Annotated in this window: 37 protein-coding genes; 21 read left to right on the top strand and 16 right to left on the bottom strand. The window is 38.7% G+C overall.

Translation table 11 applies throughout. From position 1 onward, the window contains the following. From I6F41_RS05370 to I6F41_RS05355, 4 genes are all read right to left on the bottom strand, one after another. On the bottom strand, window positions 1–215 hold a 215-nt coding region (locus I6F41_RS05370; RefSeq protein WP_197107884.1), incomplete at its 3' end, for an RRXRR domain-containing protein. A gap of 272 nt (window positions 216–487) precedes the next feature. Further along, window positions 488–1,852 (bottom strand): DNA-3-methyladenine glycosylase 2 family protein, encoded by a 1,365-nt coding sequence (locus I6F41_RS05365; RefSeq protein WP_197107882.1) that lies wholly within the window; start codon window positions 1,850–1,852, stop codon window positions 488–490. A gap of 157 nt (window positions 1,853–2,009) precedes the next feature. Beyond that, window positions 2,010–2,492, bottom strand: a complete 483-nt coding sequence (locus tag I6F41_RS05360; protein WP_011329920.1) for a GNAT family N-acetyltransferase — start codon at window positions 2,490–2,492, stop codon at window positions 2,010–2,012. Between the two features lie 12 nt (window positions 2,493–2,504). Continuing rightward, window positions 2,505–7,262 carry a PAS domain-containing protein gene (locus tag I6F41_RS05355; RefSeq protein ID WP_197107880.1) on the bottom strand — a complete coding sequence of 1,586 codons (4,758 nt, stop codon included), beginning with the start codon at window positions 7,260–7,262 and terminating at the stop codon, window positions 2,505–2,507. A 254-nt stretch (window positions 7,263–7,516) separates the two neighbouring features. Between I6F41_RS05355 and I6F41_RS05350 the strand changes: the two genes are divergently transcribed. The 5 genes from I6F41_RS05350 to bfr (I6F41_RS05330) all read left to right on the top strand — a co-directional run bounded on the left by I6F41_RS05350 (window position 7,517) and on the right by bfr (I6F41_RS05330) (window position 12,953). Next, entirely contained in the window at window positions 7,517–8,380 is an 864-nt protein-coding gene (locus tag I6F41_RS05350) for a cation diffusion facilitator family transporter (protein WP_179808292.1), read from the top strand. 92 nt (window positions 8,381–8,472) lie between these two features. After that, a complete protein-coding gene (locus I6F41_RS05345) occupies window positions 8,473–9,543 on the top strand; it encodes a PepSY-associated TM helix domain-containing protein (protein WP_197107879.1) in 1,071 nt (356 codons plus the stop codon). 72 nt (window positions 9,544–9,615) lie between these two features. Next, complete coding sequence (locus I6F41_RS05340; RefSeq protein ID WP_197107878.1) at window positions 9,616–11,751, top strand: TonB-dependent receptor; 2,136 nt, start codon at window positions 9,616–9,618, stop codon at window positions 11,749–11,751. A gap of 252 nt (window positions 11,752–12,003) precedes the next feature. Further along, window positions 12,004–12,474, top strand: a complete 471-nt coding sequence (gene bfr, locus I6F41_RS05335) for a bacterioferritin (RefSeq protein ID WP_011329914.1) — start codon at window positions 12,004–12,006, stop codon at window positions 12,472–12,474. 14 nt (window positions 12,475–12,488) lie between these two features. Continuing rightward, window positions 12,489–12,953, top strand: coding sequence for a bacterioferritin (gene bfr, locus I6F41_RS05330; RefSeq protein ID WP_011329913.1), 465 nt, complete (start codon window positions 12,489–12,491; stop codon window positions 12,951–12,953). An 80-nt stretch (window positions 12,954–13,033) separates the two neighbouring features. Here the strand turns inward: bfr (I6F41_RS05330) and I6F41_RS05325 are convergent, their stop codons facing one another. Further along, window positions 13,034–13,228: a (2Fe-2S)-binding protein gene (locus I6F41_RS05325; protein WP_011329912.1), complete on the bottom strand. Its 195-nt coding sequence runs from the start codon at window positions 13,226–13,228 to the stop codon at window positions 13,034–13,036. 571 nt (window positions 13,229–13,799) lie between these two features. On the opposite strand from I6F41_RS05325, the gene I6F41_RS05320 reads away from it, so the two are divergent. Beyond that, a complete protein-coding gene (locus I6F41_RS05320) occupies window positions 13,800–14,357 on the top strand; it encodes a TMEM165/GDT1 family protein (protein ID WP_197107877.1) in 558 nt (185 codons plus the stop codon). Window positions 14,358–14,435: 78 nt separating this feature from the next. Here I6F41_RS05320 and I6F41_RS05315 read toward each other — a convergent pair whose 3' ends face one another. The 6 genes from I6F41_RS05315 to I6F41_RS05290 form a co-directional block, all read right to left on the bottom strand. Continuing rightward, on the bottom strand, window positions 14,436–16,613 hold the full coding sequence (locus tag I6F41_RS05315) for a TonB-dependent siderophore receptor (protein WP_197107876.1): 2,178 nt from the start codon (window positions 16,611–16,613) through the stop codon (window positions 14,436–14,438). Between the two features lie 90 nt (window positions 16,614–16,703). Then, on the bottom strand, window positions 16,704–17,225 hold the full coding sequence (locus I6F41_RS05310) for a DUF6436 domain-containing protein (protein ID WP_197107875.1): 522 nt from the start codon (window positions 17,223–17,225) through the stop codon (window positions 16,704–16,706). Then, the gene (locus I6F41_RS05305; protein WP_011329907.1) at window positions 17,209–18,675 is read right to left on the bottom strand and encodes a methyl-accepting chemotaxis protein; all 1,467 of its coding nucleotides are present in this window, start codon (window positions 18,673–18,675) and stop codon (window positions 17,209–17,211) included. Before I6F41_RS05305 ends, I6F41_RS05310 begins: the two co-directional genes overlap by 17 nt. A gap of 212 nt (window positions 18,676–18,887) precedes the next feature. After that, on the bottom strand, window positions 18,888–19,442 hold the full coding sequence (locus tag I6F41_RS05300) for an isochorismatase family protein (RefSeq protein ID WP_197107874.1): 555 nt from the start codon (window positions 19,440–19,442) through the stop codon (window positions 18,888–18,890). Between the two features lie 97 nt (window positions 19,443–19,539). Next, complete coding sequence (locus tag I6F41_RS05295) at window positions 19,540–22,323, bottom strand: response regulator (RefSeq protein ID WP_197107872.1); 2,784 nt, start codon at window positions 22,321–22,323, stop codon at window positions 19,540–19,542. A gap of 99 nt (window positions 22,324–22,422) precedes the next feature. Then, window positions 22,423–23,313, bottom strand: a complete 891-nt coding sequence (locus tag I6F41_RS05290) for a cation diffusion facilitator family transporter (RefSeq protein ID WP_011329904.1) — start codon at window positions 23,311–23,313, stop codon at window positions 22,423–22,425. Window positions 23,314–23,532: 219 nt separating this feature from the next. Here I6F41_RS05290 and I6F41_RS05285 point away from each other — a divergent pair, with 219 nt between their 5' ends. The 7 genes from I6F41_RS05285 to I6F41_RS05255 all read left to right on the top strand — a co-directional run bounded on the left by I6F41_RS05285 (window position 23,533) and on the right by I6F41_RS05255 (window position 29,295). Next, window positions 23,533–24,972 carry a sensor domain-containing diguanylate cyclase gene (locus I6F41_RS05285; protein ID WP_011329903.1) on the top strand — a complete coding sequence of 480 codons (1,440 nt, stop codon included), beginning with the start codon at window positions 23,533–23,535 and terminating at the stop codon, window positions 24,970–24,972. Between the two features lie 390 nt (window positions 24,973–25,362). After that, window positions 25,363–26,316, top strand: coding sequence for a slipin family protein (locus tag I6F41_RS05280; RefSeq protein WP_011329902.1), 954 nt, complete (start codon window positions 25,363–25,365; stop codon window positions 26,314–26,316). 21 nt (window positions 26,317–26,337) lie between these two features. Next, window positions 26,338–26,790 (top strand): NfeD family protein, encoded by a 453-nt coding sequence (locus I6F41_RS05275; RefSeq protein ID WP_011329901.1) that lies wholly within the window; start codon window positions 26,338–26,340, stop codon window positions 26,788–26,790. A gap of 171 nt (window positions 26,791–26,961) precedes the next feature. Further along, window positions 26,962–27,795 carry a patatin-like phospholipase family protein gene (locus I6F41_RS05270; RefSeq protein ID WP_197107871.1) on the top strand — a complete coding sequence of 278 codons (834 nt, stop codon included), beginning with the start codon at window positions 26,962–26,964 and terminating at the stop codon, window positions 27,793–27,795. A 201-nt stretch (window positions 27,796–27,996) separates the two neighbouring features. Continuing rightward, window positions 27,997–28,767, top strand: a complete 771-nt coding sequence (locus I6F41_RS05265) for an undecaprenyl-diphosphate phosphatase (RefSeq protein WP_197107870.1) — start codon at window positions 27,997–27,999, stop codon at window positions 28,765–28,767. 22 nt (window positions 28,768–28,789) lie between these two features. After that, the gene (locus I6F41_RS05260) at window positions 28,790–29,011 is read left to right on the top strand and encodes a hypothetical protein (protein WP_011329898.1); all 222 of its coding nucleotides are present in this window, start codon (window positions 28,790–28,792) and stop codon (window positions 29,009–29,011) included. A 92-nt stretch (window positions 29,012–29,103) separates the two neighbouring features. Continuing rightward, window positions 29,104–29,295 carry a DUF3185 family protein gene (locus I6F41_RS05255; RefSeq protein WP_011329897.1) on the top strand — a complete coding sequence of 64 codons (192 nt, stop codon included), beginning with the start codon at window positions 29,104–29,106 and terminating at the stop codon, window positions 29,293–29,295. Window positions 29,296–29,479: 184 nt separating this feature from the next. On the opposite strand, the gene ahpF is transcribed toward I6F41_RS05255, so the two are convergent. Continuing rightward, window positions 29,480–31,051 carry an alkyl hydroperoxide reductase subunit F gene (gene ahpF / locus I6F41_RS05250; protein ID WP_197107869.1) on the bottom strand — a complete coding sequence of 524 codons (1,572 nt, stop codon included), beginning with the start codon at window positions 31,049–31,051 and terminating at the stop codon, window positions 29,480–29,482. 150 nt (window positions 31,052–31,201) lie between these two features. Then, a complete protein-coding gene (gene ahpC / locus I6F41_RS05245; protein WP_011329895.1) occupies window positions 31,202–31,771 on the bottom strand; it encodes an alkyl hydroperoxide reductase subunit C in 570 nt (189 codons plus the stop codon). Window positions 31,772–32,027: 256 nt separating this feature from the next. Here ahpC and I6F41_RS05240 point away from each other — a divergent pair, with 256 nt between their 5' ends. From I6F41_RS05240 to I6F41_RS05230, 3 genes are all read left to right on the top strand, one after another. Beyond that, window positions 32,028–32,447, top strand: coding sequence for a DUF3429 domain-containing protein (locus I6F41_RS05240; RefSeq protein WP_011329894.1), 420 nt, complete (start codon window positions 32,028–32,030; stop codon window positions 32,445–32,447). Window positions 32,448–32,475: 28 nt separating this feature from the next. Further along, a complete protein-coding gene (locus I6F41_RS05235; protein WP_011329893.1) occupies window positions 32,476–32,880 on the top strand; it encodes a hypothetical protein in 405 nt (134 codons plus the stop codon). 183 nt (window positions 32,881–33,063) lie between these two features. Beyond that, entirely contained in the window at window positions 33,064–33,867 is an 804-nt protein-coding gene (locus I6F41_RS05230; RefSeq protein WP_197107868.1) for a class I SAM-dependent methyltransferase, read from the top strand. Window positions 33,868–33,875: 8 nt separating this feature from the next. On the opposite strand, the gene I6F41_RS05225 is transcribed toward I6F41_RS05230, so the two are convergent. Further along, on the bottom strand, window positions 33,876–35,477 hold the full coding sequence (locus I6F41_RS05225; protein ID WP_197107867.1) for a GMC family oxidoreductase: 1,602 nt from the start codon (window positions 35,475–35,477) through the stop codon (window positions 33,876–33,878). A gap of 104 nt (window positions 35,478–35,581) precedes the next feature. Here I6F41_RS05225 and I6F41_RS05220 point away from each other — a divergent pair, with 104 nt between their 5' ends. The 5 genes from I6F41_RS05220 to I6F41_RS05200 all read left to right on the top strand — a co-directional run bounded on the left by I6F41_RS05220 (window position 35,582) and on the right by I6F41_RS05200 (window position 43,505). Continuing rightward, window positions 35,582–36,583, top strand: a complete 1,002-nt coding sequence (locus tag I6F41_RS05220) for an AraC family transcriptional regulator (protein WP_192532314.1) — start codon at window positions 35,582–35,584, stop codon at window positions 36,581–36,583. Window positions 36,584–36,620: 37 nt separating this feature from the next. Then, complete coding sequence (locus I6F41_RS05215; protein WP_089369174.1) at window positions 36,621–37,625, top strand: Gfo/Idh/MocA family protein; 1,005 nt, start codon at window positions 36,621–36,623, stop codon at window positions 37,623–37,625. A gap of 244 nt (window positions 37,626–37,869) precedes the next feature. Beyond that, window positions 37,870–38,730, top strand: coding sequence for an EamA family transporter (locus I6F41_RS05210; RefSeq protein ID WP_089369173.1), 861 nt, complete (start codon window positions 37,870–37,872; stop codon window positions 38,728–38,730). A gap of 688 nt (window positions 38,731–39,418) precedes the next feature. Beyond that, the gene (locus tag I6F41_RS05205; RefSeq protein ID WP_197107866.1) at window positions 39,419–41,836 is read left to right on the top strand and encodes a TonB-dependent receptor; all 2,418 of its coding nucleotides are present in this window, start codon (window positions 39,419–39,421) and stop codon (window positions 41,834–41,836) included. Window positions 41,837–41,918: 82 nt separating this feature from the next. After that, entirely contained in the window at window positions 41,919–43,505 is a 1,587-nt protein-coding gene (locus tag I6F41_RS05200; protein WP_197107865.1) for a tetratricopeptide repeat-containing sulfotransferase family protein, read from the top strand. Window positions 43,506–43,665: 160 nt separating this feature from the next. Here the strand turns inward: I6F41_RS05200 and I6F41_RS05195 are convergent, their stop codons facing one another. After that, complete coding sequence (locus I6F41_RS05195; protein ID WP_197107863.1) at window positions 43,666–44,523, bottom strand: PA4780 family RIO1-like protein kinase; 858 nt, start codon at window positions 44,521–44,523, stop codon at window positions 43,666–43,668. Window positions 44,524–44,880: 357 nt separating this feature from the next. After that, window positions 44,881–46,005, bottom strand: a 1,125-nt coding sequence (locus tag I6F41_RS18000) for a TonB-dependent receptor domain-containing protein (protein ID WP_231613407.1), incomplete at its 5' end; no start/stop codon positions are given.

The raw sequence follows: 46,005 nt of genomic DNA, 5'->3' as shown, positions 1-46,005 counted from the left end.
CCATTTGCGATAGCTGCACAGCCAACGTGTTTACTGCCAGTGTCCATGCCAGCAACTACGTGCTGAGTATGGCCGCTCGACCCATGCAATAATTTGATTGTGAACGGGGTACGTTTGACTACCTTAGCTTCGCCAGCTTTAAGCAGCTTACGTGCTTTAGCGGCCTTGCAGGGCATCAAAGGTTTCCCATGCTTGTTAAGTACATACGCTAACATAACGCGTATCTCCTTCGAGTAGTGCGTATAACTGTGCTTGAGGCACACAGCAAATTCGACTTCCTCTCGACCAGATAATTTAGCTTCGCAACGTGGTTGACTGCCCCTAACTCAATAGGACTGTTTACAGTGCCACGAAAGAGCTTGGAACTGAGGCGGCATTCCAAGGTTTCTACATCTAAATTATCGTTTACTAACATTTCTAATCCTCAGTTAGTGGTCTGGTCAACAAGCGCTTTTACAAGCTCATCCCTTTAGGGGTGAGTAGTTGACTATAATTGCTGCCATAGTTGAAAAGTTAAATATGATCGAAATGGCGCGCAGTTATCGCTGTTAAACACGGCCACAGCGGCTTGCGCTTTTTTAACACCTAAATCACCATCGAGTAAAATATCGGGCTGACTTTGGCCACGTAACTTTGCATAGTTTACCGTCCACGGGCCTATGCCCTTTAAATTTAGCCATAAATCTAAATCGTCACATTGTGGGTTTAACGTGCAAAACTGCGCCAAATTATACAATGCATTTTTACGCGCTTGAGGCATTTTAAAAAACGCAAAATCACTGTTTACCAATTGCTGTGGGGTTGGAAAATAAACAGCCCCGTTGCACTGCTCCCCCAACTCACTAACGAGTTTAGTTACTAAATTATGCGCAGCAGTAACACTTACTTGCTGCCCAAGTACCGCGCGAATGCCCGCTTCAAAACTCGACCAAATTCCTGGTAGGCGCAGCCCTTCGCTCACCGCAAATGCATTATTAATATTATCTTGTATATGCATTGTGATTAAATTTATATCGGCGTCTAAATCAAGTACTCGCCGAATATTGGTAATAACTTGCTGTAAGCAATGCGTATTATTAATCGTTATTGCCACTTTAAAGTGATTTTTTTGAGCTATAAACTCGGCATTAAAACTGCCTTTGCAGTGCTCGTCTGAAAATGTACGCCCATAACTTGTCGCTGTTATCCACTCCATAGGCGCAATTAAGCGTTTTGCTAAAAACTGCTGCATAGCAGGCCAATTATATGGCGGTCTAAAGGGAAGAGTTAAATTGAGAGTTGAGTTTACAATAGAGCTAGGTGCTTTATCGCTGCTGCGTAATTTTGAAGGGGCAATATTTAGTTGCTGTAAAAATGCGTCGTTAAAACGTCTAATGCTATTAAATCCCGCTGCAAAAGCAATGTGCGTTAGCGGTAGAGTGGTTTCTTGGATCAGTTTTTTAGCAAAATGACACTGATTGAAAAGACGGTATTGCGTGATCGAAATACCAAAGTGCTGAGTAAATAAACGCCTTAAATAACGGCTACTTACCCCTAACCTTGCCGCGAGTTTTTCGCAATCATAACAAGCACCTTGATCAATTAACTGTTTTGCTCGCAGTGCCGTGGTTTTAACTCCTTGCCAAGCAAAGCTCCCCGGCGCACTATCGGGCCTACACCGCATGCAGGGTCTAAACCCCGCTTTAGCAGCATTATGTGCATACTGATAATAGGTAACGTTTATTTCATTAGCCGTGGGGGCTGGGCATATTGGCCGACAATATATACCGGTACTTTTAACCGCCACATAAAAAAGCCAATCAAAACGAGGATCGCGACTCTGCCGTGCTTTTTGCCAGTGTTTATCATTCATAAACGCACACACTAATTACTAATAAGAAGCTTAAGCTTAAAGTATACGCCACACTTTACTAGCCAATTTCGGACCTTAACCATATAAGTTAACCAAAGGCAGGAGTTATATGGTTAAGCTACTGTTTATTATGTAACGTGTTAAAAGGCACTCTGCCTTATTTGGCAAAGTCGATTAACTCTTGCCCTGTTAAGCGATAAATAATCCATTCATTTTGCGGCTTAGCGCCCATACTATCGTAAAAGTCTATTGCGGGTTTATTCCAATCTAATACCACCCATTCAAAACGCCCACAATTTTTATTCAGCGCTTGATTTGCTAAGTGCTTCATTATTGCTTTACCTGCCCCTTTACCGCGGCTATCAGGGCTTACATATAAATCCTCTAGGTAGAGGCCGTTTTTACCAAGCCAGGTAGAGTAATTATAAAAATAAACAGCAAAGCCAATGGGCTCGTCGCCATCAAAGCATATAATGCTATGCGCTGTTGCGCCTTCACTAAAAAGGGTATCTAAAATGGCTTGTTCATTAGTTTTAACTGCTTGTGGCTCTTTTTCATAAATAGCGAGCTCATTAATAAAGTGCAAAATGGTTTTTGCATCACTTGCTTGCGCATCACGAATGTCGATTGTGTTTGTCATACTGCTTTAACCTTAAAAATATTGCTCTAATTTATCTTTTAAAATATCAAGTTCAATTGGCTTGCTTAAATAATCATTCATGCCAGCTGCAATACACCGCTCTTTGTCTGAATCCATGGCATTGGCTGTTAATGCTATAATTTTAATTGCTTTATGCTGCTCGCCAGCCTCACCTTTACGTATTGCAATAGTGGCATCATAACCATCCATAACCGGCATTTGGCAATCCATTAGTACAACTTGAAAGTAACCTGCTTCATGTTTTGCGAGTTCCTCTAAAGCACGTTGACCATTTTCGGCTAAGACTGTTTCGCAATTGAGCTTTTTAAGCATTAAAGTAGATACTTGCTGGTTTATTGGATTATCTTCAACCAATAATATTTTAGCAGGCTCAATGGTTTTGGCTTTGCGCAACGATGAAATATACCCAGATGTTACCAATGGCAGTGCTTCGTGCTGCTCGCTATTAGTAATAACCGAAAGCGCAGAAATTAAATCGGCGGTTGTTACTGGCTTTGGAAAATAAGCCTGAAAGCCTGCGTCAGAATAGCGCTGAGCCCCCTCTAAGCCTGCAATACTGGTCATCATTACTAATGGCATATGTTTGTAATCTGCATGCGCTTTTAATACTTCACATAACTCTATGCCATCCATGCCGGGCATTTGCATGTCTAATACAGCTATGTCATACATGCCCTGATTGTTTTTAACTCTATTTTCACAAATTAGCAGCGCATGTTCGGCATTATTTGCCAGCTCAACATTAGCTCCCCAGTGCTTGAGCTGCTCTGAAATAACCAAACGATTTGTTTCGTTATCATCAACCACCAATATACTTAACCCATTAATATTAGCCTTTGGCATATAGCGCTCTTGTTGATCGCCCTTTAGCACCTCCATGGTGACGATAAACTCACTCCCTTGGCCAGCATTACTTTTAATTGCAATAGCGCCTCCCATTAGTTCACATAACTGCTTACTAATAGCAAGACCAAGGCCAGTGCCTCCATATTCTCGAGTAGTAGACGCATCAACTTGCATAAAAGGCGCAAATAACTGTTGTTGTTTTTCTTTGCTAATGCCAATACCAGAATCTTTTACGCTAACTTGCAGCATTAGCTGGGCCTCAATACGCTCAATAGATGCGCTAACCACCACTTCGCCTTCGTTTGTAAACTTAACGGCATTACTTAATAAATTAGTTAATACTTGGCGTATTCTCCCTGGATCGCCACTTAACTGCGATGGCTCTAAGGCAACCAAATCTAAAATTATTTCTATGCCTTTATTTTGAGCTGTTAATGCTTGCGCTGCGGCTACTTCACCAATTAAATCGCGGGCATTAAAGTTAATACTCTCTAGCTCAATTTTACCTGCTTCTGCTTTTGAAAAATCTAAAATATCGTTTATTACACCCAGTAATGAATGCGCACTGGTTTTAGCAATTGCTACTTTAGTTTCAATTGGCTTGGGCAGTTGCTCTAACTGAATAAGCTCAAGCATGCCTAAAACACCATTCATTGGCGTACGTATTTCATGGCTCATAGTTGCTAAGAACTGACTTTTAGCAACACCGGCTTCTTTTGCCAAAACCAAGGCTATTTTTAATTCCTCAGCGGTTTGTTTACGGCGTTGTGACACTAAGGTACTGCCTACTAAAGTTGCTAAAGAGCGTAAGTAGGTTTCTTCACTTTGCGTCCATTGGCGAAACTCCCCAACGGTTTCTGCGCATAAAATACCTAAATTTCCGTCACCGGTTGTAATAACGGCATCTAGCATAGATTTTATATTATTAGGTTTTGCATAGTGCTCAATAAAATCAACGGTAGCGGGATGATTATAAACATCGTCAATGGCTATTAAGTTTTGTTTATAAATAGCTTCGTAGTAGGCAGGGTAATCCTCTGCACTGAGCTGTGCATTACAGCAATCAACACCTTGCCCTTGTATATTTAAACTATGGCAAATCATTAAATCGCGTTGTTCGTTAAAAATCCAAATAGAAGCGCGCTGTACATCAAGCACTTCACACATAGACTTAACGGCTAATTTTTTCACCTCTGCCACATCACTGCTTTGCACTTCAGGTGCAACAGTAAGCATGGCTAAGCTTTTGTTGTAACGATTGGCTTTTTCGCTTTCAAGTTCAAGTCGCTTATGTGCATCAATACTTTGAAAAGAGCCAAAAACACGAATACACTGGCCGTTTTCAAACTCACTTTGCCCTATTGACTTAACCCAACGTTCTTGGCCAGTGTAAGTAACAATAATAAGCTCAATATTCCAGCTTTTCCCACTACTTATTGCACTTTCAAAAAGGGCATTAATTTTATCTCTGTGATAGCCTTCTTTATAATGATTTATTGCGGTGGCTATATCTGGAGAGTAACTCTCTGGCACTTCGTGAATTGCGCGTACTTCGTCTGACCAATAAAGCGTTTGCGCTTTTAAGTCTATTTCCCACGCACCTATTTGCCCCTGTTTACTCATAGATTCAAGCAGGCTTTGCTGACGTGTTATTTTTAATTGCGCCTGATAACGCTCTGTAATATCGAGTATAAAACCATCTAAATATAATACGTTTCCGTCAGTGTCATAAATGGCTTGGCCTTTTTCATTTACCCAACGTACTTCATTACCTTGCGTTATGATCCGGTATTCAACAGACCAAGGCGTGTGCTCGTCAATGCACTTAATAATCGTTTTTTCAATATCGTCACGATCGTCCGAGTAAATTATTTCTAAATAACTTAACTGCTTATTCTCTAATATTGCCTCAGCGTCATAACCCGTAAGCTCTTTAGTTTGCTTACTCATATAAAGCATAGTCCACACTTTATCGTACTTACAGCGGTAAATAATGCCTGGAATATTACCTACTAACGAGGCAAATTGGTCACGACTATTTTGTAATTCTAGCTCTGTTGCTTTTTGTTCTGTAATATCCAAATGGGTACCTATCATCCGCTTTGGTGAGCCATCATCATTCCATTCAACCACTTTTGCAGTGTCTAGTATCCATACCCAATGACCTTGTTTATGTTTCATACGTGCTTCATTGACGTAATAGTTTGTTTCACCAGAAAAATGAGCGTTTAATTTTTGCTCCGAAACGATTAAATCGTCTGGGTGGGCATACTTATACCAAGTGCCTATTACTGCTGGGCCTAACTCATCTAAGGTATAGCCAATTATTTCAGCCCAACGGTGATTAAAAGTGACTTTACCTGTGTCAATGTACCAATCCCAAATTCCCACAGCGGTAGTGTCTATTACCAACTGTAGTTGTGCTTTATGCTCTTCTAGCTCTATTTCTTGTAACTTTAATGCGGTTAAATCTGTTCGAATGGCTATATAGCTCTGTGGCTTAGCATTTTCATCTAAAAATGGCGCTATGGTGGTATCTACCCAATATAAATTACCTTGCTTGGCTTTATTACATATTTTCCCATGCCATACTTTTCCCTGTTTTAGGGTTTGGTACATTTCTTTAAAAAACTGTTTTGGGTGAGTGCCCGAATTAAGAATACGGTGATTTTTACCTATTAACTCGTGTTCGTCATAACCACTTATTTCACAAAACTTTTTATTAACAAAAGTGATAGTGCCTTTTAAATCCGTTGCAGCCACAATCGCGTGCTCATCAAGTGCACTTTTTTGCTCTGCTAAGTGCCTTAGCACAACCTGTAGTTCAGCCCCTTGTTTATAAAACTCTGTTAGTTGTTGCTGTTTATTTTCGGCCAACTTACACAGCTTACTCGATAACAAATTAAACTCTTGGCTGTCGGGTACAATAGGTACTTGGGTGCTTTTCCCCTTGGTAATTTTATCAACAAGGGCTGTTAAGCGCCTTAATGGATGAAACAATACTCGACCAAACCACCAAGAGCACGCTAAAACAGCCAACAACATAAGCAGTGTTGCCAAAGCAAAATACTTAATAGAATAAGTATTTGTTAGCTCCTGAACATTCGGCTTAGACACTAATAGCAGCCAGCTTTGATCACCCATAAAATTCAGCTGACTAACAAAGCCATACATTACATCATTATTTTCGTTGTTATAGGTAAACGTTTTTTGCATTAATTGTGTTTTATTTAATAATGTTTGCTCTGTTGATGGCTGTTGGTTTAATAAAGGCAAACTATTACTTGGCAATAAACTAAAACTAAGCTCGCTGTTTTTAGCATACATTGCATTTAATTGATTCATTAGCCACTGGGGGTTTATATCGGCTAAAAGAATACGGCTTAATTGTTGCTCCGTATTATATATACCAAGCGCAATAATAAAATGTGGTTGTTTTTCAATTAAAAATGATTGAAATGAAGGCGTTGCATGCTCACTCAAGCTAGTATGGATATTAGTTAACGATTGAGGAGCTATTTTGCTAATAAAAGAAGATGTAGGTGTAGCAAGCAAAGCTGCGCTATCTATTAGCTCTACATTATTTACAAATTCGTATACATTAACAAACTCAGTTATTGCACTTTGTTGTTGCACAGAGTTAGTCGTTAACTGGTTTTTAAGTAACTTAAAATCTTTAATATAATCAGCCAGCCAAAAGCGACTAAACTGCTGAGCAATATTTGTTACCTGTTGTAATTCAGTTTGGGCGTGTTGTTCTAATGTATTATTTATTCGCTTAAAGCTCAGCCAAGAAAACAAACACAAAGGTATTAATGCAATAACTACAAAGGCTATAGTTAGCTTACTTTGTACAGATTGTCCTTTACCTGCTAGCTTTGTGAAGCTCAAACCTTTATTCATACCTGAATTACCTAGTAATTTTACCCATTTTAATACTATGTATTAATGCATTAAAAAGCCTAAGACGCAAGTTTTGCGCTAATAAGCCCATGAATTTTTTATGTGTTTTACAAACAGTACTGCTACCTGGCTTTTAACTAAATATACGCCTAAGTAGACACAATGAGTTAGCTAAGTTTCATCAAGCCCCGCGTAGCTGTTTTAAGCTGCTCGTGATATAACAATCTTAATATAAGTAGTTACTTGGGGATATTATGGGTCATGACCATGCACACAGCCATGTAGACGACAGCCAAAGTAACAAGCAACTCGCGCTAGCTGTTGCCATTAATGTTCTGCTTACTGTTGCGCAAGTTATTGGCGGAATATTTTCTGGCAGTTTGTCACTCATGGCAGACGCACTGCATAATCTTAGTGATGCAGCCGCTATATTTATTGCCCTTGTTGCGCGTAAAATTGGTAACAAACCTGCCGATAACACACATCACTTTGGCTACAAGCGCGCCGAAATTTTAGCTACTTTGTTCAATAGCAGTACATTAATACTGATAGGTGTGTATTTAATTTTTGAAGCTATGAGCAGTTATTTAAACCCGCAGCCAATTGATGGTTGGATCATAGTGTGGGTGGCTGCATTTGCCCTGCTAATAGATTTAATCACTGCACTTTTAACTTACCGAGCTGGCGCAAATAGCAGTATGAATATAAGAGCAGCTTTTATTCATAATGTATCTGATGCGATGGCGTCTGTTGTGGTTATTGTTGCAGGTACTTTAATTATTTTGTACCAGTGGTATATAGTTGATTTAATTGCGACAATTTTAATTTCTATTTATGTTATTTACCATGGCGTGTTACTGCTTAAACAAAGCTGTCGCATTTTAATGCAAGCTGCGCCTAATAACTTTGATACCCAAGCTGTTACATGCGCTCTCACCAAAAACTTTAATATAGAGCAAGTAATAGCTATAAAAGTATGGCAATTAGATGATAAAACCAGCCATTGCGAACTGCTGATTAACGCTCATAACTCACTTGATTTAGCAGCCGTTAAACACTTTTTACAGCATAATTTTAATATTGAAAACTGCATAATAGAAAAGCACAATAATTTATAATAAAAATAGCTTTATAAACAAACTTTCAATTGAAAACTGCTCTCATTATCATTTACAATTAGGGTTCTTAGCTCACAATTGAGATGCCGTTTTTGAAACTTTGGTTACGTAAAATTCATTTGACACTTGCCCTACTCAGCGGGTTGTTTTTATTAATAGTGAGCCTCAGCGGAGCGGTGTTAATTTACGCAAAAGATCTACAACACCTTATCCAGCCCGAAAAATGGCTAGTAACGCCTGCAGAAAAACCGCTAAATTTCGACACTTTAATAAACAGTGTGCAAACTCAAACCCAACAAAAAACTGTTTTTTTAATGCCTGAACAAAACCCTACTATGGCATGGCAGTTTAGATTAGCTAATAATCACTACGCGAGCGTAAACCCCTACACCAGCAATGTTATTTATACTTACCAAAGTACAGATACAATTTATGGTTTTACGCTTGCTTTGCATCGCTGGTTATTATTTGAGAGCAGTGACGGTAATAAACCATTTAAAAATTGGATGTCGGTATGTGCATTACTGCTGTTAATAAACGTATTAATAGGCTTTTATTTATGGGTAAAACCTAAAAATCGGATAAAACGTTTAGCTATAAAACCTAAAGCAAAACTAAGAGTACTGCTGTATCAGCTGCATACTGTGTTGGGAGTTTACTTTTTTGTGCCATTAATACTGATTGCCTTTACGGGTATGGCGTTTAATTGGAAAACGCAAACGCAGTCTGTTTTAGAACTGGTAACACAAAATAAAGTAACAAACAGACCTGCGCCTCCCAAAATACCTGTGCTTAAAAATACCGAATTACAATACAATTTAGCAATTAATAATGCTCAAGCCATATTTCCAGAAGGTGAGCTATATAGGGTATACCTGCCTAAAAAAGCGGATGACGCGATTGCTTTAAGAATACAAAATCCCGGCGAAAGCCACGCTTACAGCTGGGTTTGGACTAATCCATTTACTGGTAAAGTATTAAACTCATTTGACGCCAGTAAAACCAATTTCACCACACAAGCATGGAACTTTAAATATGCCTTTCATATTGGTAATTTTGCTGGGCCAGTTGTACAGTTTTTATGGCTACTAATAACCCTATCACTGAGCTTTTTTATTGTAACGGGTGTTTACTTTTGGTTAAAAAGACGCAATCGAAAATAATTATCATTAACACTTGTGGTCATTATTGTTAATAGTTATCATTACCAAAATTAATTATTTATCTGAGTTACCATGTTAAAAACCTCGCTTTGCTTACTTAGCGTCGCTGTTAGTGCTTGCGCAATTGCCGATGAAAATAGTAAAAACAAATATTCTGTTGATCAGTTAGAACACGTTATTGTGTCGGGTAGTCGTATATTTGAAAGTATTGATGAAGTTCCTGCTTCAATTACTGTTATAAATCAGCAGCAAATTCAACAACACTTAAAAGTAAACCCAGAACTAAGCAGCTTACTCGCACAAATGGTACCAGGATTGGCTCCTAGCACCGGCAGCTCCAGTAACTCAGGGCAAACACTGCGTGGTCGCGCACCTTTAGTTATGATTGACGGCGTGCCACAGTCAACTCCACTGCGTAACGGTTCATTAGGCATAAAAACGCTAGATGCCAGTGCCATTGCACGCATAGAGGTTATTAAAGGAGCAACCTCTATTTATGGTAATGGCGCTGCTGGCGGCATAATTAACTACATAACAAAACAAGCGAAAAGTGACGGCCAGCCTGAGGGCGTAATTAGTATTTCTAGCCGCTTTAGTGCTGTTAAGCTTGATGAAAGTGCCGGTGCAAGAATATCGGCAGCTATAAATGGTGGCTTAGATAAGTTTAGCTATTTAATAAGCGCCAGTTACGAGCAAAACGGTGTACAACGTGATTCAGAGGGTGATATTTTAGGCTTGCAATATGGTTTGTCCGACTCAGAAACACAAAACTACTTTACTAAACTAAGCTACGATTTTGATGATGATAAGCAACTAGAGTTTAGTTATAACTTTTATAGCTCACAGCAAAAAACTGATTTAGGGGATGTTACTGGCGACGGTAACATAGGTGAAAAAACCTATGCGATTCACGTACCCAAAGAGCTGCAAAAACCAGGTAAACCGCAAGGCCCCGAAGGCAATGTAAATATTACTCTTAAATACCTAGATTACGCCTTATTCGATAACACCCAAATGACCTTAGATCTGTACAAGCAAAATATAGAAAATGTATTTTTCTTTTCAACTAATTTAGCCAATCTTGATGATGGTTATAGCGGTGGTCAATCTGTTATAAAGTCAGATAAACTAGGCGCAAGAGCCACATTTAATAGCCAATTTGACTTTGATAATCTAACAACCACCTTAATATATGGTATTGATGCCCTAAACGATAAAACCTCACAACCTTTAGTTGATGGCCGTATATGGGTTCCTGAAATGGACATGGATAGTGTTGCTGGTTTTTTACAAACAAAGTGGGTAATTAACGACGATATTATTTTAAAAGCCGGTGTAAGAAAAGAAAGCATAGATTTAACGGTAGCCGACTATCAAACATTAAAGCTATGCAGAACCGCTACGCAATGTTCAGTACCACTAAGTGTGCGCGGCGATACCATAGATTACGATGCAACAACTTACAATGCTGGCATTAAATATAATTTAAGCCCTGCCTTTAGCCCATTTTTTAGTTACTCGCAGGGCTCTGATATATCAGACATAGGCATACTATTGCGCGCAGCTACTGTAAACGATATAGCGCTTATTCAAACACAAGCATCAATTATAGATAACTACGAAGTAGGTTTCACCTCACAATTTGATGACCTGCGCTTTGAAGTAGCAGCATATAAAAGCACGTCTGAGCTAGGAACCAGCAATAAATTTAACGATGTAACAGGCGTTTATGAGCCAATACGCGCGCCGCAAAAAATATGGGGCTTTGAAGGCTTAGTAAATTATGCCATTACCCCACAACTTAAATTAGTTGCCACATATAGCTACGTTGAAGGTAAAGATACCCAAGCCGATGAATACTTAGGTGCTAAACAAATTAGCCCACCAAAAGCGACAGCCAATTTAGCGTGGCAGGCCAGCGACGACATAGCTCTTACATTTAGCTATTTATACGTTGGCGATAGAAAGCGCTTTGATAAAAACGAACAAGGCCAATACGTTGGCGATCAAGGTCCTGTAAGTAGTTACGATATAGTTAATTTGAGTGGTCAATATCAAATTACTCCACAATGGAGCAGCTATTTTGGGGTCGAAAATTTATTTAACAGCGACTACTACCCTGCTCGTGCGCAATCATATACTTATGGTGGCTACAATATTAAAGGGCTAGGCACTACGGCAACTCTCGGTGCTAAATATCAATTCTAACTGATTTAAGTAACTTTAAAGGCATGTTAAGCATGCCTTTTTAAATTATATTAAATATGTGTATTAACCCTCATCTCGCTCAATTAACAATACCTATTATAAAAATTAAAAACTGCTTACAAACCAAGTAATAACGCAAACTTAAATAAGAATCAAAACCAATAGTAACATAATGATTTTTATAGAGAAAACTTGCAATAGCTGCAGTTTGCACTACACTGGTCGCAATTGAACTTGTTAAGGTGATCTATCATGAAAGGTAATCAAAAAGTAATCGACGCATTTAATACATTGTTAGCCAACGAATTAGCAGCAATTGACCAGTATTTTATTCATTCGCGCATGTACGATGACTGGGGATTAGCTAAACTTTATGAGCGCCTTAACCACGAAATGGAAGAAGAGAAAGATCATTGTGACTGGTTAATAAAACGCATTCTATTTTTAGAAGGTGTGCCTAACATGACTAAACGTCGTGATTTATTAATTGGCACCGATGTTAAAAGCATGATGCAAAACGACTTAACACTTGAGCTTGAAGTAGTAGCTAGCGTAAAAGACGTAATCGCAATATGCGAAGAACAACAAGACTATCAATCTCGTGCCATTTTAGAAAAACTATTATTTGATACCGAAGAAGATCATGTTTACTGGTTAGAACAGCAACTTGGTTTAATTGATAAGATTGGAACGCAAAATTATCATCAAGCACAAATGGCTTAGTAGGAGTATATAGTATGAAAGGCGATAAAGACGTTATTGCAGCACTAAATAAAGTACTCGCTAACGAGCTTGTTGGTATTAACCAATACTTTTTACACGCACGTATGTTTAAAGATTTTGGCTTTAGTAAATTAGATAAAGCAGACTACAAAGTATCAATTCAAAAAATGAAAAACGCCGATCGTTTAATTGAGCGTATTTTGTTTTTAGAAGGCTTACCAAATTTACAAGATTTAGGCCGTTTACGTATTGGTGAAAACAGCGAAGAAATGATTGCAGCCAATATGAGCTTTGAACTTGATACAATTGATGAGTTACGTAGCGCAGTTAAACTGGCTGAAAGTAAAAAAGATTATATTACTCGTGAAGCCCTTGATCACATTTTAAATGAACAAGAAGAGCAAATTGATTGGTTAGAAACTCAGCAATTACTGATTGAAAATACCGGCTTAGAAAACTACCTACAGTCGCAGCTGTAATAGTAATTAACACGCATAAAAAAAGCAGCTTAAAGCTGCTTTTTTTATATCTAAATTTTGTAATGTAATTTTTAACTTAATTAAGCAACCTGATCCGTTATATCGGCAATTTGAATAAGCTTACGATTAAGGATCTTTTTAGTACAACCACAACACTTACCGCATTGGCTGCCCACTTTAAGCTCTTTAGTTAACTCACGCATGGTTGTTGCACCATCGTCAATTGTTTGTTCAATTTTTTTATCGGTCACACCGTGACATAGACAAATATACATGAATACAAACCACTCTCAATTACATTTAGTAGGTGCATACTAATCTAAATGGTAATGGTTATCAAACACTTTTTGCAGTTAATCATGTTATTTTTTGATCTTATTTTAAGCAGTGCTACACAGGTTAAAATAATCAGCGACTGTTTAAAAAAATATATGTTCCAAAATTGTATGTCCGTTGAGGCCCTGTATTCAATTTTTAAAACAACCACTGAGCACCTGTACGCTTGAGCTATTCGTTTTAATTACTTATAGCGCTTAATCTATGGTTCAAGATTTACTATCTAAAAGGTTTGTGGAATAATGCGCGTCTCTTAGGGGAGTAGCCCGCTTAGTAATATCAATCGTGTTGGAAAAGTGAGTAATTATAGCCTTGTATATCGCTACAATAACCACGCTTTAATATTATTGGTGTCACAAGTAAACTTATCAACATAATTGCACCTCACGTGCGTGGTAAGTTTGTAATGTTGTAGCAAGCATTATCGGCGAGACCTAGGTAGATAACTATCCTCAAGGCGGGAGATAGCTATTTGCCTTGGTTTAGTGCTCCCGCCTGTAAGTAGTTGTAATGGAAATGTTTTTAACTTCAACCGTCACTGTTGCCCTTGCGGAAATAGGCGATAAAACTCAGCTTTTATCGTTACTGCTCGCCGCTCGCTTTCATAATAAAATTGCACTCATTTTAGGTGTATTAGTCGCAACTATTATTAATCATGGCTTATCTGCTTGGTTAGGAGATTGGCTTAGTGGTAATTTTGCTATTGAGTACCTACCTTGGGTTGTGAATATTAGTTTTATTGTGGTTGGCCTTTGGCTGCTTATTCCTGATAAAGATGAAGCCGTGAGCCATAAATACGATCGCTATGGCGCATTTTTAGTCGCTTTTGTATTGTTTTTTATTGCTGAAATTGGCGATAAAACACAAATAGCCACTGTGCTACTTGGCGCACAATATCAATCAGTATTGTGGGTTACTATTGGTACAACTGTGGGTATGTTAATTGCCAACGTACCGGTTATTTATGCAGGTAATGCGCTACTAAAACGTATTCCTTTAAATAAAGTGCGAATAATTGCAGCCAGTGTTTTTGTGCTGTTAGGGCTATATGGCTTAACAACTATTTAGGCTCAATACTTTTATTATTAAAAGCCCTCTGCTCATTATCCATAAACGAGGGCTTTTAATTTCACATCAGCTTAAGTATTAAAACTGATATTTAGCCGATAAGTAAACACGTCTTGGCTCACCCGGAAAATGCCCAGTGCGATTAATAAAGCCGCTTGATGCGTACTCTTTATCAAACACATTTTTAATTGATACTTGCCACGTCCAGTTTTCTAACTGAGTTTTCCAGGCCATATTGTAAATGGTATAGGGCTTTACATGGGTGCCATCTAAACTTACTTGCTGATCAACATAATCAAGGCCAGCAGCAATAGATGAGTTAATGCTGGGTAGGTCATAGCGAGTCCATATGCCTGCAGTATTTTGGGGGGCATTGGCAAACTTATCAGAACCAGCAGCTTGCGCTGAAAAGCCTTCGCTTTGCTCGTTTATACGGGTATCGTTATACGCGTAACTGGCCGTTACTACCCAGCTATCGGTTATGTCGCCAACCACCTCTAGCTCAAAGCCATCGCTTTGCACTTCACCTAGCGATTCTAGCTGGTCAATACCCGAATCATTTTGTAGTAAGCTTGTTTGCAAAATATTTTTACGCACAATTTGATAGGTCGCGATATTAATCGCCAAGGAGTCATCAAATAATTTAGTGCGCAAGCCTAACTCTGTAATATAGCTATTTTCTGGGGAGAATGGCCCACCTACTAACTCAGATTGGCTTGCCGCATCTTGCGGTAAAAAGCCTGTACCATAAAGCGCATATGGAAAAAACGTATCGTTAATATTATAACTGGTGCCAATACGCACCGTAACATCACTATCTGAAAACTCAGTATTGCTGATCTGATCAGTATCTTTAAAGTGATCGTAGCGTAGCCCCGCTGTTATATTCCACTTTTCAGTAATATCTACTTGATCTTGCACATAAACCCCGAGCCTTTTAGATTCAGTGCTAACAAATCGTGGGGTTATACTTTGTAAGTCGTAATCGGCGCCCGATGTTAAACCATATTGCGGATTGATTAACGATAGTCCAGGTACTGGCCCGCCTTTACTTGCTTGTTTGGCGGTGCGGTATATGGCATCAAATTTAGCAGCATAATAATCTGCGCCTACTAAAAACACATGCTCCATATTCGCAATCGTTGTTTGTGCTATTAAATTAGCAGTTAAACTCAAACCTTGGTTTTCGCGCGCTTGATCTCTAAATTCACGTTCACTCCAATCAACTACACCGTCATTATCGGTATCTAACAAGCCCCGCGGTTCGTGATAGTTTTGCTGTTCGGTATTAGTAAAGTAACGCGCTGTTACATCTGTACTAAATATATCATTTAACTCATTTTTATAGGTTGCCTGATACACATCAGCTGACACTTTTTGATAATCGCTTGCTTCGTTATGGTTCCACTCACGATTAGCAATAAAGTCGCCGTTATCATCTACAGGTACGCCACGTAAACGGGCTCCTGCTAAGTCTTGATCTATATTAGTGTATTGCAGCACTAAATTTGACGCATTATCAAAGTCAAAGCGATAACCTAAATCGATAATGGTGTTGTCTTCGCCGGTGTTATACCTAAACGGATTTTGGCTTTCTTTATACACGCCCACTCTGTAGGCTTGTGTTTGCTCGTTGTTTACACTGCCTGTAGATTCAAAAGCACCACTAAAAAAGTCATCATTGCCAAGCTCTAGTTCTACTGTAGTTTTAGCAATATATTGTGGTTTTTTAGTCATGTAGTTAATAATGCCACCTGGATTACCACTACCATAAACCGCGCCACTTGGGCCTTTAAGCACTGCTACTTGCTCAATATTAAATAACTGCGGTACGGCAAAACCATTAAAAGGGTCACCTTTTACACCATCGTATAAAATTTCGTCTTGACGAAAGCCTCTAAATGTTACGCCCGAATAGCTAAAGCCATTAACGCCTGCAATGTTACTATATAAATCAGTAATTTGACGTGCTGCTTGGTCACTAATTAACGCTTGCGGTAATATTTGAATCGATTGAGGTATTTTTTCTAAGGGGGTATCTGTACGGGTACCAAATGCTGACTCGGTTGGCCTATATAACGAAAAAGCACGGCCTACTACTTCTATTTTTTCAATATTATTCTGAGCCGTTGCGCTATTGAGCGGTATTGTTGAGGGCGGTGCTGTTGTTGATTGTTCAGCTTCTTCGGCGGCAAATACACTGGCAGAATTAAATATAATTGATGAGATTGCGATAGATAAAAGAGTAAATTTCATGAGAGATAACTAACAATAATACAGTGAACGCATGTTAATGCTAACCACTCTCATTTGCAATTGATTATTCTATATAAATAAAAGCTTTGCCTATGTACTCGTAACGCAATAGCAGCCTTTAGTGTCAGCAATTAATAACTGTGAATTAAACCCAGCTGTTAAGTTACTAATAACAGTTTCTACAAAACCGCTTCCTTGCGAGCACGCTAGTCCTTCGGATAGCGGCCCGGCATAAACAAAGTCCCCATTTTTATCAATAATTACAGCAGCAGGGGTTGCTGGAATGGCTTGCTTAAGTTGTTGTGTAAGTTGCAACTCTTGCACGGCAAGTCCTTTACTTTTTGCAAATGCTTGCAACGTCGTAATGTGCGCTTGTGCTTGCTTAGTACAACCGCAATTTTGCTCTGTAATAATAACAAGCGATGCCACGGTATTACTAACCACTAACTGTTGTTTAAATTGCTCAAACCAATTTTGTTGCTTTAGCATTTGCGATTCATCAAACGGCTTTAGTTGCCCAAGCTGAAAGTACACCAGCCCAGTCACAACCAGTATAAACCACGAGGCAACAACCCCTACAATAAAGTAATTCGACTTACTTAAATTTTGCAATACTTTGCTCTAATACATCAATACTTACGTCAATTAACTGTACTTTAGCTGTTAACTGCTTAACTATTTTTGTGTCTTGGTATTGGTTTTGGCGCATTTTGTCTGTGCTTAGTGCTATTTGCGCCGTATTACCCGCTTGCTCGGCAACTACTTGAGCCACTGAGCTAGTACTGCTTGATACCGCTTTAATTTGTTCACTCATAGATGAAATGTTTTCTTTCATCGTGGTGCTTATTTTTGTTAAGTCGACTACAAAATCAACACATTGACTCATAGACTGAGTAGATGTACGGCTATTGCTAACCAAATCTTTTAGCGTAGCGGCTATTTTAGCCGTAGTTGCTTGGCTATTAGTAGCAAGTGAGCGCACTTCTGATGCGACAACAGCAAAGCCACGACCATGCTCTCCGGCTCTAGCGGCTTCAATTGCGGCATTTAAAGCCAGTAAGTTAGTTTGATCTGCTATTCCCGATATTTCATTAAGTAAACCCGATATTACGTCGCCTGCGCCAACAAGATGATTTATTTGCTCTTCCGTATGATTAAGTAGTGTTAATAGCTCTCTGCTTTTACTGTCTGTTTGTGACACTTCTTGCAAGGCATTGGTCGCAGCTTGAGTAATATTATCTACTTGGTGTTTTAATACTTCACTTTCTTGCTCAACAAGTTTAAAGCCATGAGCAACTTGCGCACCAGAACTTGCAATATCGTCGGTTTGTTGGGTGCGCTGATCTGCACCTTCGGTTAACTCATCGTGCACTTGGATCAGCTCTTGTGAGCTTACCTTTAATGACTCTGATTGAGTTTTTACTTGTTTAATTACATCTGACAAATACTCTAATAAGGTATTAAAGCCGGCTACCGCTTGGCTTTTTTGATCATCAGCACGTAAAGAAAGTTTAATATGATTAGGGTCTTGCATTATTTGCTCTGTCGCTGAGCTTAGCGATAGCCCAGCACTACGTTCGCGCTGCAATGTTTTAGCAATATAGCCTGCAACAAACACTTCAACAATGGCATAACCTGCGTGTATTAGCACTGTTGTAAAGGCAAGCCTATCTGGATCAAACACGTAAAAACCTGTATTTTGAGTTTGTAAGTAATAAAACGATAAGTGATGCACAGCAACAAACACAATAGCAGTTATAAAAACACGCCATTGTACAAACATAATTAACATTGCCATTAAAATAAATATTTCAAAATGCACTTCAATCAAACCATAGGTTTGTTGAATATGTAAAAAAGAAAACATCATAATGGCAGCAGCGACTACGTGGGGCGTTAAAGCACTATTAGGTTGGGTTTTTAATAGCCAAATTGGTAATAAGCAAAGCGGTAAGCCAACAATAAAGGCTTCGCTCAATGTGCCAAAATATAAACCAACACCTATTGATTCTATAAATAAGAGGCTAAAAATAACCGTAAATAAACGCGCAACACTAGACATAGTAGCCTTAAATTAAGTTTTTTAATAAAATTAAGCGAGGTAATACGTATTAAAGTTTAAAAAAGTTCATCGGTTACCCCTAACAAGCAAAAAATGCTGAAATGTTATACTTAACTTAACAAAGCAAACAAGTTAATTACTTTGTTTAAATATATTTACCTAGTTAATTGTTATTTACTCAAGCTAATAAGTTTAAGCTCAAACAAAGTTGGCTATTTAATAATAGGTAATATTTTTTTAAAGTTAGGTGTTGCTGCTTGCTTGGTCCATTGAAAAATAATGCTCTCGGTACTGGCAATGATCGCACCGGCTTGGCGTAGTTGCTCAGTAGCAATTATTTTGTGATTTTCGTTACGTGAACCTATCGCATCAACTGCAATGATCACCTCATAGCCGTACTGCAATAAATCTAAGCATGTTTGCAACACACAAACATGCGCTTCGGTACCAATAACCACGACTTGCGGGCGAGTATACTTAGCGAGTTGCGCTAAAAACCCGGGCTCTGCACAGGCACTAAAGTGGGTTTTATGAAAATAATCTGCTTGTGGCAAAGCATCCTGTAAGGTTTGATTGGTTGCGCCCAAACCTTTTTTATATTGCTCTGTAATAAGGGTCGGTATTTTGTGCACTAAGCTGGCTTGCGATAACTGTAATGAGCACTTTAAAATAGCGCTAAAGTCAGCTATGGCTGGCTCAAGTTTCGTTTGTATATCAATAATTAATAACACACTGCGTAAAGCATCCACATTACTCATTTTGCTCATACTTCCTCCACTGTCCTGTTTAGTGTTAACTGCTTGTAACTAGCTCACTCTAATACGAACACCAAAACAAAGCTACTCTGCTCGCTGTTAGTATTGTTCAACTAGGCTTAAATAAGTTATTAATACACTGATACAACTCATTTTTATTGATGGGTTTGGCTATAAAGTCATTCATACCGGCGTTTAAGCATTTTTCTTTATCTTCGGCAAACGCATTGGCAGTAATAGCTAAAATTAATACGTTTTTACAATCATTTGGCATTTTGCGTATTTTTTGTGTGCATTGATAGCCATCCATATTGGGCATTTGGCAATCCATTAAAATCAAATCTGCGGGGTAGCTTTCTAAGCAATGTAACGCTTCAAGGCCATCGTTTGCCGTTTTTATCTCGCATCCCGTTGCAATCATCATTTTGGTGATTACTATTTGATTAATTGGATTATCCTCTACGATTAAAATACGTTTTGCTGCTAAATCAGGAACAGAACTGTCGGCTATCTCCTTAACTGGAGCCTGGCTTAGAATGAGTGGGATTTTTATTTTAAAACAGCTTCCTACCCCTTCTTCACTGCGCAGGGTAAGCGAGCCGCCCATCAGCTCAATTAATCGTTTACTAATTGTTAGCCCAAGTCCAGTGCCGCCATATTTTCGGGTAGTGGAAACATCAGCTTGTGTAAATTCTATAAATAAATTTTGTTGTTGCAGCGCAGAAATACCAATACCAGTATCGGTAATTTTAATGAACAAACAATCATCCTCTACAAAGCAATCCATAGTAATTAAACCAGTGTCAGTAAATTTACCCGCATTACTGAGTATATTGTTGATAACTTGAGAAAAGCGTAGTGAGTCTAATGCTATAAATGGCGGTAATTCTGAGGCAATAGTTAGCTTAAATGTAACGTTAGCGCTTAATCCCGAGTTATCAAAAACAGTGGCTAATTGGCGAATTAGTTTTTTAATTTCAGTTGGTTGCACATCTAACTTTAACGCATTAGCTTCTATTTTAGAAAAGTCGAGTATCTCATTTAAAATAAGCAGTAAGTTATGGGCACTTTGTTGGATCATTTGCAGCTCATTTTGTTCATCAGCAGCAATTTTAGAATTTTTTATTAGCAACTGAGTCATGCCCAAAATACCATTAAGCGGAGTGCGAATTTCGTGACTCATATTGGCCAAAAATAATGACTTAGTTTTATTTGCTTTATTAGCAACCCCTACAGCTTTAATTAGCTCCTGTGTTTTATCTTTAACTTGTTGCTCAAGCTTTAAATTAAAGTTTTTAAGCTGATTATTTAACGCTTCATTTTTACTGTTTGCGGTACGTAACTTATTAAAGTTATTAGTCATCTTAAGGGCTAAACTTGCAAACTGTTGTTGTAACTTTTCAACCTCGTACCAGGTATCAGTATGCGAAACTAACCCTACTGTTTGTTCATCGGTTTTGAAGTTATCTATTTGCTCGGTTAACTTTATTATCGGCGTTACTAACCACTTACTTAGCTGCGTAATAAAAACACTGGTTAGTACTATTATAAATAAGATCAACACCAGAGATTGCCCCCACGCTTGGGCTGCAACATTATTGGCATACTTTTTATTCATTAATGTGAAAATACGCCAATGATTTAATGCCGATGTAGTGTCTTTTGAGTAATATTGCTGCGCGTTTGTTGCTGTAAATGCGCTTGTTTGTTTAAGGCTTTGCAGCGCAACTACATCTTGTTTGCTAAGGGTTTGCATCTGCTTAAAGTCATTTAAGGTTGAAAATACTACCTGATTGCTTTTATCTAATATAATTAAGTCGGCTTGGCGCTTAAATAAGGTAGGTTGTAAATCACTAAAGTTTTCAAATAACAATGAGCCTTCTACTATCCCCTTAAACTGCTGGTTATTATAAACAGGGGCCGATATTGCCACTATTGATTGCTGTCCAAACCCTCTTCCTTTAAAAATACCAGAAATAAATCCATTTTGAGAATCAATTGCTTGGTAAAAATAATCGCGATCAGCAACATTAGCAACAGCCTTACCTTTTAACTGCTGTGTTTTTGACGTTGTGGGATAAAAGTAATTTACGTTGGCAAGTTCATCGGTACTTATAGCAGTTATAAACCCAGGATATAACTTCCCTAAAAGCTCAATAGCACTTTGTGGGCTATGCCCTACGCTAATATTTTGTGCAGTCAGTATTACTGCTTTGCGATGGTTTTCTAAATATAAATCTAGGCTTTGCGCTATTTGTTGGGACTTTTCGTTTAGTTGTGAGTTTATTTCGTATTCAACCCTAGAGTAATGGTTATTAATAAGCACAATTGAGGTAAGCACTACCACTAAAATAACGAGCAAAGTTACAATATAATTAAGGATTTTATACAAAGAACCATAATGGCGAGACCAAGAATGGCGATTAAAAAAGAAACTAAATAAATCAATTACGCATAAATAAATGGCGGCATTTAAACAATATTTAGCAAGCGCAGTAACCAAAGGTAAAAAGCTAATATTAAGAAAGTAATGCCCAAACCCCCACAGTAATGGCATTGCTACTACAAGCCAAAACAGCATTCCTCTAAAAAATAAAGGCCTAGAATAGCGCAGACAAAAAAAGTACACCCATAGTATTTCTAAACCAAAAACGATTGAAGGCCAAGCATGCCCCCAACGATAAAATATGCCTAGGGTGCTTAAAGTAAACACAACTAACGAATAGCGCCAGCCAAATAATAATAAGCTTAAAAGAACAAAAAATTGCCCTAATAAAAACTCAGAACTATTAATAAATAAGATTGGTAGGGTATTTACAAAAGCAGCGGTAATACCAAATAAACACGACACAATAAAGTTAAAGTAGCGATGCTTACTTGCTAGTAAAGGCATAATTAGATTCCAATAAATTGCTGTTGATTCAATTTGTTCCTACAACAGCTATTATTTACATATAGCTTAAACTAAGCCATATGCTGCAATTTGCCAAGTTTAATTAACACTACTGCAACTACTTTCAATTTGTAACACACTATTTGTTACATTAAATTTTGAACGCAACAGGTTTTCGACCTTTAAGCGACATGCTTTATCGTGTTTTTCAATGGTGCAGTGTTTTTTTAGCACTATATGCGCACCCACTATTACCGTTTTATCTTTTCGTACTACAGTTACATTATGCACATTTTTTACATGCTGAATTGTGGTAATTGCTTGCTCAACTTTAGCTACTTTAGGGAGTTTATCTTTATTTATGTACAGCCCTTTAACGCAACTTATAATAACCTTAATACCGGTGAATAAAACGAATGAAGCAATTAACATGCTCGATAAAATATCGATAATATCCCAACCAGTCAGGTAAATTAACACTCCGGCTATAAAAGTAGAAATAGTAGATATAATGTCAAAAAACGAGTGTAAAAACACCGCATATACATTAATACTCGCTTTACGGCCTTTATATAACACCCAAGCAGCGGCACCATGAAACAAAAAACCAAGCGCGGCAATGGCCGACATTAAAAAGCTATTTATTTCAAGTTCGTTGCCTTCATGATGGTGCATAAAACGCTCGCCACCTTCATACAATATAACCAAGCTAATTGCTAAATATAAAAAGCCATTTATAAGGCCTCCTACTAACTCAGCACGCTGATAGCCATCGTTATAGGTTTTAGCAAAGTGAATCGCCAAGCTCGAGGCAATTAAAGCAATAAATAAAGAGCTGTTATGAACAAACAAGTGCCCTGCATCGGCTAATACTGCTAGTGAGTTGGCGTAATATGCGCCTATTAATTGAATAACCATAAAAGAGCAGGTGATCGCCAAAGCAATTAATAAACGGCGACGGGAAGCTTTATGTGTCGTTATTTCGGTCATGAAATACTTAAGTACCTATACTTAAAACAAAGTAAGCTTCGAAAAAGCTCAACGGGGAATACGTAATGATATACAGTATCAATTATAATACGTAAACCTAATAAACGCACTAAAAAATTGGGAAAATAGAAACTTCTGTACTAAAAGTATTTAAAAAGGTATAAAAATAACAATATATTATAAAAATAATAACGTTTAATGTTTAGCTTGGAGAAACAAGTGAGTGATGACTCAATACTAAAATTGTGGCAGGTTTTAAATAAACTCAGTTTAGCTATTTTATTATACGACAATAAAAATAATACTTATTGTGTTAATACTGCGGCGCAAATTTTATTTGATTTAAAGCATTGCGACAATTTAGATAGCACTGCATTTAATGCTGTCACCCTCCTGAGCGTGCATAATAATAAACATATTGCTATTGAGTCATTATTCGATTCAAAAACTAGCACTAATATACAGCTAAAAAAACAACAACAAAGCATACCGTTAAATATCGCCCTTACCCAATTATCTGATTCTGTTTCTATGTTGTGTTTAGAGCCTTTAAAAAGCGATGTAATTGAGCTCTATAATTTTGATCGGGTTATTTCTGAAATATCAACAGACTTAATCGACATACAAAATGATGATATAGATTTGCATATTAATTTTGCGTTAAAAGCCATTGGCACTGCATTTGCTGCCGATCGTAGTTATTTATTTGAATTTAATACCGACAACGAAACCATTACTAACACCCACGAATGGGTGAATGAAGGCATTGAACCTTTCAAACAAAGATTACAAAATGTGCCAAAAACCGAGCTACCCTACTTTTTTGAAGTAATGAACGCTACGCATTTGTTTCAGGTAAACGATGTTTTAAAATTACCTCAAGCAGCAAACGCTGAAAAAGTTGAGTTTCAGATACAAAAAATACAATCTGTTTTATGCATAGGGCTCCTTTTTGATAAAGAGCTTATTGGTTTTATAGGCTGTGACTGTGTTAATTTTAAGCGCGCATGGACACACATTGATCTGATCAGAATAAAATTAGTGGGCGAAATAATTGCCAACGCATTAAAAAATATAGATTACAAAAAAAAGCTGCAACTAGCCCAGCAACAACTTATTACTGCTAATCAAAAATTAAGTTTATTAGTTAATACCGATGGTTTAACTAATATTGCCAATCGCCGCTGTTTTGATGAAACACTTAAAAGTGAAATACAACGTTGTGCTCGTAATAAGCATTCACTTAGCTTAATTATGTGCGATATAGACTTTTTTAAACGCTATAACGACAATTATGGCCACCAAAAAGGCGATGACGCACTTAAGCAAGTTGCTAAAACACTAAATAAACTTTGCAGGCGCGAAGGTGATTTAGCTGCGCGTTATGGTGGGGAAGAATTTGCAATTATTTTGCCTTCGCTTAACGCAGCAGAGTGCCATCAATTTGCATTATTATTACAACAAAAAATAGCGCTGCTAAACATAGTACATAGCGACTCTAGTGTTGCAAAAACACTCACACTTAGCGTGGGCTTTTATAGCACATATCCAACTAAAAACACCCGCCCCGAAACAATTATTAATAATGCTGATGCAGCCTTATATGAAGCTAAAGAAACGGGCCGTAATAAAATTTGTCAGTTTTTTGAAAGTAATTGAATATCACCTTACTAGGGTCTGTTGACCCTTGCGGATTAAAATTTGTTCAAACTAGGGGCGATTTAATCACGGCGCGAGGTTTGTAACCTAGTGGGCTAAGTGAAAACCGAGTAACAAAGAGTCAATCGCCCCTAGGCAGAACCCTTCGGGCAGCGCATGTTTGGCATTGATGCTACGTTATCGCCTATTTATGGGGAATAACCACACCACATAGGCTCTGCCTTGCCTAAATACCAAACACACTGCTGTAAATTTAACCTTGAAAGATCAACAGACCCTGACTATTTTATAGTGAAACCACATCAGTAATGTTACTCTAGCAACGTTGAAATTATAAACAACACTAACAATTCAACTTGTTAACTCTTTATTATTAGAAGGAATATTTACATGGACCCGATTGCACAAGTGCTCAATACAATATTTACCGTTGAAGCATTTTTACTCATTTTTGTTTTAGTACTGCTAAAAAGTAGTGTTAAATTTGTACCACAAAACCGCGCTTGGTTAATAGAACGCTTTGGTAAGTATCAATCAACTAAAGAAGCAGGTCTAAACTTTATCATCCCATTTATTGATCGTATTGCTGCAGATCGCAGTTTAAAAGAACAAGCACAAGACGTGCCTTCACAGTCGGCAATCACTAAAGATAATATTTCGCTTACTGTAGATGGTGTTTTGTATTTCCGTGTGCTTGACCCATATAAAGCAACCTACGGCGTTGATGATTACATATTTGCTGTAACTCAGCTTTCGCAAACAACCATGCGTTCTGAGCTTGGTAAAATGGAATTAGATAAAACTTTTGAAGAGCGTGACGTACTGAACACTAATATTGTAACTTCTATCAACCAAGCGGCAGAGCCTTGGGGTATTCAAGTATTACGTTACGAAATAAAAGATATTGTGCCACCACAATCTGTAATGGAAGCGATGGAAGCACAGATGAAAGCAGAGCGAGTTAAACGCGCACAAATACTTGAATCTGAAGGTGACCGTCAAGCCAATATCAATGTGGCCGAAGGGCGTAAACAAGCACAGGTATTAGGTGCTGAAGGTGAAAAGGCAGAACAAATTTTACGCGCAGAAGGTGAAGCAAAAGCAATTATTGCAGTTGCCGAAGCACAAGCCGAAGCCCTGCGTAAAGTGGGTGAAGCTGCCGATACAGAGCAAGGTCAAAAAGCAATTCAGCTTGATTTAGCAACTAAAGCAATAGCTGCAAAAGAAGCCATTGCCAGAGAGTCATCAATTGTATTGCTTCCTGATAATGCCACCGATGCAAGCTCAATGGTTGCACAAGGTATGGCCATTATTAATAGCTTAAATAAAAAGCATCAAGGCTAATAACTAAATAAAGGAGTCGGTATGGAATTTATTACCCAAAATTTACCACAAACCTTAATGGTACTTGGGGTTCTTGCGCTGATCATAGAAGTAGCCGTATTGGGGCTCTCTACCTTTATATTGTTATTTTTTGGCTTATCGTTATTTATAACCGGGCTGCTCATGAGTATGGGAATATTAGCCGACTCTATGACTACTGCGCTTTGGAGTAATACTCTAATAACAGCTGCAATTTCTATATTGCTTTGGAAGCCCCTAAAGCGGATGCAAAATAATGTTGAGCGTAAACCAGTTAATAGCGACTTTGCAGAGCTGACTTTTGTACTTAACCAAGATGTGACTATTGAAGGGTTAAGTACTCATCAGTATTCTGGCATTAGCTGGCAACTTAAAAGCAAACAGCCCATTAGCGCCGGTACGCAAGTTAAAGTAACTAAAAAAGAAGTTGGTGTAATGTGGGTTCAAAGCATTTAAAAACCTACAGCAATTATATTTTTCTAAACAGTTAAAATAACAATAAACGGGCAATTAAACACTGCCCGTTTATTTTGTTGAGTATTTATAATAAATAATCGCCTACCTCCTCCCTCGCACTTTGCTAACTAAGTTGATAGCATTAAAAAATGATGTAAGGAATATATCGTTATGACAAATCAACATAAACACACTTTGGTTGTTGAAGGGGGGGCAATGCGCGGTATTTTTGCAGCCGGTGTACTTGATGAGTTTTTAAAACAAAACTATCAACCATTTGCACGTTATTTTGGCGTATCTGCAGGGGCTACAAATGTAGCCGCCTATTTATGCAAGCAACCAATGCGCAATTACAAAGTGATCACCGACTATTCATGTCGTCCTGAGTTTATTAATCTTGCGCGCTTTATAAAGGGTGGCCATTTATTTGATTTAGACTGGCTATGGCAAGAAACCATTCGTGAAATACGGCTAAACACCGAAGTGTTTGCGCAAAACCCGGCAGACTTTTATATTGTTACTACGGCTATCGAATCGGGTAAAGCCCATTACTTAAAAGCCACCAGCACCGATATGGTCGAGCAATTAAAAGCGTCTTGTGCTATTCCTATTGCGTATCGCGACTATCCAATAATTAATAATATAGCCATGACCGATGGCGGCGTAGCCGACTCTATTCCCGTTATAAAAGCGTATGAAATGGGTGCACGTGAAATAACCGTTATTTTATCTCAGCCTTTGGGTTATCGTAAAAGGCCAAGTAAAGCACCATGGTTAACTAAACAAATATATAAAAACTACCCGGCACTTATTAACACAACCCTCACCAGAGCCGATGTTTATAATCAAAGTATTGATTTTATTAATAACCCACCCGCTGATTGCCGGGTAAATATTATAGCGCCACCAGTTAATTTTAAAGTGGGCCGTACCACTAAAAAGCTTGCAACCCTTAACACTGGCTACCAAATGGGTGTAGACGCCGCAAAAGCATTTTTAGCTTAATTCAAAACTAACTTAAGCTGTATATTTAAAATTACTGCCCTTTATTTTAAATAAACATTAAAACACTTTAGATATTGTTAATAAGCTCTTATCCTATGGCGGAATTTTGATAAGTGAGTTATGTATTGTTTCTCATGAAATATTATGAGCATTAGCAACTCCCATTGTATTTTTTATTAAGTATTTAGGAACACATTGAACGTGGACATTTTTAACGCAATTATTTTAGGTATTATTGAAGGTATTACTGAGTTTTTACCTATTTCGTCAACCGGGCATATTATTGTAGCAGCGCAATGGTTGGGTATAGAAGCAACGGCTACTAATCAAGCATTCGGCGTAATTATTCAATTAGCCGCCATTTTAGCGGTACTAGCCAACTATAAAGATAAGTTCACTCCAAAACATCTTAACTTATGGATAAAAGTAGCCATCGCATTTATTCCGTTAGGCATTATTGCTTTCATTTTTAGTGACCTAATAAAAGCACTATTTAACGTACCTGTTGTGGGAGTAATGTTTATTGTTGGTGGGGTGATTTTTTTACTGCTAGAGCGCAATTATAAAGAACAAAACTGCACCACTACCGATGTTACTCAAGTGACTTATAAGCAAGCAATATGGATTGGTATAGCCCAAGTATTTGCACTTATTCCTGGTACAAGCCGTGCGGGTAGCTCTATTGTAGGTGCTATGTTGTGTGGCTTAAACCGCAAAGCCAGTGCTGAATTTTCATTTTTACTTGGTTTACCTGTACTTGCTGCAGCGTCTGGGTATGATTTGCTAAAGCATTATGACTTATTTACTTTTGACGATTTAACCGCCCTTGCTGTAGGCTTTGTTACCTCTTTTATAGTGGCCTATTTTACAATTAAATTATTTATCCGCTTTTTAGAAAACTTTACTTTTGTAAGTTTTGGTATTTACCGCATTGTATTTGGTGTTATTTTATTAACCATAGCTTACGTTTAAAACATATTTAAGAGAGAAAATAATGAACGAAAAAATAAATCAAGAAGCACTCCACGCACTTAAAATAGCATTTACCTACATGCCTAAAGCAATCGAGGTGACTAAATACGAGTACGGCGAGCGTTATCAAACCGTACTTGATCATATTGAAGCCGTGCGCGAAACACTTCTCATAAACGATGTAGATCCTGAGGAAGTAGGCGGCGATATAAATCCAGAGTACACACCAAATTCAACCTATTAAATAATCATAAATTGCGTTAGCTTATTTACTATTATTTAACTAGTATATTTACTAAGTATTTTTAACTAATTCTCTAAAAACAAGGATCTATTATGAATAACAAAGTGATTGGTATTGTGCTTATTATTATTGGCGTTGCGTTGGCTATTTGGGGGTATGATGTTTATGAAGCAGCTGGCTCACAAGTTAGCCGCGCGCTAAGTGGCGACACGCCAATAGAAGCATGGGCCGGTATGATCGGTGGAGCTGTGTGTATAATAGTCGGCATTACCAGGGTTAAGTAACATACAGCTTATAAACGCGGCATGTTAAAAAACAAAAATAATCAGTGTTTATTTAACCCCTAAATTAAATATAAAAAAAGCCGCCTTTGGAGAAGGGCGGCTTGGGTGAACAAACAGCTATGGGTGTATTTTTGCTGTTATATCAAGAGACGTTTTTTAACTAACCTGATGCAGATTAACTAAATTAAGCTTGCTCTGTTTCATCGCTGTGGCGAATTAAGTAATCAAACGCACCTAAACTGGCTGTTGCACCACTGCCCATAGCAATTATTATTTGCTTAAATGGCGTATTGGTTGCATCCCCCGCGCCATAAACGCCTGGGAGTGATGTTGCGCCTTTGGCATCAATTAAAATCTCACCAAATTTGCTCAGTTCAAGCTCACTGTCATTTAGCCATTCTGTATTTGGTATTAAACCAATTTGTACAAATATGCCCGCAAGAGTGAGTTGCTTACTGTCGCCGCTTACGCGGTCGGTGTAAGTTAAACCGGTTACTTTTTTGCCATCGCCGAGTACTTCGGTTGTTTGTGCACTTTTAATAATAGTAATATTAGCCATACTGCTAGCTTTGCGAATAAGTACTTCGTCGGCACGTAATGTATCGGCAAATTCAAGTACCGTTACATGCTCTACAATATTGGCTAAATCAATCGCGGCTTCTATACCTGAATTACCGCCACCAATTACCGCAACCGGTTTGCCTTTAAATAAGGGCCCATCGCAATGTGGGCAATATGCCACACCGTGGCCACGATATTGTTGCTCGCCAGTCACGTTCATTTCGCGCCAGCGTGCGCCTGTTGCCAGTACCAGCGACTTGGCACTCAGTACCGCGCCATTTTCTAGAGTAATTTCGTAACCATTATTATTGCGACTAAGCTTAGCTGCGCGTTGATTATGCATTACATCTACATCGTATTCTTTAACGTGCTCTTCTAGTTGTGCTACCAGTTTTGGCCCTTCGGTGGCTTTAATCGAAATAAAGTTTTCGATTGCTAAAGTATCGGCTACTTGTCCGCCAAATCTATCTGCAACAATACCGGTGTTTAACCCTTTTCGTGCTGAGTAAATAGCAGCCGATGCACCCGCAGGCCCACCACCAATAACTAACACGTCAAACTTTTCTTTTTTACTTAACGACTCAGCTTGGCGCTTTGCACCTTTGCTATCTACTTTATTGAGTATGTCGGTTAAGCTTAGTGCACCTTGGCTAAATGGTTCGCCATTTAAATAAACAGCCGGTACAGCTAAAATGTTGCGCTCTTCTACTTCGCCTTGAAATAACGCGCCATCTATCATGGTGGCTTTAATTTTATTATTCGTTGCTGCCATTGTATTTAGAGCCTGCACTACTTGTGGGCAGGTTTGACAACTTAAGCTTATATACACTTCAAAATTAAGCGCTTGGTCGAGCGACTTTATTTGTTCAATGTCCTCGGCTTTTGCTTTACTGGCATGCCCGCCAGTGTGCAATAGCGCTAACACTAAACTAGTGAATTCGTGGCCCATAGGTACACCCGCAAACGTAATATGGGTGTTTTTAATAGGTGAATGTACAACCATTGACGGACGACGCGCGCTTGTGTCTGGGTTGTTTATTACCGTAAATTTATCGCTTAGTGAGGCTAAATCGTTTGCTAAGCTTGCTACTTCTGTTGATTTTTTGCTGTCGTCCAAGGCGATAAGCAGCTCAACAGGTTGAGTAAGCGATTCAAAATGGCTTTTTAATTGATTTTTTATGTTGTTATCTAACATGGCTTAACCCTTTTAGAAAATTTAAACAGCAAGCCTCCCATGCCAAATAATGCATGTGCTTAAACAAGTATATTGATATAGGAGGCACCAACAAACGGATGTTCGTTGATTTAAGGGCAGTTACCTGCCCTTACTTGGTAAATCGAGTACTTAGATTTTACCAACTAGGTCCAGTGAAGGTGCAAGTGTGTCTTCACCTGGCTGCCAAGATGCAGGGCAAACTTCACCGTCGTGAGTTGCAATGTATTGTGCAGCTTGTACTTTACGAACAAGTTCTTTAGCGCTACGGCCAATACCTAAATCGTGAGTTTCGATAATTTTAATTTCGCCTTCTGGGTTCATTACAAATGTTCCGCGAAGTGCTAAGCCTTCTTCTTCGATCATTACGCCAAAGCTACGTGTAATACGCCCTGTTGGGTCGCCAATCATAGGGTAAGTAATTTTACCTATTGTGTCTGACGTGTCGTGCCATGCTTTGTGAGTAAAATGAGTATCGGTAGATACTGAATAAACTTCTACGCCCATTTCTTGTAATTGTGCGTAATAATCTGCCATGTCGCCAAGTTCAGTTGGACATACAAAAGTGAAATCTGCTGGGTAAAAGAAGAAAATAGACCATTTACCAAGTACGTCTTTTTCAGATAATTCTACAAAGTCGCCGTTGTGGTAAGCGGTTGCATTGAATGGTTGTAATTTTGTGTTGATTAATGAAGTGCTCATGGTATTTCCTCATTTCTGTTTAATGTATTTAAAAAGTAATCAACGCTATCGTTTTAAACGACCTTCTGCGTTGGCTTGATTAATACTATAAGACTTATGAAGATTTAAATAAAATTGATTGTTTAGATTGATTCAATCAGTTTTTAAGATGGTGGTTTGGCAAATTACTTTTATACGCAATTTTTTAAGGTAGCTATTAGTAATACTGTTACAATAGCCGCGCTAAATACTCACCATATAAACGAGGCGTGCTGTTATGGAAAAATTTATTAACCACATACAACTAGGCTACTTGGGCTTGCTCCCATTTTTAGGCTGTGTTGGTTGGCCACTAATGTTTGGCAGTAACAGTGTAAACTTAGAGTTTTTTACTTTTTACAGCATTGCTATTTTAGCCTTTATGGCGGGTAACTTATGGCGCGCTGGTGAGCAAAGTTACAGTAATGCTATAAAAGCAGTTATTGTAGTTATACCTGTACCGTTTTTATCATTTTTACCAGTTGAATGGGCGCTTGCGTGGTTAGCGGTAAGCTTTTGGTTGGTGCTTATTTTTGAAAAAGCCTCACCGCAATGGCAAAGTTACCATAAAGATTATCAAAAAATGCGTTTTGTACTTACCTCTGTGGTGTTTGTATGCCATATATTTACTATTGGTATGAGCATTTACCCTAACTAATTTAAACTATTGCGCTTAAGGGCACACCATGATTGACCAATTGCGCCAGCAACTTAATACGCTTGGCGAAAACTACGTAGAAAAAAAAGCGGTATTTAAAATTAAAGTTATTCCATTTTTTTGTGCCATTAGTATAAAAAAAGATCATAAAAGTGAAGGCCGTCTGAGCTTTTATTCTAATCAACTCATTGAAATACTTATGGTGGTATTATTTGTTTTGTTTGGCTTATCTATTTACGACATAGACGCTGGCTTTACCCATGGCCCTATTCATATTATGTTCGCAATTTTAATTACCTTTAACCTTATACTTAAGCAAGTGGCCATTGAAGGGTTAAAAACACGTTTAGCCATGCTGCGTTTATATGAGCAACAAGCGCTAAATAATAACGCCGACGTTATCATTGCAAATAGCGATAAAAATACTAAATAACCTGATCTCAAGCAGCTACTTTCAGCGCTAACTGCGTTGAATTTACTTGCAATAGGCCAGCTATTGACGCGTAAATTCGCCTTGTTTTCACTGAAAACCTCTGGCTAGAGAAAGTAAAATTAAATATAAATATGATTCAATACGTTAGTAAATCTCTTAACCAGAGTCCAGGTTAAATAACTTATGTACCTAAATCCCAAATGGAAAATACTCACTGTGGGCGATGGCGATTTATCGTTTTCTAACGCGCTGCATCAGCACCTAAAGCCGAGCTTATTGGTTGCCTCTACGTTTGATGACGCAGCCACTATTGAGCATAAATACCAAGACAATGCACTAAGCACTTTAAAAACCAATAAAGTAACCGTACTTAATAGCTTTGATGTTACAAAACCCCATTGCTGGCAAAACCTAAACGTTAACTTACATAGCTTTGATGTGGTTATTTTTCAATTTCCGCTTGTTCCTGCCTTTGTGGGCCGCGAAGCGTTTGAAAACAATACTCAACAAACCAGTATGAACGTATTTAATCGTGCTTTACTGCACCAATTTATAAAATACGCTAACGAGTATGCGCTTAACCCCAATGGCCCAATGCTGTGCTATATCACTTCAAAAGACGTAAAGCCTTATCGGGAGTGGAATATAGAAGGCAGTTTAAATGCACATTTAAACGCTGAGTATTTAGGGCAAATGCCGTTTGATATTAGCCGCTTTGCTGGTTATAAAATTCGCAATGTTGACCGTGATAAACACGTAAAAGACACCAGCGGTATTACCTATGTATTTAGCCCAAAACAGCATAGCGAGTTAAGCTGTCATCTTACTTTGCCGCATTATTTAACCCCAAATCACTGCCCACTTTGTCGTGTTGGCCCTTATATGGCAACCGAGGACGAAAACAAACACTTAAATGCCAATAAGCATCAGCAAATGCTGCGCCTAGAACACGACTGGCAACAATGGCTTAATGCCTTTTATGCTTAACGCTTAATTTAAGGATTAGCCTGCTTAATTAAATCGGCCGCTTTTTCAGCAATAGCAATAACCGCAGCATTGGTGTTACCGGTTATTATGCTGGGCATAATTGAGGCGTCTACTACACGTAGCCCTTGTATAGCGTAAACTCGCAGCTCATTGTCAACCACTGCAAGTGGATCATTACCCATTTTACAGGTGCCTACTGGATGGTATTCGGTATCGGCCGTTTGACGAATAAATTCAATCAATTGCTCATCGTTATTTATATCAAGCGGGTAAACCATGTCACCACGAATAGCATCAAATGCACTGCTTTGCATTATTTGTAATGTTTTTTTCAGCCCTTGTAACATCACTTTTATATCGTCGGGATGGCTTAAATAATTAGGATCGATTAGCGGCGCGCTGCGCGGATCACTATCGGCTAACTTAACAGCACCGCGGCTTTTAGGGCGCATAATACTACTATGAATACTGTAACCATGGCCGGTGTGTAATTTTCGGCTGTGATCATCCACTAAACCCAGCACAAACTCTAGCTGTACGTCTGGCGCAGGGGAGTCATCAAATAACTTAATAAATGCATGCGACTCTGCAAAGTTAGTAGTTAAGCACCCTTGGCGCTTACTAAACCAATCTATACAGCCTTTTAACACTCTAGCTGCCCCTGGAATACTCAAGCCAAACGTGCCTTTACTGGTTTTTGCTCTATACAATGGCACCACTGTAAGGTGGTCGTGTAAGTTAGCCCCCACCCCTTCTAATGGTACTATCACCTTAATATTATGTGCGTGTAAATGCTTGCTGGGGCCAACTCCTGAAAGCATTAATAGTTGCGGCGAATTAATTGCCCCGGCACTGAGGATCACTTCGTTATTGGCGTATAAATTAACCACCTGTTTATTACGTTCAATTTGTACACCTTGCGCCATATTATTGTTTATTATTACTTTATTTACATGGCTATTGGTTAATACGGTTAAGTTTGCACGTTTTAAATGAGGAGTTAAGTACGCTTTAGCTGCGCTGCAACGCTCTCCATTATGTTGCGTAACCTGTGACAGCCTAGCACCTTGCTGCTCGGTTGCATTTATATCGTTATTTAAACTCACCCCTTGCTCAACGCAGGCATTTAAAAAACATTGATTTACTGGGCTTGGCTCATTCAATTCTTGTACGTGAAGTGGCCCTTGTGTGCCATGTAACTCACTATTGGTAAATGTTTTATTGTTTTCGGCTTTTATAAAGTAGGGTAATAAACTGTCATAATCCCAGCCACTATTGCCATTGGCCGCCCACTGATCGTAATCGTATTTATTGCCTCTAATATACACCATGGCATTAATAGAGCTTGAGCCACCCAATACCTTACCTCGTGGCATAAAACCACAGCGATTATTCAGCTCTTTTTGCGCTACTGTATTGTAATGCCAGCTATTAATACCATAAGGCACACTTGCAGCAACCCCTGCAGGCATTTGTACAAAAGCAGTATTATCGCTAGAGCCTGCTTCAATTAAGCACACACTTACATTGGCATTTTCTGATAGCCGCGAGGCAATAACACACCCTGCACTGCCCGCGCCTACTACAATGTAGTCAAATGTTGTATTCATAGCATGCCTTTTATAATTTTCACAAATTGCCCATAACCACAATATTGCATAGATAAAAACATAAAAACTTGATATTTTTAGACACTCAACAGCAAAGGTTAACTATGAGCAGCTTAATAAGAGCCACGTCTTTACAAGGTATTGATACGCTAATTTTAGAATTTGGCGCAAATGTAACTGCCATTATGCAAGCGTGTAATATTAACGTTGATTTTACTCAGCTCGAAAACCAATATGTAAGCTATCGTTGCTATGCAGCATTATTAGAATACTGCGCACAACAATTTAATTGCCCCAGCTTTGGCTTAAAGCTCGCCAGCCGACAAAGTTTTGATATTTTGGGTTATATTTCTATTGCCGCTAAAAGCGGTACCTATTTAAGTGATGCACTCGATTGGGTGGTTAAATACTTACATTTGCACAGCCCTGCTCTTCGGCTTACGGCTCATCCATTAGAGGACGATAAAAGCTTATTTTTATCGTTCGAAATTAACCTCAACCCGCTACCTAACATTAACCAAGTTACCGAACTAACGATTGGCTTAGCAATGGGAGCGATTAAAAAGCTTAGTAATAACCAATGCAAACCTATCACAGTTTTTTTACCACAAAAGCTCACCACTAGTAAGTATGCTTATAACAGCTATTTTGACTGTAAAGTAATAGAGCACCGTAACAGCGCGGGTATTGTGATTGCGAAACAAGACTTAAGCATAGCACTTGAACAAGGGGAGCTGATAAACGTAGAGGCTGCACGAAACTTTTTAGCTAAAAATAGTCAATACAACAGCCCATTACCCATTCAAGTAAGCGCGTTAATGCGCCCCATGCTGCCTATTTATCAGTGCTCTAATCACACGATTGCTGCGGCGCTTAATATGCATCCACGTACTTTGCATCGCAAACTAGCTAAGCATAATACCAGCTTTGTAAAACTCAAAGATGCCACGCGCCGTGCACTTGCACAGCACTACCTAACACAAGGGCAACTTACTATATCAACCATATCAGAATTATTGGGTTATCAAGAACAAGCCACATTAAGCACCAGTGTTAAACGCTGGTTTGGCTGTTCTCCTCGCGCATTTAGAACAAATAATTGTTAAACTGCGTATCACTTTTTATGAATTTATAGAGTTGAGTATGAACTTTGTTATTGTCGGTACTAATTTTATTAGCGATACCTTATTAAAAGCAGCCAACACCTTAATCGATTTTAATTTATATGGTGTGTGCTCGCGCGCAACAACGAGCGGCGAAGCCTTTTTAGCTAAACACCCAAAAAATACTCAAGCAAAAATATTTACCTCAATAGAGCAAGTTTGCCAAGACGAGCACGTAGATGCCGTTTATATTGCCGCACCAAATAGCTTACATCAGTTATATGCAGTGCAATGCTTAGCAGCAGGTAAACATGTACTGGGAGAAAAACCAGCAGCGGCCAATAGTGCCGAACTAGCCGCTATTATAGCAACCGCTAAAAAGCATCAATGCTTATACATGGAAGCCATGATGACCACGCATTTACCCAACTTTGCACTGTTGCAACAGGCCATGCTAAAAATTGGTACGCCGCGTAAGTTTATTGGACAATATAGTCAATATTCGTCGCGCTACGATAAATATAAAAATGGCGAGCGCCCAAATACCTTTTTACCTCAGTTTGCTAATGGTGCTTTGGTTGATTTAGGCATTTATCCGCTGTATTTATTAATAGCACTGTGGGGCGCACCAAATAGTGTACACGCAAGTGGTGTACTCCTTGATACAGGTGTAGATGGCGCAGGCGATGTACTCTTAAATTATCACGATAAACAAGCGGTGATCAGCTACTCAAAAATATCGCAAGGCGATAATATTACCGAAATACAAGGCGAACTTGGCCGCATTCGGATTGAAGCAGTGTCGCAACTCAAAAAAGTAGAGTTTATTGCTAACAACGGTGAACGTGAACTACTTTCGCAGCCTTTTGACGAGCATTTTATGAAATATGAAGTTGATCATTTTATGCAAATGGTGACACAAAAAGCGCCGCAATCGGATATTAATACACACCAGCTTAGTGTTGAAGTAATGCATGTACTTGATACCGCTCGCGCGCAATTAGGTGTTGTATACCCAAACGATAAAGCGTTTGAGACAAATTAAACCTTTGCTATAGTGCCTATTAGCCGCTTTATAATATGAGTGTTAGTTTAATAGCTAACATTCATACGTTTTTAACTACTTTTTAGCTTGTGAAGCAACGAGCTTAACAGTCGCAACAACATATGTTTTCTTTAACAATAACAAAGCGTAAGTTGCTTAATATGTTGTTTATCGAATAAGTTTACCTCGAGTATCAAAAACAGGTAGAATGCGCCAAATTTAATAGTGATATACAAGGAAAATAATGCATTCATCTACGAAAGAACTCTTACTCGCTGTTTTTTGTATATTGCTCGCTATGGTAACTATCCAATCTGGTGCCTCGCTTGCCAAGCAACTCTTCCCTATTGTAGGCCCTGAAGGGACTACTGCACTGCGTTTAGGCTTTTCTGCCACTATTTTATGCCTGATTTTTAAACCGTGGAAACACTTACCTGCCGCAGGCCAACGATTTCCTATTTTAATTTACGGCCTGAGCCTCGGCGGTATGAACATTTTGTTTTATTACGCCATAGAGCGTATTCCACTGGGTATTGGCGTTGCACTTGAATTTACCGGCCCATTAGCAGTTGCATTATTTTCATCGCGCCGTAAGCGTGATCTATTTTGGGTAGGCTGTGCTATTGCGGGCATTTTATTATTACTGCCCGATATGAAAGGCCAAGAAAGCCTAGATCCGGTTGGCGTTATATTGGCGCTTGCCGCTGGTGCATGTTGGGCAGGTTATATTCTTTTTGGTAAAAAAACCGGTAATCAAGGCTCTGGTGGTGCAACTGTGGCTATGGGTATGACTATTTCGGCCATTGTACTTGTGCCCTATGGCGGAATTTTGCAAGCCTCTTCATTCAGTTGGGATATTATTCCGTTAGGTATTGCTATTGCAGTACTCTCAAGCGCCCTGCCGTATACCCTAGAAATGATCACTTTGCGTAATATGTCGTCGCAAGGCTTTAGTATTATGATGAGTTTAGAGCCCGCAATTGCAGCATTAGCCGGATTACTCATATTAGGCGAACTATTGTCTATTTGGCAGTGGCTGGCAATATTACTGGTAATTATTGCCTCTGTTGGCAGTTCAACTTCAAAACCACAAAGCAGCAGTTAAACTATCCTCATTAAGCGATTAGGGCGTATTAACCTTAGGGATTAAAATTTGTTCAATTTAGAGGCAATTTAATCCCGGCGCGAAATTTGTTATCTAATGGGCTCAATAACTGCCCCGGCTTTATTTTACTGGCTTACATCCATGCAGGAAAAGTTACTTCCCCCTAGATAGAAGCCTTCGGGCAGCACATGTTTGGCATTTATGCGTCGTTATCGCCTGCTTCTGGGGAATAACCACATTACATAGGCTCTGCCTAGCCTAAAAAACAAACGCACTGCTACAAATTCAACCTCAAAAGATAAATACGCCCTACCCCCTAATGACTTTAATTTTTTAATGAAAACGGCCATATTTTTTGTCTCATTTCTGCTTGTTACTTTAACCCTCAGCTTGCATTTAAATGCATAACGGTTTTGCTCATCCGTGTAATGTCACTTGCTACTCACATCTTGTTATAAAATTTTACTACTGTTTAGCTTTTAACAACTAAGCAGCAAGAGCTTACTGAATGCTTTTTAAGCAAGCAATTGTTGCTAGTGGTTATTTATTAATCTAAATAACTTTAGAGGCAATATTTATTCTATAAAAGTGAATTATAATTCATATTTTCATTCCCAGATGTATTCCACCCTGATAAACTAAAACCCTTACTTACCCATTATAACTAATTGCACTAGGATCACTTTTTATGTTTAAACCAAGCCTGTTAACCTTGGCTATTTCAAGCACACTTTCAAGTGTGGTTTTATTCTCTAATACCGCTTCAGCTCAAGAACAAGTGGTTACAAAAAACAAATCACTTGAAGTTATAGAGGTTACGGCAACACGACGCAGCGGCTCTGTACAAGCAGCACCACTTAATATAACCGCGCTTGACGCTGATGTAATGAAAGATCAAAACATTAGTGAACTTGCCGATGTAGCACGCTGGGTTCCTGGTTTAATAATTACTGATCAAGGTGGCCGCGAAGGTTCACCTATTATTGTACGTGGTTTAAATACTAACTCATCGGGTCCAGCGTCAGATGGCGGCACTGTAGCAACTTATATCAACGAAATTCCGGTAAGTGTTGATATGCGCCTCGTTGATATTGAGCGCGTAGAAGTACTTATTGGGCCACAAGGTACATTATATGGCGCAGGTACATTAGGCGGCGCCATTCGTTACATGCTAAAAGCGCCAGAGCTTGATTATACCTCAGGCGAAATTTACGGTGATGTTTTTCAAACCCAAGAAAGTGACTCAGTAGGCGGTGAAGGCGGCTTTATTTTCAACTTACCAATTATTGAAGATACGCTTGCCATACGTACTAGCTTAAACCTATATAAAGATCCGGGTTTTGTAGATTACAATTATGTTGTTCGTGAGCCGGGAGTATCGCTTAGCGATCCTGATTGGAGCAATACTGATGCCGTTAACAACAACCTTAAACAAGTAAAAGATGCCAATGGCGAAACAACCACTACAGGGCGTATATCAGTTCGTTATAAAGCGAGTGAGTCTTTTGAAGGTACGCTTAACTATTTTTATCAAAAACAAGACAGCGAAGGTCGTTCAATTGTTCATAGCAACAGCTTAAATGCAAACAATGGCTTAAGCGATATAATTGGTAAGTACGAATCAGCGTATCGTTACGAAGAGCCACGCGTGAAAGAAGATCAATTACTTAGCCTAGAACTCAAAGCAGACTTAGGCTTTGCAGAATTAGTATCGGCTACCGGTATATCAAGCTTTGAAGCTGAAGGTCAACGCGACCAAACAGATTTACTGATCCGTCTTGATTATGGCTACGAAGAATTTCCAGCATTTTCAACATTTACCCGCGAAATTGATGAAGTAGATACTTTTACCCAAGAGCTGCGTTTAGTATCACAAAGTGATAGCGATTTTAGTTGGATAGTAGGTGGTTTTTATAATAAAAAAGACACAGATGCATCAAGTAGAGAATTTACACCAGGTTTTGATCAGTTTGCGGTTGATAACTTTGGCGCAACTCAACTTAGACCTGATGCACTAGAGTACCTAGAAATAACGAGCAGCAAAGTAACAGAGTCGGCTCTTTTTGGTGAAGTGGGTTATCAAGTAACCGACAAACTAGATATAACGCTTGGTGTGCGCTTTTACGAATACGATGTAAAGTCTAAAGCCGCTTTTGACTTTCCGTTAGCAAATACATTATATGATGGTGCTGGCCCTAACGATATCGCTATTAACTTTGAAGAGAATGCAGCAAGTGATAACGGTAATCTGTTAAAATTTAACGCAAAGTATCAATTTAATGACACCGTAATGGGCTATGTAACGGTAAGTGAAGGCTTTAGAATTGGTGGTTCAAATGGCTTGGTTCCGTGCCCTGATCCACTTCCTGATGATCAACAAACAGGCTGTGGTAAACCAGATGAAATGCTATTTGATGCCGATATAACGACCAATTACGAGCTTGGCTTTAAAAGTACATGGTTTAGAAGTCAGTTACACTTTAACGCTGCACTCTTTAACGTAGATTGGGACAATGCGCAAATTACTGGGGCAACCGCAGTGGGGCAACTGCCTTACCTTTCAAACGCTGGCAGTGCTAACGCAAAAGGCATTGAAATTGCTACTCGCGCTATTTTATCAGACTCATTTAGCGCCTATGCAACATACGCTTACACTAAAGCGGAGCTAACATCAGATGCACCATTTTTATTTAACGCCGACGGTACTGATGGCGCTGCAGATGGCGATCGTTTACCTGGTTCACCAGAGCATCAGTTTTCATTAGGTATTAATTACCAAACTGACGTGTTTAACGACAAAACATTAGATATAAACTACGGCTTAACTGCGCAAAGCGACGTTATTTCAAAAGTTGGTTTACGTGATAGTGGTGAAGTACTACCAGGTTACAGCCTAAGTAATATTTCAGCTAAGTTAACAGCAGATGCGTGGTCAACTACATTGTATGTTGATAATATGTTTAATAAATATGCTGTTACATCGGTACGTCGCTCAGATGCCGATATTACAAGTGCTAATGGCGCAGAAATACAACGTAACTATGGCCATTACATTAACCGCCCTCTTACGGTAGGCATTAAATTTAACTACAAGTTTGAAATATAATTTAAATTACATTTAAACTGTACTTAATCTATGTCATAAAGGCTCAAATTTATTTGAGCCTTTTTATTTATACGAGCTAACTATGCCCCCTAGCCTAAAACAGTTACATCAAAGTGCCATAAATTACTTAAACCAAGGTGATGTGCAACAAGCGCATAAAGCTTTAGTTGAACTTGTTACCCAAAAACCAGACTTTGCAGACGGCTATTTTTTACTAGCTATGGTAAACCTACAAGTGGGGCAAATTTACAAAGCCATTCAGCTGATTGAAAAAGCGCAAGGTTTGCAAGAAAATGTTGAATACACAGCGCAACTGGCAAAATGTTACGCACTTACAGGACAACTACAAAAAGCCAAAGCAACCGCATTAAGTGTTGCACTTAGCAAAATAACCAAAGCGCTGGATGCAGACACTTTAGGCGTTGCACTCACACAAGCGGGTTTACACGAACAAGCGATAAATTACTTTGAATACGCGTTAACACTGGCAAATAACAAACAAACTCCGCAAGCACAGTTCTTTTATAACTTTGGTGTTTGCGCTAAGTTTTTAGGCCTTTTTGAGCAAGCTCAAAATGCGTTTGAAAATGCTATTACTCTAAAACCATTACACCACCAAAGCCACTTTGCATTGAGCGATTTAACTAAGGCAAGTACGCAAACTAACCATATTGAACGCTTAAAAACGGTTGCTGAACAGGTTACTCACCCCGATGCAAAGCTACATATTGGCCATGCTCTAGCAAAAGAATATCAAGATATTGGCGCATTTTCGGATGCCTTTTTAGCACTGCAACAAGGTAAAGCCGATAAACTTAAAAACAGCCCATTTGATAACGAGGGATCAGCGGCTTTATTTGCACATATTAAAAAATTAAGCCTTGAGCATAACGAGCCAAACGCCTCAGGTAACCCAAGCAACGAGCCTATTTTTGTTTTAGGTATGCCGCGCTCTGGCACCACCTTAGTAGAGCGTATTTTATCAAGCCACAGCGACGTGCAATCAGCAGGGGAGCTGCAAGACTTTGGCTTGTGTGTTAAAAAAATAAGCAAAACCACCTCGCCGCACGTGCTTGATAACCAAACCTTGAGTAGCGCCTATCAAATTAACTTTGAGCAACTTGGCACTAATTACTTAAATGCTACCCGTGTAGTTACAGGTAATAGTAAACACTTTATTGATAAACTCCCCTTTAACTTTTTTTATATTGATTTAATAACCAAAGCATTACCTAATGCAAAAATAATTTGCCTGCTGCGCGACCCAATGGACACCTGTATTGGTAACTATCGCCAACTATTTAGTATTAATAACCCTTATTACGCTTATTCGTTAGATTTACTTGATACCGCTAAATTTTATAGCCGTTTTTATAAACTCATGCAGCATTTTCAAAGTTTGCATAAAAATACAATAAAATTAGTTCAGTACGAGGAGTTAGTAGCGCAGCCCGAAGTGCAAATTAAAGATTTAGTTAAGTTTTGTGATTTAGCGTGGCAACCGCAGTGTATTGATTTTCATTTAAATACAGCGCCGGTTTCTACCGCCAGTAAAGTGCAGGTTCGTCAACCGCTCAACAACAAAGCTATTGGCCGCTGGCGTGCATTTAAACCACATACAAATGAAATACAGCAGTACTTTAAAGCGCAGGGAATAGGAGTGAAATAACTGCTAAATTACTCAAGGTGAAAGGGAAAGCGTTAAAAAAAACATTTTGCTTTATACGGGCTCAGGCCGCGATTAAGTTAACCTTTGTTTTATTGAATTTAACTGCAACGGTTTGATGTCTAGCTACTAAACGCTAGACATCAGCTTAATTTAATTAAGTTTAAGCATCTTCGTCAACGTCTCGAATACGGTCTAAGCGCTCCAGCTCTTCTTCACGAGCGGCTTCAATTTCTTCAAGTATTGCATCAACATCTGCGGCTTCACTGTTATCTTCAAATTCACCTGTTAAAGTGGAGTTAGCCGTTAAGTTAGCCTCAGAAAACAATGCCCACATTTCTTTGGCGTATTGAGTTTGCAATAAAGCTGGGGCATATTCGCCGTAATAACGGCGCATATTATTAACATCGCGAGCAAACATTGCTTCGGCGCTATTATTCGCTGCAGCATTAACCGCTTGCGGTAAGTCAATAATTACCGGGCCTTTGCTGTCAACCAACACATTAAATTCTGATAAGTCGCCGTGGATGATACCCGCACACAACATTAATTTAATGTAATGCATCATTAAGCTATGCTGCCTAATCGCCTCTTGTTCACTAAGAGCTACATTACCTAACTGCGGTGCAACATCGCCGCTGTCATCGCACACAAGCTCCATTAGCAACACACCATCAATACAGCCGTAGGTGTCGGGTACACGTACACCGGCACTCGCTAAACGTGATAGCGCATCAACTTCGGCATTTTGCCAAATCTCTTCTTCTAATTGGCGACCATAACTTGAGCGTTTACCCATAGCACGCGCTTGGCGCCCACCACGAACTTTACGGCCTTCTTGATATTGTGCGGCTTTTTTAAAACTACGTTTACTGGCTTCTTTATAAACTTTAGCGCAGCGAATATGATCGCCACACTGCACTACAAAAACATCGGCTTCTTTACCGCTCATAAGCCTGCTGAGTACGTCATCAATTAAACCATCATCAACTAGCGGTTGTAGGCGTTTAGGAATTTTCACAGATTTTCTGCTAAATAAAAGGCGCTAATAACGTTTATTTTATTAACTTGGTTATGGTTGTCTAGGTGGTTCAAACGAGGTGTTACCTTTGCGGATTAAGTGCGATTATAGAGTAGTAGCAAGCAGTAATAACATTTAAGTGTAAACTAAGCAGCTACATATATGTGGCTAGAATAAGCGACTCAAGCGTAAAAGCCAACCGCATTTTATAATTTTTCAGCTTTTTTAAACAAACTTTAATACTGGCTGCATTTACTGCAATAAAATTTATGCCTAACTACAATAAATAATGGCTATTTAGTATATAGCCATTATTTATTTTTTAAAAAGAAGTCATTAAATAGCTAATTAAAGCACTTAAAACTGCCATGCTAAAGAAGCCCAATAACGACGTCCGTCTTCTACATAACCATACTCTACTTCGCTAATTTCTTTATCAAATAAGTTATAAACCCCCACGCCTAATTTAATGTTGTTACTTAATTGATAGTTTGCACCTAAATCTGCTGTGGTATAGCTTGGAGCAATTAAGCTACTTTGCGATGGCCCAGTTGTAGGTTGGCTTTCTTCCCCGCGATAGTGCATACGTGCCCATGCACTAAATGCATCGCTTAAAACCCAATTAACAGAGGTTTGCAGTAAGTGTGTTGGTAACTGATTTAATGGGCTTCCTGCATAAGTGCCCGTTTTTTGCTCCGATTCGGTGTAAGTATAATTAGCGCTTGCACTTACTTTACTGCTTAGTTTAAGCGATGCTGATAGCTCAAACCCTTGTGTTACTGCTTCATCAACATTTACGTAGGTTGTTGGGTCTGAACCAAATTCATTTGGACCGTCGGTGCATTGAGTTAATGGGCAAGCTATACGTGATATTTTATCGTCAAACTGATTATAGAAAACAGTGGCCGAGGTACTGAACTTTTCACCTTTATCGTAATAAACACCTACTTCATAATTTATTGATTTTTCAGGCGCCAAATTCGCATTACCATAAATATTACCGCCGCGACTAACCTGCCCCCATTCTGGCGTAGTTGCTCGTAAACTAGGTGCTTTAAAACCGGTAGATATACCTCCTTTGACGGTTAAATTATCGCTCGCATTAAGCACACCATATAAACGTGGGCTAATATGGCCGCCAAAGTTACCATCATGGTCGTATCGAATACCGCCGGTTAATGCAAATAATTCGCTGGTTCGCCATTCATCTTCGCTAAATATAGACCATTGCTCGTTATCTATTTGCGATACATCACTTAATTTGTTGCTGGTATGATCGGTTAAATCTTCTTTTTTATAGGAAGCGCCCAATGTCGCATTATGCTCACTCGCAAGCGGAATACTCCACATCGTTTGTGCATCAGTATTTTTAATAAGCATTTCGCGTGATTTATTATTATATTCATCGTACTTTATATAGCTATTAGAACTACCAAAGTCATAATAACCATTATGGCTTACCGAGATGGTTTTTTTTTTGTT

The sequence above is a fragment of the Pseudoalteromonas sp. SCQQ13 genome, assembly GCF_015864415.1.
GTDB lineage: Bacteria > Pseudomonadota > Gammaproteobacteria > Enterobacterales > Alteromonadaceae > Pseudoalteromonas > Pseudoalteromonas nigrifaciens.
This window is presented reverse-complemented; position numbering and strand designations above follow the sequence as displayed.

Coding starts and splice junctions, on each gene's coding strand:
- I6F41_RS05275 (WP_011329901.1), top strand. CDS start 26,338: ATGGAATTTATTACCCAAAATTTACCACAAACCTTAATGGTACTTGGG.
- I6F41_RS05260 (WP_011329898.1), top strand. CDS start 28,790: ATGAACGAAAAAATAAATCAAGAAGCACTCCACGCACTTAAAATAGCA.
- I6F41_RS05220 (WP_192532314.1), top strand. CDS start 35,582: ATGAGCAGCTTAATAAGAGCCACGTCTTTACAAGGTATTGATACGCTA.
- I6F41_RS05350 (WP_179808292.1), top strand. CDS start 7,517: ATGGGTCATGACCATGCACACAGCCATGTAGACGACAGCCAAAGTAAC.
- I6F41_RS05295 (WP_197107872.1), bottom strand. CDS start 22,323: ATGCCTTTACTAGCAAGTAAGCATCGCTACTTTAACTTTATTGTGTCG.
- ahpF (WP_197107869.1), bottom strand. CDS start 31,051: ATGTTAGATAACAACATAAAAAATCAATTAAAAAGCCATTTTGAATCG.
- I6F41_RS05235 (WP_011329893.1), top strand. CDS start 32,476: ATGATTGACCAATTGCGCCAGCAACTTAATACGCTTGGCGAAAACTAC.
- I6F41_RS05225 (WP_197107867.1), bottom strand. CDS start 35,477: ATGAATACAACATTTGACTACATTGTAGTAGGCGCGGGCAGTGCAGGG.
- I6F41_RS05210 (WP_089369173.1), top strand. CDS start 37,870: ATGCATTCATCTACGAAAGAACTCTTACTCGCTGTTTTTTGTATATTG.
- I6F41_RS05200 (WP_197107865.1), top strand. CDS start 41,919: ATGCCCCCTAGCCTAAAACAGTTACATCAAAGTGCCATAAATTACTTA.
- I6F41_RS05360 (WP_011329920.1), bottom strand. CDS start 2,492: ATGACAAACACAATCGACATTCGTGATGCGCAAGCAAGTGATGCAAAA.
- I6F41_RS05305 (WP_011329907.1), bottom strand. CDS start 18,675: ATGTCTAGTGTTGCGCGTTTATTTACGGTTATTTTTAGCCTCTTATTT.
- I6F41_RS05365 (WP_197107882.1), bottom strand. CDS start 1,852: ATGAATGATAAACACTGGCAAAAAGCACGGCAGAGTCGCGATCCTCGT.
- I6F41_RS05240 (WP_011329894.1), top strand. CDS start 32,028: ATGGAAAAATTTATTAACCACATACAACTAGGCTACTTGGGCTTGCTC.
- bfr (WP_011329913.1), top strand. CDS start 12,489: ATGAAAGGCGATAAAGACGTTATTGCAGCACTAAATAAAGTACTCGCT.
- I6F41_RS05230 (WP_197107868.1), top strand. CDS start 33,064: ATGTACCTAAATCCCAAATGGAAAATACTCACTGTGGGCGATGGCGAT.
- I6F41_RS05315 (WP_197107876.1), bottom strand. CDS start 16,613: ATGAAATTTACTCTTTTATCTATCGCAATCTCATCAATTATATTTAAT.
- I6F41_RS05340 (WP_197107878.1), top strand. CDS start 9,616: ATGTTAAAAACCTCGCTTTGCTTACTTAGCGTCGCTGTTAGTGCTTGC.
- I6F41_RS05290 (WP_011329904.1), bottom strand. CDS start 23,313: ATGACCGAAATAACGACACATAAAGCTTCCCGTCGCCGTTTATTAATT.
- ahpC (WP_011329895.1), bottom strand. CDS start 31,771: ATGAGCACTTCATTAATCAACACAAAATTACAACCATTCAATGCAACC.
- I6F41_RS05325 (WP_011329912.1), bottom strand. CDS start 13,228: ATGTATATTTGTCTATGTCACGGTGTGACCGATAAAAAAATTGAACAA.
- I6F41_RS05255 (WP_011329897.1), top strand. CDS start 29,104: ATGAATAACAAAGTGATTGGTATTGTGCTTATTATTATTGGCGTTGCG.
- I6F41_RS05215 (WP_089369174.1), top strand. CDS start 36,621: ATGAACTTTGTTATTGTCGGTACTAATTTTATTAGCGATACCTTATTA.
- I6F41_RS05320 (WP_197107877.1), top strand. CDS start 13,800: ATGGAAATGTTTTTAACTTCAACCGTCACTGTTGCCCTTGCGGAAATA.
- bfr (WP_011329914.1), top strand. CDS start 12,004: ATGAAAGGTAATCAAAAAGTAATCGACGCATTTAATACATTGTTAGCC.
- I6F41_RS05270 (WP_197107871.1), top strand. CDS start 26,962: ATGACAAATCAACATAAACACACTTTGGTTGTTGAAGGGGGGGCAATG.
- I6F41_RS05280 (WP_011329902.1), top strand. CDS start 25,363: ATGGACCCGATTGCACAAGTGCTCAATACAATATTTACCGTTGAAGCA.
- I6F41_RS05300 (WP_197107874.1), bottom strand. CDS start 19,442: ATGAGCAAAATGAGTAATGTGGATGCTTTACGCAGTGTGTTATTAATT.
- I6F41_RS05205 (WP_197107866.1), top strand. CDS start 39,419: ATGTTTAAACCAAGCCTGTTAACCTTGGCTATTTCAAGCACACTTTCA.
- I6F41_RS05355 (WP_197107880.1), bottom strand. CDS start 7,262: ATGAATAAAGGTTTGAGCTTCACAAAGCTAGCAGGTAAAGGACAATCT.